General features: G+C 41.3%; 71 protein-coding genes, 2 pseudogenes and 2 other annotated features (1 of these 75 cut by a window edge). Of the genes and pseudogenes, 70 read left to right on the top strand and 3 right to left on the bottom strand.

The features are described 5' to 3' along the window. From radA to rpsI, 63 genes and pseudogenes are all read left to right on the top strand, one after another. On the top strand, window positions 1-1374 hold the 3' portion of the coding sequence (radA, locus tag ACIQYG_RS23475; protein WP_402843072.1) for a DNA repair protein RadA. Its footprint begins 15 nt before the window's first position; only the last 1374 of its 1389 coding nucleotides appear in the window; its start codon lies beyond the left edge, outside the window; its stop codon occupies window positions 1372-1374. A gap of 2 nt (window positions 1375-1376) precedes the next feature. Beyond that, window positions 1377-2450 (top strand): DNA integrity scanning diadenylate cyclase DisA, encoded by a 1074-nt coding sequence (disA, locus tag ACIQYG_RS23470; RefSeq protein WP_402843070.1) that lies wholly within the window; start codon window positions 1377-1379, stop codon window positions 2448-2450. Window positions 2451-2675: 225 nt separating this feature from the next. Continuing rightward, window positions 2676-3755 carry a PIN/TRAM domain-containing protein gene (locus tag ACIQYG_RS23465; RefSeq protein WP_402843068.1) on the top strand — a complete coding sequence of 360 codons (1080 nt, stop codon included), beginning with the start codon at window positions 2676-2678 and terminating at the stop codon, window positions 3753-3755. Between the two features lie 21 nt (window positions 3756-3776). Further along, entirely contained in the window at window positions 3777-4466 is a 690-nt protein-coding gene (gene ispD, locus ACIQYG_RS23460; protein WP_402843065.1) for a 2-C-methyl-D-erythritol 4-phosphate cytidylyltransferase, read from the top strand. 14 nt (window positions 4467-4480) lie between these two features. After that, window positions 4481-4960 carry a 2-C-methyl-D-erythritol 2,4-cyclodiphosphate synthase gene (gene ispF / locus ACIQYG_RS23455; RefSeq protein ID WP_034305078.1) on the top strand — a complete coding sequence of 160 codons (480 nt, stop codon included), beginning with the start codon at window positions 4481-4483 and terminating at the stop codon, window positions 4958-4960. 89 nt (window positions 4961-5049) lie between these two features. Then, a complete protein-coding gene (gltX, locus tag ACIQYG_RS23450) occupies window positions 5050-6507 on the top strand; it encodes a glutamate--tRNA ligase (RefSeq protein ID WP_402843062.1) in 1458 nt (485 codons plus the stop codon). Window positions 6508-6549: 42 nt separating this feature from the next. Continuing rightward, window positions 6550-6798 (top strand) — a binding site (T-box leader). A gap of 81 nt (window positions 6799-6879) precedes the next feature. Further along, complete coding sequence (cysE, locus tag ACIQYG_RS23445; protein WP_034305073.1) at window positions 6880-7530, top strand: serine O-acetyltransferase; 651 nt, start codon at window positions 6880-6882, stop codon at window positions 7528-7530. 1 nt (window position 7531) lies between these two features. Further along, a complete protein-coding gene (cysS, locus tag ACIQYG_RS23440) occupies window positions 7532-8929 on the top strand; it encodes a cysteine--tRNA ligase (protein ID WP_402843058.1) in 1398 nt (465 codons plus the stop codon). Window positions 8930-8932: 3 nt separating this feature from the next. Next, on the top strand, window positions 8933-9355 hold the full coding sequence (locus tag ACIQYG_RS23435) for a Mini-ribonuclease 3 (RefSeq protein ID WP_402843055.1): 423 nt from the start codon (window positions 8933-8935) through the stop codon (window positions 9353-9355). Then, a complete protein-coding gene (rlmB, locus tag ACIQYG_RS23430) occupies window positions 9352-10095 on the top strand; it encodes a 23S rRNA (guanosine(2251)-2'-O)-methyltransferase RlmB (RefSeq protein WP_402843052.1) in 744 nt (247 codons plus the stop codon). The genes ACIQYG_RS23435 and rlmB overlap by 4 nt, the downstream gene beginning before the upstream one ends. 4 nt (window positions 10096-10099) lie before the next feature. Further along, window positions 10100-10609 (top strand): NYN domain-containing protein, encoded by a 510-nt coding sequence (locus ACIQYG_RS23425; RefSeq protein ID WP_034305067.1) that lies wholly within the window; start codon window positions 10100-10102, stop codon window positions 10607-10609. An 85-nt stretch (window positions 10610-10694) separates the two neighbouring features. Next, window positions 10695-11327, top strand: coding sequence for an RNA polymerase sporulation sigma factor SigH (gene sigH, locus ACIQYG_RS23420; protein ID WP_094246690.1), 633 nt, complete (start codon window positions 10695-10697; stop codon window positions 11325-11327). 196 nt (window positions 11328-11523) lie between these two features. Next, window positions 11524-11673: a 50S ribosomal protein L33 gene (gene rpmG, locus ACIQYG_RS23415; protein ID WP_081113075.1), complete on the top strand. Its 150-nt coding sequence runs from the start codon at window positions 11524-11526 to the stop codon at window positions 11671-11673. 50 nt (window positions 11674-11723) lie between these two features. Beyond that, on the top strand, window positions 11724-11906 hold the full coding sequence (gene secE / locus ACIQYG_RS23410; RefSeq protein WP_214751063.1) for a preprotein translocase subunit SecE: 183 nt from the start codon (window positions 11724-11726) through the stop codon (window positions 11904-11906). Window positions 11907-12163: 257 nt separating this feature from the next. After that, window positions 12164-12697 (top strand): transcription termination/antitermination protein NusG, encoded by a 534-nt coding sequence (gene nusG, locus ACIQYG_RS23405; RefSeq protein WP_048677866.1) that lies wholly within the window; start codon window positions 12164-12166, stop codon window positions 12695-12697. A 174-nt stretch (window positions 12698-12871) separates the two neighbouring features. Further along, window positions 12872-13297 (top strand): 50S ribosomal protein L11, encoded by a 426-nt coding sequence (gene rplK, locus ACIQYG_RS23400; protein ID WP_034305057.1) that lies wholly within the window; start codon window positions 12872-12874, stop codon window positions 13295-13297. Between the two features lie 104 nt (window positions 13298-13401). Then, on the top strand, window positions 13402-14094 hold the full coding sequence (rplA, locus tag ACIQYG_RS23395; protein WP_402843046.1) for a 50S ribosomal protein L1: 693 nt from the start codon (window positions 13402-13404) through the stop codon (window positions 14092-14094). 51 nt (window positions 14095-14145) lie between these two features. Continuing rightward, window positions 14146-14296, top strand: a sequence feature (ribosomal protein L10 leader region). A 39-nt stretch (window positions 14297-14335) separates the two neighbouring features. After that, window positions 14336-14836, top strand: a complete 501-nt coding sequence (gene rplJ, locus ACIQYG_RS23390; RefSeq protein ID WP_241593940.1) for a 50S ribosomal protein L10 — start codon at window positions 14336-14338, stop codon at window positions 14834-14836. Window positions 14837-14897: 61 nt separating this feature from the next. Continuing rightward, complete coding sequence (rplL, locus tag ACIQYG_RS23385; protein WP_241593942.1) at window positions 14898-15257, top strand: 50S ribosomal protein L7/L12; 360 nt, start codon at window positions 14898-14900, stop codon at window positions 15255-15257. Window positions 15258-15452: 195 nt separating this feature from the next. Further along, the gene (locus ACIQYG_RS23380; RefSeq protein WP_402843082.1) at window positions 15453-16058 is read left to right on the top strand and encodes a class I SAM-dependent methyltransferase; all 606 of its coding nucleotides are present in this window, start codon (window positions 15453-15455) and stop codon (window positions 16056-16058) included. 238 nt (window positions 16059-16296) lie between these two features. After that, window positions 16297-19866 (top strand): DNA-directed RNA polymerase subunit beta, encoded by a 3570-nt coding sequence (gene rpoB / locus ACIQYG_RS23375; RefSeq protein ID WP_048677874.1) that lies wholly within the window; start codon window positions 16297-16299, stop codon window positions 19864-19866. A gap of 184 nt (window positions 19867-20050) precedes the next feature. Next, the gene (gene rpoC / locus ACIQYG_RS23370; protein ID WP_402843039.1) at window positions 20051-23647 is read left to right on the top strand and encodes a DNA-directed RNA polymerase subunit beta'; all 3597 of its coding nucleotides are present in this window, start codon (window positions 20051-20053) and stop codon (window positions 23645-23647) included. Between the two features lie 292 nt (window positions 23648-23939). Then, window positions 23940-24188 carry a 50S ribosomal protein L7ae-like protein gene (locus tag ACIQYG_RS23365; protein WP_034305040.1) on the top strand — a complete coding sequence of 83 codons (249 nt, stop codon included), beginning with the start codon at window positions 23940-23942 and terminating at the stop codon, window positions 24186-24188. Between the two features lie 104 nt (window positions 24189-24292). Then, window positions 24293-24715 (top strand): 30S ribosomal protein S12, encoded by a 423-nt coding sequence (rpsL, locus tag ACIQYG_RS23360; protein ID WP_034305038.1) that lies wholly within the window; start codon window positions 24293-24295, stop codon window positions 24713-24715. A 41-nt stretch (window positions 24716-24756) separates the two neighbouring features. Continuing rightward, the gene (rpsG, locus tag ACIQYG_RS23355; protein ID WP_048677878.1) at window positions 24757-25227 is read left to right on the top strand and encodes a 30S ribosomal protein S7; all 471 of its coding nucleotides are present in this window, start codon (window positions 24757-24759) and stop codon (window positions 25225-25227) included. A gap of 44 nt (window positions 25228-25271) precedes the next feature. Then, complete coding sequence (gene fusA, locus ACIQYG_RS23350; RefSeq protein WP_101225871.1) at window positions 25272-27350, top strand: elongation factor G; 2079 nt, start codon at window positions 25272-25274, stop codon at window positions 27348-27350. A gap of 121 nt (window positions 27351-27471) precedes the next feature. Beyond that, complete coding sequence (gene tuf / locus ACIQYG_RS23345; RefSeq protein ID WP_402843035.1) at window positions 27472-28659, top strand: elongation factor Tu; 1188 nt, start codon at window positions 27472-27474, stop codon at window positions 28657-28659. 410 nt (window positions 28660-29069) lie between these two features. Beyond that, entirely contained in the window at window positions 29070-29378 is a 309-nt protein-coding gene (gene rpsJ / locus ACIQYG_RS23340) for a 30S ribosomal protein S10 (protein ID WP_019244375.1), read from the top strand. A 40-nt stretch (window positions 29379-29418) separates the two neighbouring features. Then, window positions 29419-30048, top strand: a complete 630-nt coding sequence (gene rplC, locus ACIQYG_RS23335; protein ID WP_076372869.1) for a 50S ribosomal protein L3 — start codon at window positions 29419-29421, stop codon at window positions 30046-30048. Window positions 30049-30073: 25 nt separating this feature from the next. Next, entirely contained in the window at window positions 30074-30697 is a 624-nt protein-coding gene (gene rplD, locus ACIQYG_RS23330) for a 50S ribosomal protein L4 (protein ID WP_034305025.1), read from the top strand. Beyond that, window positions 30697-30981 carry a 50S ribosomal protein L23 gene (gene rplW / locus ACIQYG_RS23325; RefSeq protein ID WP_034305023.1) on the top strand — a complete coding sequence of 95 codons (285 nt, stop codon included), beginning with the start codon at window positions 30697-30699 and terminating at the stop codon, window positions 30979-30981. The genes rplD and rplW overlap by 1 nt, the downstream gene beginning before the upstream one ends. A gap of 26 nt (window positions 30982-31007) precedes the next feature. After that, window positions 31008-31838, top strand: a complete 831-nt coding sequence (gene rplB / locus ACIQYG_RS23320; protein ID WP_034305021.1) for a 50S ribosomal protein L2 — start codon at window positions 31008-31010, stop codon at window positions 31836-31838. Between the two features lie 60 nt (window positions 31839-31898). Beyond that, window positions 31899-32177, top strand: a complete 279-nt coding sequence (gene rpsS / locus ACIQYG_RS23315; protein ID WP_034305018.1) for a 30S ribosomal protein S19 — start codon at window positions 31899-31901, stop codon at window positions 32175-32177. 17 nt (window positions 32178-32194) lie between these two features. Beyond that, the gene (gene rplV / locus ACIQYG_RS23310) at window positions 32195-32536 is read left to right on the top strand and encodes a 50S ribosomal protein L22 (protein ID WP_034305017.1); all 342 of its coding nucleotides are present in this window, start codon (window positions 32195-32197) and stop codon (window positions 32534-32536) included. Between the two features lie 3 nt (window positions 32537-32539). Further along, window positions 32540-33196, top strand: a complete 657-nt coding sequence (gene rpsC / locus ACIQYG_RS23305; protein ID WP_034305014.1) for a 30S ribosomal protein S3 — start codon at window positions 32540-32542, stop codon at window positions 33194-33196. 1 nt (window position 33197) lies between these two features. Beyond that, the gene (gene rplP, locus ACIQYG_RS23300; RefSeq protein ID WP_034305012.1) at window positions 33198-33632 is read left to right on the top strand and encodes a 50S ribosomal protein L16; all 435 of its coding nucleotides are present in this window, start codon (window positions 33198-33200) and stop codon (window positions 33630-33632) included. After that, window positions 33622-33825, top strand: coding sequence for a 50S ribosomal protein L29 (gene rpmC / locus ACIQYG_RS23295; protein ID WP_034305010.1), 204 nt, complete (start codon window positions 33622-33624; stop codon window positions 33823-33825). The genes rplP and rpmC overlap by 11 nt, the downstream gene beginning before the upstream one ends. An 18-nt stretch (window positions 33826-33843) precedes the next feature. Beyond that, window positions 33844-34107 (top strand): 30S ribosomal protein S17, encoded by a 264-nt coding sequence (gene rpsQ / locus ACIQYG_RS23290; protein WP_048677887.1) that lies wholly within the window; start codon window positions 33844-33846, stop codon window positions 34105-34107. A gap of 41 nt (window positions 34108-34148) precedes the next feature. Then, window positions 34149-34517 (top strand): 50S ribosomal protein L14, encoded by a 369-nt coding sequence (rplN, locus tag ACIQYG_RS23285; RefSeq protein WP_034305005.1) that lies wholly within the window; start codon window positions 34149-34151, stop codon window positions 34515-34517. A gap of 43 nt (window positions 34518-34560) precedes the next feature. Continuing rightward, the gene (gene rplX / locus ACIQYG_RS23280; RefSeq protein WP_034305002.1) at window positions 34561-34872 is read left to right on the top strand and encodes a 50S ribosomal protein L24; all 312 of its coding nucleotides are present in this window, start codon (window positions 34561-34563) and stop codon (window positions 34870-34872) included. A gap of 29 nt (window positions 34873-34901) precedes the next feature. Beyond that, a complete protein-coding gene (gene rplE / locus ACIQYG_RS23275) occupies window positions 34902-35441 on the top strand; it encodes a 50S ribosomal protein L5 (RefSeq protein WP_048677889.1) in 540 nt (179 codons plus the stop codon). A gap of 25 nt (window positions 35442-35466) precedes the next feature. Continuing rightward, window positions 35467-35652 (top strand): type Z 30S ribosomal protein S14, encoded by a 186-nt coding sequence (locus tag ACIQYG_RS23270; RefSeq protein WP_034304998.1) that lies wholly within the window; start codon window positions 35467-35469, stop codon window positions 35650-35652. 30 nt (window positions 35653-35682) lie between these two features. After that, on the top strand, window positions 35683-36081 hold the full coding sequence (gene rpsH / locus ACIQYG_RS23265; RefSeq protein WP_034304995.1) for a 30S ribosomal protein S8: 399 nt from the start codon (window positions 35683-35685) through the stop codon (window positions 36079-36081). 30 nt (window positions 36082-36111) lie between these two features. Next, window positions 36112-36648 carry a 50S ribosomal protein L6 gene (gene rplF / locus ACIQYG_RS23260; RefSeq protein ID WP_048677892.1) on the top strand — a complete coding sequence of 179 codons (537 nt, stop codon included), beginning with the start codon at window positions 36112-36114 and terminating at the stop codon, window positions 36646-36648. Window positions 36649-36680: 32 nt separating this feature from the next. Then, a complete protein-coding gene (rplR, locus tag ACIQYG_RS23255) occupies window positions 36681-37043 on the top strand; it encodes a 50S ribosomal protein L18 (RefSeq protein WP_076372859.1) in 363 nt (120 codons plus the stop codon). Window positions 37044-37065: 22 nt separating this feature from the next. Then, window positions 37066-37566: a 30S ribosomal protein S5 gene (rpsE, locus tag ACIQYG_RS23250; RefSeq protein WP_034304987.1), complete on the top strand. Its 501-nt coding sequence runs from the start codon at window positions 37066-37068 to the stop codon at window positions 37564-37566. Between the two features lie 16 nt (window positions 37567-37582). After that, window positions 37583-37765 carry a 50S ribosomal protein L30 gene (rpmD, locus tag ACIQYG_RS23245; protein ID WP_034304984.1) on the top strand — a complete coding sequence of 61 codons (183 nt, stop codon included), beginning with the start codon at window positions 37583-37585 and terminating at the stop codon, window positions 37763-37765. A 32-nt stretch (window positions 37766-37797) separates the two neighbouring features. After that, window positions 37798-38238, top strand: coding sequence for a 50S ribosomal protein L15 (gene rplO, locus ACIQYG_RS23240; RefSeq protein WP_034304982.1), 441 nt, complete (start codon window positions 37798-37800; stop codon window positions 38236-38238). After that, window positions 38238-39533, top strand: coding sequence for a preprotein translocase subunit SecY (secY, locus tag ACIQYG_RS23235; protein WP_034304981.1), 1296 nt, complete (start codon window positions 38238-38240; stop codon window positions 39531-39533). The genes rplO and secY overlap by 1 nt, the downstream gene beginning before the upstream one ends. A gap of 58 nt (window positions 39534-39591) precedes the next feature. After that, a complete protein-coding gene (locus tag ACIQYG_RS23230; RefSeq protein WP_402843028.1) occupies window positions 39592-40245 on the top strand; it encodes an adenylate kinase in 654 nt (217 codons plus the stop codon). 71 nt (window positions 40246-40316) lie between these two features. Then, window positions 40317-40768, top strand: a pseudogene (locus ACIQYG_RS23225) (M24 family metallopeptidase); the annotation flags it as partial. Window positions 40769-40810: 42 nt separating this feature from the next. After that, complete coding sequence (gene infA / locus ACIQYG_RS23220) at window positions 40811-41029, top strand: translation initiation factor IF-1 (RefSeq protein ID WP_028390440.1); 219 nt, start codon at window positions 40811-40813, stop codon at window positions 41027-41029. A gap of 40 nt (window positions 41030-41069) precedes the next feature. Then, window positions 41070-41183 (top strand): 50S ribosomal protein L36, encoded by a 114-nt coding sequence (gene rpmJ, locus ACIQYG_RS23215; protein WP_003156543.1) that lies wholly within the window; start codon window positions 41070-41072, stop codon window positions 41181-41183. 22 nt (window positions 41184-41205) lie between these two features. Further along, window positions 41206-41571 (top strand): 30S ribosomal protein S13, encoded by a 366-nt coding sequence (gene rpsM, locus ACIQYG_RS23210; RefSeq protein WP_034304978.1) that lies wholly within the window; start codon window positions 41206-41208, stop codon window positions 41569-41571. Window positions 41572-41593: 22 nt separating this feature from the next. Continuing rightward, window positions 41594-41983: a 30S ribosomal protein S11 gene (rpsK, locus tag ACIQYG_RS23205; protein WP_028390438.1), complete on the top strand. Its 390-nt coding sequence runs from the start codon at window positions 41594-41596 to the stop codon at window positions 41981-41983. Between the two features lie 216 nt (window positions 41984-42199). Continuing rightward, window positions 42200-43105, top strand: coding sequence for a DNA-directed RNA polymerase subunit alpha (locus ACIQYG_RS23200; protein WP_402843080.1), 906 nt, complete (start codon window positions 42200-42202; stop codon window positions 43103-43105). Between the two features lie 83 nt (window positions 43106-43188). Next, a complete protein-coding gene (gene rplQ, locus ACIQYG_RS23195) occupies window positions 43189-43551 on the top strand; it encodes a 50S ribosomal protein L17 (protein WP_034304973.1) in 363 nt (120 codons plus the stop codon). 367 nt (window positions 43552-43918) lie between these two features. Further along, on the top strand, window positions 43919-44758 hold the full coding sequence (locus ACIQYG_RS23190) for an energy-coupling factor ABC transporter ATP-binding protein (protein WP_034304970.1): 840 nt from the start codon (window positions 43919-43921) through the stop codon (window positions 44756-44758). After that, on the top strand, window positions 44734-45600 hold the full coding sequence (locus ACIQYG_RS23185) for an energy-coupling factor ABC transporter ATP-binding protein (RefSeq protein ID WP_402843024.1): 867 nt from the start codon (window positions 44734-44736) through the stop codon (window positions 45598-45600). The genes ACIQYG_RS23190 and ACIQYG_RS23185 overlap by 25 nt, the downstream gene beginning before the upstream one ends. After that, complete coding sequence (locus tag ACIQYG_RS23180) at window positions 45600-46397, top strand: energy-coupling factor transporter transmembrane component T family protein (RefSeq protein WP_305161987.1); 798 nt, start codon at window positions 45600-45602, stop codon at window positions 46395-46397. Before ACIQYG_RS23185 ends, ACIQYG_RS23180 begins: the two co-directional genes overlap by 1 nt. 14 nt (window positions 46398-46411) lie before the next feature. Next, complete coding sequence (gene truA, locus ACIQYG_RS23175; protein WP_402843021.1) at window positions 46412-47152, top strand: tRNA pseudouridine(38-40) synthase TruA; 741 nt, start codon at window positions 46412-46414, stop codon at window positions 47150-47152. Window positions 47153-47418: 266 nt separating this feature from the next. Then, window positions 47419-47856 carry a 50S ribosomal protein L13 gene (gene rplM / locus ACIQYG_RS23170; protein ID WP_034304960.1) on the top strand — a complete coding sequence of 146 codons (438 nt, stop codon included), beginning with the start codon at window positions 47419-47421 and terminating at the stop codon, window positions 47854-47856. Window positions 47857-47876: 20 nt separating this feature from the next. Beyond that, a complete protein-coding gene (gene rpsI / locus ACIQYG_RS23165) occupies window positions 47877-48269 on the top strand; it encodes a 30S ribosomal protein S9 (RefSeq protein ID WP_034304957.1) in 393 nt (130 codons plus the stop codon). Window positions 48270-48398: 129 nt separating this feature from the next. On the opposite strand, the pseudogene ACIQYG_RS23160 reads toward rpsI, so the two are convergent. Next, window positions 48399-48949: pseudogene (locus tag ACIQYG_RS23160) on the bottom strand (MFS transporter); the annotation flags it as partial. A gap of 101 nt (window positions 48950-49050) precedes the next feature. On the opposite strand from ACIQYG_RS23160, the gene ACIQYG_RS23155 reads away from it, so the two are divergent. From ACIQYG_RS23155 to ACIQYG_RS23135, 5 genes are all read left to right on the top strand, one after another. After that, window positions 49051-49599, top strand: a complete 549-nt coding sequence (locus ACIQYG_RS23155) for a TetR/AcrR family transcriptional regulator (RefSeq protein ID WP_402843018.1) — start codon at window positions 49051-49053, stop codon at window positions 49597-49599. Between the two features lie 276 nt (window positions 49600-49875). Then, the gene (locus ACIQYG_RS23150; RefSeq protein ID WP_402843015.1) at window positions 49876-50400 is read left to right on the top strand and encodes an ECF transporter S component; all 525 of its coding nucleotides are present in this window, start codon (window positions 49876-49878) and stop codon (window positions 50398-50400) included. A 573-nt stretch (window positions 50401-50973) separates the two neighbouring features. Beyond that, window positions 50974-51399: a DUF2521 family protein gene (locus ACIQYG_RS23145; protein WP_402843012.1), complete on the top strand. Its 426-nt coding sequence runs from the start codon at window positions 50974-50976 to the stop codon at window positions 51397-51399. 82 nt (window positions 51400-51481) lie between these two features. Then, complete coding sequence (gene cwlD / locus ACIQYG_RS23140) at window positions 51482-52198, top strand: N-acetylmuramoyl-L-alanine amidase CwlD (RefSeq protein ID WP_402843009.1); 717 nt, start codon at window positions 51482-51484, stop codon at window positions 52196-52198. A gap of 139 nt (window positions 52199-52337) precedes the next feature. Beyond that, window positions 52338-53396: a P-loop NTPase gene (locus tag ACIQYG_RS23135; protein WP_402843005.1), complete on the top strand. Its 1059-nt coding sequence runs from the start codon at window positions 52338-52340 to the stop codon at window positions 53394-53396. A 44-nt stretch (window positions 53397-53440) separates the two neighbouring features. Here the strand turns inward: ACIQYG_RS23135 and gerD are convergent, their stop codons facing one another. After that, complete coding sequence (gene gerD / locus ACIQYG_RS23130) at window positions 53441-54001, bottom strand: spore germination lipoprotein GerD (RefSeq protein WP_402843003.1); 561 nt, start codon at window positions 53999-54001, stop codon at window positions 53441-53443. 137 nt (window positions 54002-54138) lie between these two features. Between gerD and ACIQYG_RS23125 the strand changes: the two genes are divergently transcribed. Next, window positions 54139-54819, top strand: a complete 681-nt coding sequence (locus ACIQYG_RS23125) for a KinB-signaling pathway activation protein (RefSeq protein WP_402843000.1) — start codon at window positions 54139-54141, stop codon at window positions 54817-54819. A 93-nt stretch (window positions 54820-54912) separates the two neighbouring features. On the opposite strand, the gene pdaB is transcribed toward ACIQYG_RS23125, so the two are convergent. Further along, a complete protein-coding gene (gene pdaB, locus ACIQYG_RS23120; RefSeq protein ID WP_402842998.1) occupies window positions 54913-55665 on the bottom strand; it encodes a polysaccharide deacetylase family sporulation protein PdaB in 753 nt (250 codons plus the stop codon). A gap of 132 nt (window positions 55666-55797) precedes the next feature. On the opposite strand from pdaB, the gene ACIQYG_RS23115 reads away from it, so the two are divergent. Beyond that, the gene (locus ACIQYG_RS23115; RefSeq protein WP_402842995.1) at window positions 55798-56034 is read left to right on the top strand and encodes a hypothetical protein; all 237 of its coding nucleotides are present in this window, start codon (window positions 55798-55800) and stop codon (window positions 56032-56034) included. The last annotated feature ends 283 nt before the right edge of the window (window positions 56035-56317 follow it).

The raw sequence follows: 56317 nt of genomic DNA, 5'->3' as shown, positions 1-56317 counted from the left end.
AAAACAAAATTTATGTGTCAGTCTTGTGGATATGAGTCCGCGAAATGGATGGGGAAATGCCCAGGATGCGGTGAATGGAACAAAATGGTCGAGGAAACCGAAATCATTAAACCTGCTAGAAAAGGCGCTTTTACCCATTCAGAGGTTAGAGGTTCCGGGGAACGGGAGAAGGCGGCACCCATAACGACTATTCAATCAGAAAAAGAACCAAGGATTAAGACGGATTTAATGGAATTGAATCGTGCTCTTGGGGGCGGAATCGTACAGGGGTCACTTGTATTGATCGGAGGGGACCCGGGTATCGGTAAGTCCACCCTGCTTTTACAGGTATCATCCCAATTGGCGCATAAACAGAAAAAAGTGCTTTATATATCAGGTGAAGAATCAGTCAAGCAGACCAAATTGAGAGCGGACCGGCTTGGGACCATGTCGGAAAATCTATTCGTTTATGCTGAAACCGATATGGACTATATCCAACAGGCAATTACAGATGTAAAACCGGATTTGGTCATTATTGACTCCATTCAAACGGTTTACCATTCGGAGGTTACATCTGCCCCGGGAAGCGTTTCACAAGTGAGGGAATGCACAGCCTCACTCATGCGCATTGCTAAAACGAATGGGATTGCGATTTTCATCGTCGGACACGTTACAAAGGAAGGGGCCATTGCGGGACCACGGCTGCTTGAGCACATGGTTGACACCGTATTATATTTTGAAGGTGAGAGACACCATACATATCGAATTATACGTGCGGTTAAAAATCGCTTTGGTTCGACGAATGAGATGGGTATTTTTGAAATGAAAGAACATGGATTGGAAGAGGTAGCGAATCCATCGGAAATTTTCCTTGAAGAGCGGTCGCAAGGAGCTTCGGGGTCCACAGTCGTCGCATCCATGGAGGGCACAAGGCCGGTGCTTGTCGAAATTCAAGCATTGATTTCACCTACGAGCTTTGGCAATCCGAGGCGGATGGCCACGGGAATTGACCACAATCGTGTTTCGCTTTTAATGGCTGTTCTGGAAAAGAGAGTGGGCTTGCTGCTCCAAAACCAAGATGCGTATTTAAAGGTTGCTGGTGGTGTCAAGCTGGATGAACCGGCAATTGACCTCGCTGTCGCAATAAGCATTGCATCAAGCTTCCGGGATAAACCAACAAACCCTGCCGATTGCATCATTGGTGAAGTGGGGCTGACTGGGGAAGTGAGAAGGGTGTCACGAATTGAACAAAGGGTGCAGGAAGCAGCGAAATTAGGGTTTGAGCGGGTTATCATACCGGCTAATAATATAGGAGGGTGGACCGCGCCGAAAGGTATTAAGATCATTGGTGTTTCATCGGTTTCGGAGGCTCTTAAACAATCGTTAGGGGGTTAAGTATGACAGATAAAAAAGGGTATGAGAAAACAAAATTGGAAATTCTGCAAATCGTAGCTCCGGGTACCCCGCTTCGGGAGGGTATTGAAAATGTCCTGAGGGCAAACACGGGCGGTTTGATAGTGGTCGGATATAACGAGAAGGTGCGGACGATCGTGGATGGCGGCTTCGAAATCAACTGCAGCTGTACCCCCAGCACATTATATGAGTTGGCGAAGATGGACGGGGCCATCATTTTAAATGAAACAGCCGATAAGATCATTTTCGCAAATGCCCAATTAGTGCCTGATAACAGTACACCTTCCACTGAAACGGGAATGCGGCATAGGACAGCGGAACGGGTGGCAAGGGAGACCAAGTCGTTGGTCGTGGCAATCTCACAACGCCGGAATGTCATCACTTTATATCAAGGCAATTTCCGGTATGCCCTTAAAGATATAGGAGTCATACTTGCCAAGGCTAATTTAGCCATCCAGACCTTGGAAAAATACAAGGTGGTCCTGCAGCAGAGCATATCGGTTTTAGGAGCGCTCGAGTTTGAGGAAATCGTGACCTATGCCGATCTTTTGCAGGTATTTCACCGTTATGTGATGGTGCTCAGGATCAAGGCGGAGCTACTAACGTATCTTAATGAGCTTGGTACGGAAGGAAGGTTGATCCGTTTGCAAATGAATGAAATCCTGGCAGATATTGAAACGGAAGGGAAATGGCTTATCAAGGATTATACCTCCAGTAATGATGAAAATCCCGAGGAAATCATTTTTAGGCTACAAGAGTTGGCCATGCAGGAAAAACTGGATGAAAGCATTCTTCTGAAGGTGCTGGGCTATCATGGATACATACATCTTGATGAGTCAGTACATCCCCGTGGTTACCGTATTCTTCATAAAATCCCACGCTTGCCAGGTTTGATCATCGAAAATTTAGTGAAACAGTTCGGAAGCTTTAGTGAAGTCAATAAAGCTACGGTTGAAAACCTTGACGATGTGGAGGGTATAGGCGAAGTCCGGGCCAATAAAATCAAAGAAGGACTCCGCATTTTAAAAAATCAGCTTGTCACAAATAGAAGGATGTAAGGTGCAGCTGGCCTTTTAAATCACCTGAACCAGCTTGAAATTGATTGGTGTTTATTTTTGACACTCAAAACTCAGGGTGCTAGGCTAATATTACGATAAAGAGAAGAATTCATATTTGTAAATCCACTAATTCCTTAAGTGAATTTAACGTATATAATGAAAACGAATTTTCGAAGGTTTCATTTTATTTTATTGGTCAATAATGAGTAGAAGGAGGTGAAAGGGATGTTAAAACGCATTATACAAGCATGCTTCTTAATAGTCGGCGGAACACTTGGTATGTTACTTATTCCGGAATTATTAATTGTTTTACATGCAGACGATATTGCTTTATTAAACAATCCTTATGTAAGTGTACTGTTGGGTGCCATTATCTTTTATCTTATAACTTTTTGGGCAGTAGATCATGTGATCTATTTTATGAAGTGGCTGGAGGAACAGCTTGTAAAGATACCGATTACGGATATAATCTTTGGCAGCCTCGGTCTTTTAGTGGGACTGCTTGCGGCGTTCTTGGTTGGCTCCGCCTTCAGTGCCATCAAGGTGGTTCCTATCATCCTTACGCTTTTATTTGGATATCTTGGTTTTCAGGTGGGCTTTAAAAAACGTGATGAGCTATTGAGTTTATTCACGAAAAGCAATAAGAAAAAGAACACGGATGGTGAAGCAAGCGAAGAGGATGAAGAAGGGTATAGCAAGCGCCTGAAGATTCTCGATACAAGCGTCATCATTGATGGTAGAATTGCGGATATTTGTCAGACAGGCTTTCTTGAGGGTACCATAGTCATTCCTCAATTCGTATTAAACGAACTGCAGCACATTGCCGATTCATCTGATGCATTGAAAAGGAATCGTGGAAGACGCGGTTTGGATATCTTGAATCGGATTCAAAAAGACCTTCCGATTAAAGTGGAGATGTACGAGGGGGATTTTGAAGACATTCAGGAAGTGGACAGTAAACTAGTGAAGCTTGCCAAAATATCGGGCGGAATGGTCGTTACAAATGATTTCAATTTAAACAAAGTATGCGAGTTTCAAAATGTGGCGGTACTTAATATCAATGACCTGGCCAATGCCGTAAAACCTGTCGTACTTCCTGGGGAAGAGATGAATGTTCAGGTCATCAAGGACGGGAAAGAGCAGAACCAGGGCATCGCTTATTTGGACGATGGCACCATGATCGTTGTCGAAGGTGGCCGTGACCACATCGGGAAACGGATCGATGTACTTGTCACTAGTGTATTGCAAACCTCTGCAGGCCGGATGATATTCGCTAAACCTAAACTATTAGAAAAAGCATTATAAAGAAGAGTAGGAGAAACCGTTATGTTTTATGAAGTAGTGATACCTGCAGCTGGACAAGGCAAAAGAATGAAGGCGGGCAAGAATAAACTTTTTATTGAACTATCGGGTATCCCGATCATTGTTTATACACTGCGTGTCTTCGAAGAAGATCCTGACTGTCGGGGGATTATCCTTTCGATAAACCCGGCAGAAAAGGATTATTTCAATCAATTGATAGCAGCGTATGGGCTTAAAAAGGTCAAGAAACTGGTCATGGGTGGCAAGGAGCGCCAACAAAGCGTTTATAATGGACTGCAACATGCAGAAGAAGACATCATCCTGGTCCATGACGGTGCCCGCCCTTTTATTAATCTAGGGCAAATCAGTGAATTGACTGCTGCCGCCTCCCTTCATGGAGGTGCCGTAATTGCAGTGCCCGTTAAGGATACGATTAAAAAAGCGGCAAACAAAAAGGTATTGGAAACAGTGGAACGATCAAGCTTGTGGGCGGTGCAAACTCCACAAGCTTTTCGTGTATCCATATTAAAAAGTGCGTATGAACAGGCAGAAGCTGAAGCATTTTTAGGGACGGACGATGCAAGTTTACTAGAGCGGATCAATGAACAGGTAGTTATTATTGAGGGCAATTATGATAATATTAAAATTACGACTCAGGAAGACCTTTATTTTGCAGAAGCGATTTTACATAAACAACAACATGGAAAACGATGATTGGGGAGAATGATATGTTTAGAATAGGACAAGGATATGACGTTCATCAGCTTGTGGAAGGCAGACCTTTGATAATTGGCGGGATTACGATTCCGTATGAGAAAGGACTGCTAGGTCATTCGGATGCGGATGTCCTTCTGCATACTGTTGCCGATGCCTGCTTGGGGGCAATTGGTGCAGGGGATATAGGAAAGCATTTTCCAGATACCGATCCTGAATTTAAAGATGCCGATTCGGCAAAACTGCTGCAGTATATTTGGGCGATCGTAAAAAAAGAAGGATATTCCCTAGGCAATGCGGACTGTACAATCATTGCACAAAGCCCGAAAATGGCACCGTATATCGAGGAAATGCGAGGCAGGATTGCAGAACTTTTAGATGCCTCGATAGACAGGATTAATGTAAAGGCGACCACTACAGAGAAACTTGGATTTACAGGCAGGGGCGAAGGAATCGCGGCACAGGCTGTTGTCTTATTGGTCAAATCAAACTAAATCGTTTTTAGAGTGGATGCCTTTATCCCAATGTATTTAAATGATAATATAAACAATAGAATTGAACGACTGGGAGGTCTATATATATCATGAGCAGCGATATTCGAGTTCGCTATGCACCGAGTCCGACTGGACATTTACATATTGGTAATGCACGGACTGCTTTATTTAATTATTTATACGCACGAAATAAAGGCGGGAAATTCATCATCCGTATTGAAGATACCGACCAAAAGAGAAATATTGAAGGCGGAGAGGAAAGTCAGCTTAAATATTTGAAATGGCTTGGTATGGATTGGGATGAAGGTGTTGATGTTGGCGGTGAATACGGGCCATATCGTCAATCCGAAAGGAACGACCTTTATCAGGAATTGTATCAAGAGCTTTTAGATAAAGGTTTAGCATATAAATGCTATTGTACGGAAGAAGAGCTTGAAGCAGAGCGTGAAGGACAGGTCGAACGCAATGAAACCCCAAAATATTCTGGGAAGTGCAAGCATTTAACTGAGGAAGAGCAAGCGGAACTAGTGGCTCAAGGAAGAAAACCGAGCATTCGCTTTGCCGTTCCAGCTGGGAAGGTCCTTACTTTCAAAGATATGGTCAAGGATGAGGTTTCATTTGAAACGGATGGCTTTGGGGATTTTGTTATCGTTAAAAAAGATGGCATTCCAACTTATAACTTTGCAGTGGCCGTCGATGATCACTTGATGAAGATTTCCCATGTCCTTCGCGGTGATGATCATATCTCCAATACTCCAAAACAATTGATGATTTATGAAGCTTTCGGCTGGGAACCGCCGGTATTCGGACATATGACGCTGATTGTAAACGAAAGCAGGAAGAAACTGAGTAAACGTGATGAGTCGATCATTCAATTCATTGAGCAATATGAAGAACTTGGTTATGTACCTGAAGCGTTATTCAATTTCATTACATTACTGGGATGGTCTCCGGTCGGGGAGGAAGAGATTTTCACGAAGGAAGAATTCATTAATCTTTTCGATGCTGACCGGCTGTCTAAATCACCTGCACTTTTCGATAAGCAAAAGCTTACATGGATGAATAACCAATATGTGAAGCAATTGGACGTCAATCGTGCAGTGGAATTGTCATTGCCTCACTTAGTTAAAGCCGGGAAGGTTTCAGAGACACTGACCGCCGAAGAAGAAGAGTGGGTACATGGACTTGTTTCACTTTTTCAAGAGCAGATGAGCTATGGAGCGGAAATAGTTGAGCTTTCTGAACTGTTTTTCAAGGATGAGGTCGAGTTCGAGCAAGAAGCTAAGGAAGTGCTTGCTGAAGAACAGGTACCGGAAGTCATGAAAGCTTTCCTTCAGGAGATCGAAGGGCTTGAAGAATTTAATGCGGATGAAATCAAGAAGTCGATTAAAGCCGTACAAAAAAGCACAGGGCATAAAGGGAAAAAATTATTCATGCCGATAAGGGCTGCCGTCACGGGTCAAACACATGGTCCTGACTTGCCTAAGGCAATTTCGTTACTGGGCAAGGAAAAAATTAAACAGCGTATTCAGAGTATTTTATATTAACAATTTGTCGAAAATGTAATATAGTATTTAATAATCTTACAAAAGAACGCGTAGATGGGGAGAAGTAAGTAAACGAAGCTTTTTAGAGAGAACCATAACCTGCTGAAAGTGGTTCAGGCCTCTCGTTTTCTGAAATGCACCCTTGAGTCCTTTGCTGAACTAACCTATAGTAGGCACAGGCGGAATGTCCTCCGTTACAGGGATTAAAGTTGGGGATGAAAAAACAGGGGAAAGTTTTACCTGGTTCGTACATTCCAAACAGAGTGGAACCGCGCTTCAAGCGTCTCTGTCTATTTGGACAGAGACGCTTTTTTATATGCTTTAAAGGCTTCAAAAGGGGATGTTGGAAAAGGAACATAGGGGGGAATCATTTTGTTAAAGATGTTTAAAGAAGATATCGAAGTGGTTTTTGATCAAGATCCTGCCGCGCGCAGCTATTTGGAAGTCATATTGACGTACGCGGGTTTGCATGCTATTTGGAGTCATAGGATGGCTCACGCACTATTTAAGAGGAAATTCTTTTTTCTGGCGAGAAGCATATCTCAAATCAGCCGGTTTTTTACCGGAATTGAAATTCATCCAGGGGCTACGATTGGCCGTCGTTTCTTTATTGACCATGGAATGGGGATCGTCATTGGCGAAACTTGTGAAATTGGCGACAATGTATCTGTCTTTCAAGGTGTAACCCTTGGGGGGACAGGAAAGGAAAAGGGAAAACGTCATCCTACGATAAAGGATAATGTTTTGATAGCTACAGGAGCAAAAGTGCTGGGTTCCATCACTGTTGGGGAAAACTCAAAAATCGGTGCAGGATCGGTCGTTTTAAAGGAAGTGCCACCTAATTCTACAGTGGTGGGCATTCCAGGTAAAGTGGTCATTCAAGATGGTATCAAAATCAATAAAGACCTAAATCATTGTGATCTTCCTGATCCAATCGCTGATCGCTTTAAGGAATTGGATAGTGAAATCAGGGCCTTAAGAGCAAGGTTGGCTGAACAGAAGCAGGAAGAAAGGAGTCTATAATATGGCAATTAAACTATATAACACAGCTACAAGAAAAAAGGAAACCTTCGTCCCGATTGAAGAGGGAAAGGTGAAGATGTATGTATGCGGACCAACTGTCTATAATTACATTCATATTGGCAATGCAAGACCGGCAATCGTATTCGATACCGTTCGGAGGTATTTGGATTACCGTGGATATGATGTGCAATTCGTTTCGAACTTCACGGACGTGGATGATAAGCTGATTCGCGCGGCAAAAGAATTGGGGGAAGATGTCCCGACCATATCAGAGCGATTCATCAAGGCATATTTTGAAGACGTGTCGGCATTAGGCTGCAAAAAAGCGGACGCTCACCCGACCGTAATGGAGAACATGGATGCAATCATTGAATTCATCTCGGCATTAATCGAGAAAGGATTCGCTTATGAATCTGAAGGGGATGTGTATTACCGCACTCGTAAGTTTGAGGGATATGGTAAGCTTTCACATCAGTCCATCGATGAGCTTCGAGTTGGGGCACGTATTGAAATAGGGGAGAAAAAACAAGATGCCCTTGATTTTGCCCTTTGGAAAGCGGCCAAGGATGATGAAATATCCTGGGAGAGCCCATGGGGTAAGGGGCGTCCTGGCTGGCATATCGAATGCTCCGCAATGGTCAAAAAGTATTTGGGGGATACAATCGATATTCATGCAGGAGGTCAAGATCTGGCATTCCCGCATCATGAAAATGAAATTGCACAATCCGAGGCATTGACGGGTAAGAACTTTGCGAATTATTGGATGCATAACGGGTATATAAATATTGAGAATGAAAAAATGTCTAAGTCCTTAGGCAATTTCGTCCTTGTGCATGACATCATAAAGAAGCATGATCCACAAGTGTTACGCTTCTTTATGTTATCTGTACATTACCGTCATCCCATCAATTATAGTGAAGAAGTGCTTGAAAATGTAAGGGCGTCACTTGAACGTTTAAGGACATCTTATCAAAATTTAAAGCATCGCCTTCAAGTAAGTGACGGATTGACTGAGAATAATGATGTTTGGTTGGAGAAGCTGAATGATTTACATGAACAATTCATTAAGGAAATGGACGATGATTTCAACACAGCTAATGCAATATCCGTGCTTTTTGAACTTTCCAAACAGGCAAATTATTACTTGATGGAGAAAAACACAGACAAGGAAGTGATTGATGCTTTCCTTGATAAATTCAACACCTTATTTTCTGTCCTTGGTTTGTCCCTTGAAGAAGAGGGGCTTCTCGATGAAGAAATCGAAGGGTTGATACAGCAAAGGATTCAAGCACGGAAAGACCGCAATTTTGGGTTATCTGATGAAATTCGCGATCGCTTGAAAAACATGAATATCATATTAGAGGATACCCCTCAAGGTACAAGATGGAAAAGAGGGTAATTAATGCTTCATTACGATAGTAAGGTAGATGCAAGAATGCTGAACAGTCTTGCTTTAGCATATATAGGTGATGCTGTATACGAAACGTATATACGGCATCACCTCATTCAAAAAGGAGCGGTCAAGCCCAATCTACTTCACAAAAAAGCTACATCTTTTGTAGCTGCTAAAGCGCAAAATAAAATCATCCACTTCTTCCTGGAGTCAGATTGGCTATCGGAAGAGGAATCCGCTGTCGTTAGGCGCGGCCGAAATGCAAAATCAGGTACTGTACCGAAGAATACAGATGTGCAAACGTATCGCTACAGTACAGCCTTCGAGGCTCTTATGGGATTTTTGTATTTATCCGGTCGAATAGAAAGAATGGAAGAACTCATCAAAAAATCCATTGAATACATTGAAGAAGAAAAGGGGAGTAACCCATGAGCGAAGAATATATCATTGGCAGAAACCCCGTATTGGAAGCACTTCGCTCCGAACGGGAAATTAATAAAATTTGGATAGCCGAGGGCTCGCAAAAAGGCTCGATGCAACCACTCATCGGTCTCGCGAAGGAAAAGAAGGTATTCGTGCAAATCGTACCGAAGAAAAAAATTGACCAAATGGTAGAAGGCATCCATCAAGGCGTTGTCGCACAAGTGGCTGCATATGAATATGTGGAGCTGGATGACTTATTCGCAAAAGCGGCTGAACGGGACGAAGCACCTTTTTTCATGATCCTTGATGAGGTTGAAGATCCGCATAATTTAGGTTCGATCATGAGGACGGCTGATGCTGTCGGGGCCCATGGAATCATCATTCCAAAAAGAAGAGCGGTGGGTCTGACGGCAACAGTGGCAAAAGCTTCGACGGGTGCAATCGAATATATTCCTGTAGCTCGCGTTACAAATTTGGCAAGAGCAGTGGAAGAATTGAAAGAGCGAGGGGTATGGATAGTCGGTACCGATGCGAAAGGCAGCGATGATTACCGTAACATGGACGGAAAGATGCCTATCGGACTTGTTATCGGCAGCGAAGGAAAAGGCATGGCCCGGTTAATGAAGGATAAATGTGATTTTCTCATCCGTCTTCCAATGGCAGGACAAGTAACTTCGTTAAATGCATCGGTAGCAGCCGGTTTATTGATGTATGAGGTTTACAGAAAAAGAAATCCTCTAGGGAAATGATGGAATGAATATTCTGTTGGTGGACGGTTATAACATTATTGGAGCTTGGCCGGAACTGAGAGAATTGAAAGAACGCGACCTTGCTGCTGCAAGAGACCGATTGATAGAAATGATGGCGGAATATCAAGCATTTACCGGATACCGTGTAATTGTCGTATTTGATGCTCAATATGTTCAGGGAATTGCCCGCATATTCAAAAATCACAAAGTTGACGTAATTTTTACAAAAGAAAATGAAACTGCGGATGAAAGAATAGAAAAGATGGCCATTGAACTGAATAATGTCAAAACGCAAATTCAAGTGGCAACCTCTGACTTCACGGAACAGTGGGTGATCTTTGGCCAAGGGGCCCTAAGGAAATCCGCTCGTGAGCTGCTTATTGAAATGGAAGAAATTCAAGGCGAAATCAAGAAAGATGTAAGAAAAACAACGACGATAAGACCCGTTGCTAAAATTCCTTTAAGTGAAGAAGTGGCAGAAATTTTTGAAAAATGGCGCCGGGGTAAAATTTGAACCATTGACGGGTAAAATTTACCTGCTGTATAATATTTCTATCTGAGTCAGGTCAGGGGGATATAATGTGGGTCTCAAATTCGGAATGAAGCTGAACGAAAAGTACCTTCAGTTTGAGGATGATGAATTGATAGGGTTGGTGCACACTGGAGACAGTGAAGCGCTTGATTATTTGATCCAAAAGTATCGTAATTTTGTAAGAGCGAAGGCAAGGACTTATTTCTTGATTGGTGCCGATAAGGAAGACATCGTGCAAGAAGGTATGATTGGTTTATATAAAGCCGTCCGTGATTTTAAAGGGGATAAGTTATCTTCTTTTAAAGCATTTGCAGAACTATGCATTACGAGGCAGATCATTACAGCTATCAAAACAGCAACACGTCAAAAACATATTCCGCTCAATTCCTATGTTTCCCTGGACAAGCCAATTTATGATGAGGAATCGGACCGAACTCTAATGGATATCATATCGGGTACGAAAGTTTTGGACCCGGAAGAACTGATCATCAACCAAGAAGAGTTTGACGATATCGAATTAAAGATGGCCGAGCTCCTGAGTGATCTTGAGAGAAAAGTGTTAGCTCTTTACCTGGATGGACAAACCTACCAAGAAATTTCGGAAGAGTTGAACCGGCATGTTAAGTCAATCGACAACGCCCTTCAGCGGGTGAAAAGAAAGCTCGAGCGCTATCTGGAAGTAAGGGAAATCAGTTTATAATCCCTCCGCTTTTTCCGCTTAATTTCATCTGTCCCTTCTCCACATGGAAGTTTATTATTCACTAAGATTTTTAAAGGATGTAAACCGATGTTTTGGTTTGCGTTGTCCTTAATGGGTGAAACCCGCTTTGATATTGACAATAAAAAACAGTCGTGATAAGGTTTTATGGATATAGTAGATAGGATAGGTGTATCTAATGCGAAAGAAAATAGTTCTTGCCTGCACCGATTGCGGTTCAAGAAATTATAGTTATGAGAGCAAACAATCGACAAGCGGCGAACGACTGGAAATCAAGAAATTTTGCAGTACGTGCAACTCACACTCGATTCATAAAGAAACGAAATAACCGTTTTATAAATAGATTGACAGAAGCTTCTAATGCTTGGAGGTACATTCATGAAACGTTTTACCGAATTTTTCAGCGGAGTCGCTCGCGAAATGCAAAAAGTAAGCTGGCCGAAACGCAAGGAGCTTACCAAATATACAATTGTGGTAGTAACGACTGTCTTGTTTATGGCTCTATTCTTTACAGTGGTCGATTTGGGTATTTCCGAATTAATTCGCTTAGTTATTGAATAAGAGATTCGAAAATAAGGTATAATAGTGATAGAATAATATGTGTCAGCAGAAAAGCCCGGAAACGGGTTTTTTAATTTGTCTTTTTTAATAAGTGAAGAAGTTCAAAAACGAGTGCTGCTGTAATTATGAATCATCACAATATATTCTAGTTTAGTTCGGGATGACGCCTGTATGGTTTTGGCTAAAACGTTCAAAGATAAAGATTAATAAAGAAAATGATTGATTGCAGGGAGGGAAGGACGTTAAAGTCCTAACACATGGAAAAGAATTGGTATGTAGTTCACACTTATTCAGGTTATGAGAACAAGGTTAAGGCTAACTTGGAAAAACGTGTTGAAACTATGGGGATGGAAGACAAGATCTTTCGCGTTGTAGTTCCAGAAGAAGAAGAAACAGAAGTGAAAGATGGAAAAAAGAAAGTGACCAAAAAGAAAGTGTTTCCAGGTTATGTGTTGGTTGAGATCATCATGACGGATGATTCATGGTATGTTGTCCGGAATACACCTGGCGTAACAGGTTTCGTGGGTTCATCTGGAGCTGGGTCAAAACCGACTGCATTGCTTCCTGAAGAAATTGAAGTCGTCCTTAAACGAATGGGCGTAGATGAAAGCAAAATCGAAGTTGATTTTGAAATCGGTGATACGGTTCAAGTTAAAGAAGGACCATTTGCAACTTTTGCAGGACCTATTGAAGAACTTGATAAAGACAAAGGGAAAGTAAGGGTCCTAGTCAATATGTTCGGCCGTGATACACCGGTTGAACTTGATTTTAATCAAGTGGAAAAATTATAAACGGAAAAAAACTTGAAATTGCCTTTTGAAAGTGGTAAAATTTCAAAGGTCAGTATGTTTCAATTTTTAGGCCTCAACGATACAAGCATTCTTTATTTATATATAAAGAATTCAAGATGAGTGGGAGGGTATTACCCTATTACCACATCACGGACTTATAAGGAGGTGTGTCTCGTGGCTAAAAAAGTAATTAAAATGGTTAAATTGCAAATTCCTGCTGGTAAAGCGAATCCGGCACCGCCAGTCGGTCCTGCATTAGGTCAAGCTGGTGTAAACATCATGGGATTCTGTAAGGAGTTCAACGCTCGTACAGCAGATCAAGCTGGTCTAATTATTCCTGTTGAAATCACGGTATTTGAAGACCGTTCATTTACATTCATTACAAAAACTCCACCGGCTGCAGTATTGCTTAAGAAAGTAGCTGGTATCGAGTCTGGTTCTGGTGAACCTAACCGTAATAAAGTTGCTACAGTCAAGCGTGATCAAGTGCGCGAGATTGCTGAAACTAAAATGCCTGACCTAAACGCTGCAAGCGTTGAAGCTGCAATGCGTATGGTTGAAGGTACTGCTCGCAGCATGGGTATTGTCATCGAAGACTAATCCATGTAATTGCTATTTGTTTCTACGGGGTTGCGATTGATACTCGCAACCTTTATTCGTGGGAGGTCATTCCGTTAAAACCACAATTTAGGAGGATTTATATCATGGCTAAAAAAGGTAAAAAGTATCTTGAAGCAGCTAAGCTTGTAGAAGTTTCTAAGGCTTATGCTGTAACTGAAGCAATCGAAGTTGCTAAAAAAGCAAACTTCGCAAAATTCGATGCGACTGTTGAAGTGGCTTTCCGTTTAGGCGTAGACCCTAAGAAAGCTGACCAACAAATTCGTGGAGCTGTTGTTCTTCCGAATGGTACTGGTAAAACTCAACGCGTATTAGTGTTCGCTAAAGGCGAAAAAGCAAAAGAAGCGGAAGCTGCTGGTGCTGACTACGTTGGTGAATCTGACTTCATCAACAAAATCCAACAAGGATGGTTCGAATTCGATGTAATCGTTGCGACTCCAGACATGATGGGTGAAGTTGGTAAACTTGGCCGTGTATTAGGACCTAAAGGTTTAATGCCTAACCCTAAAACTGGCACAGTTACTTTCGATGTAACGAAAGCTGTTAATGAAATCAAAGCTGGTAAAGTTGAATACCGCGTAGATAAAGCTGGTAACATCCATGCTCCAATCGGTAAAGTATCTTTCGAGGATGCTAAACTAGTGGAAAACTTCACTACTATCTATGATACATTATTGAAAGTTAAACCTGCGGCTGCTAAAGGAACTTACATGAAAAACGTTTCTGTAACAACTACAATGGGCCCTGGTGTGAAAGTTGATCCTTCTACTTTCAAATAAATAATTGACATGCCAAAACTATTATTGCTATAATAAGTTTTGTTGTTAAATAAATGAATACTATTTGTACCGTAGACAGTAGGTGCTCATTACGAGCTTAATTCCCTGCCGAGGTAATTCGATAATAATAGTCCTGGACTATGACTTTTGAAATTACTGCCTTCATGTCTGCAATAGAGATGAAGGCTTTTTCTTTGAAACGGTATAAATGTTTTCAAGCAAATCTACAGGAGGTGTAAGGATGAACGCAATTATTGAACAAAAGCAAAAAATCGTTGCTGAGATTTCTGATAAGTTAACTTCAAGCCAATCAACAGTAGTTGTTGACTACCGTGGATTGACTGTTGCTGAAGTAACAGAACTTCGTAAGCAACTTCGTGAAGCTGGCGTTGAGTTTAAAGTTTACAAAAACTCTTTAACTCGCCGTGCTGCTGAAAGTGCTGAACTTAGCGCTTTGAACGAATCTTTAACAGGTCCAAACGCAATTGCATTCTCAACTGAAGATGTTATTGCGCCAGCAAAAATCCTTAACGATTTTGCGAAAAAACATGAAGCATTAGAAATCAAAGCTGGAGTTATCGAAGGAAATGTTGCAACTGCCGAAGAAATTAAAGCTCTTGCAGAACTACCTTCACGCGAAGGCCTACTTTCAATGCTACTCAGCGTGCTACAAGCACCTATGCGCGGACTTGCTCTTGCTACAAAAGCTGTTGCAGAGCAAAAAGAAGAACAAGGCGCGTAAGCTAACCGCTTATTTAGCCTGCTAATTCAAAAAAACCAACCATTTCGAGGAGGAAATAAAAATGACTAAAGATCAAATCATTGAAGCAGTTAAAAATATGACTGTTTTAGAATTAAACGACCTTGTAAAAGCAATCGAAGAAGAATTCGGCGTAACTGCTGCTGCACCTGTAGCTGTAGCTGCTGCTGGTGGCGCTGCTGCTGAAGAAAAAACTGAGTTTGATGTAATCCTTACATCTGCTGGAGATCAAAAAATCAAAGTTATCAAAGCTGTACGTGAAGTTACAGGTCTTGGACTTAAAGAAGCAAAAGAACTTGTTGACAACACTCCAAAAGCAATCAAAGAAGGCGCTTCTAAAGAAGAAGCTGAAGAAATCAAAGCTAAACTTGAAGAAGTTGGAGCTGGCGTTGAAGTTAAGTAATCTTGCATAAACAAAAAGCTCGCTATCACTGGCGGGCTTTTTTTCTTCATTTTTAAAGAAATGGCGGAAACTAGCCGTTAATGGTTTCATAACGAGGATCTCGTTAATGGAACATTCCGGCGTGCAAGCATCCATTCTTCAATTCTCTTCTCTCATTAAATCTTCAATATTCCTTTCTGATAGGGGGAGATGACTCTGACAGAGCATTACTACTCACATAAACCGGATGTCGTAAGCAATCCGAAATTTTGGGATTTCACATTAAAGGGACGCACATTTCGCTTCAAAAGTGATAATGGTGTTTTTTCGAAAAAGGAAGTTGATTTCGGATCGCGTCTTTTGGTTGAGAGTTTTAACCTTAATGAAGCTGTGGAAGGAAATATTCTCGATGTTGGTTGCGGTTATGGACCAATCGGAATATCGATTGCGGCAGCTTATCCCGATAGAACGATAGAAATGATTGATATAAATAGTCGGGCAGTTGAATTGTCAAAAGAGAATGCTGCTTCTAATGGGATCGCAAATGTGAAGATTTACGAAAGCGATCGTTTTGACAAAGTTGCCTCCAATCAATTCGCAGCGATTCTTACGAACCCTCCCATTCGCGCAGGTAAAAGTGTAGTCCACGAAATTTTAGAAGAAAGCTATCGCAGTTTGGTGGCTGGTGGAGAATTATGGGTTGTCATTCAAAAAAAACAAGGGGCTCCATCCGCAATGGATAAAATGGAGCAATTATTTGGAAATGTTGAAGTGCCCGTTAAGAAAAAAGGTTACTATATACTATTATCCAAAAAGGTTTGACTCTAAATTTTCGCTATGTTAGTATTATAAAATGCATATATATAATTCCGTAACTATGCAATTTTTATACCATTGGTGTATAATCAATGGATAATATGGGAAAAATATATAAATAATAGTTCGTTTTATGAGAAATAGTGGTTTTTAAAATAAAAACCATTTTCTTTTTGTCTATGGAAATGATTCCTTTTCCGAGGCAAATGGATCCTTATAACGCTTGATTTAAGGGGTGAATCAGTTGACAGGTCAACTTGTTCAGTATGGACGACACCGCCAACGTAGAAGTTATGCAAGAATCAGTGAGGTTTTGGATCTTCCGAATCTGATTGAAATTCAAACAGCTTCTTATCAATGGTTTCTAGATGTAGGTTTAAAGGAAATGTTCCAGGATATTTCTCCTATTGAGGATTTTACAGGTAATTTATCGTTAGAATTCATCGATTACAGCTTAGCTGAGCCGAAGTATTCTGTGGAAGAAACAAAAGAACGCGATGTTACGTATTCTGCACCACTTCGCGTGAAAGTGCGCCTTGTTAACAAAGAAACAGGGGAAGTGAAAGACCAGGATGTATTCATGGGCGATTTCCCTCTGATGACTGAAACAGGTACATTTGTCATCAATGGTGCTGAACGGGTAATTGTATCCCAATTAGTGCGCTCACCGAGTGTTTACTATAATGGGAAAATGGATAAAAACGGTAAGCTTGGATTCTCTGCGACCGTTATTCCTAACCGTGGCGCATGGCTCGAATACGAAACAGACGCCAAGGATGTTGTGTATGTTCGAATCGACCGCACAAGGAAATTACCTATCACGGTATTGATGCGTGCCCTTGGATTCGGAACTGATCAAGAAATCATCGATTTGATCGGAGACAACGAATACCTTCGCAACACTCTTGAAAAGGATAACACCGAGAGTGTAGAAAAAGCACTACTAGAAATCTATGAGCGTTTACGCCCAGGTGAACCGCCTACTGTCGAAAACGCGAAAAGTCTTTTAGTATCACGCTTTTTTGATCCGAAACGTTATGATTTAGCTAATGTAGGCCGTTATAAAATAAACAAAAAACTGCATATTAAGAACCGTTTATTCGGACAACGTATTGCAGAGACTTTGATTGATCCTGAAACCGGAGAAATCATTGTTGAAAAAGGTACTATGCTTGATCGCCGGACTCTTGATAGGATTCTGCCTCATATCGAAGGTGGAATAGGATTCAAAACATTCCATCCATCAGGTGGTGTGGTAGAGGAAGAAACTCTTCTTCAACCTATTAAAGTGTTTGCACCAAACGATGCTGAAGGCGAAAAAGTGATCAATATCATCGGTAATGCTTATGTGACCGACCAGGTCAAAAACATTACACCGGCTGATATCATTTCTTCCATCAGTTATTTCTTTAATTTATTGCATGGTGTGGGAATCACGGATGACATTGACCATTTAGGTAACCGTCGTCTGCGTTCCGTTGGTGAATTGTTGCAAAACCAATTCAGAATTGGTTTATCCCGTATGGAGCGTGTTGTCCGTGAAAGAATGTCCATTCAGGATACGAATACAATCACTCCACAGCAACTAATCAACATTCGCCCGGTCATTGCATCCATTAAAGAGTTCTTTGGAAGCTCGCAGCTTTCCCAGTTCATGGATCAAACGAACCCGTTGGCTGAATTGACGCATAAACGTCGTCTATCTGCATTGGGACCTGGTGGTCTGACACGTGAGCGTGCTGGCTTTGAAGTGCGTGACGTTCATTATTCCCACTATGGCCGCATGTGTCCGATTGAAACGCCTGAGGGACCGAATATTGGTTTGATTAACTCGTTATCCAGTTTTGCAAAGGTGAACCCATATGGCTTCATTGAAACACCATACCGCCGTGTGGACCCTGAAACGGGTAAAATTACAAGCCAAATCGATTACTTAACAGCTGATGAGGAAGATAACTATGTAGTTGCCCAAGCGAATGTACGACTGTCGGATGATGGCTCATTCCTTGATAATGATGTTGTTGCACGTTTCCGCGGTGAAAATACCGTTGTTCCGCGTGACCGCGTAGATTACATGGATGTATCTCCTAAACAGGTTGTATCTGCCGCGACTGCATGTATTCCTTTCTTGGAAAACGATGACTCCAACCGTGCCCTTATGGGAGCGAACATGCAACGTCAAGCAGTTCCTTTGCTTCAACCGGAAGCCCCTCGAGTAGGAACGGGTATGGAGTATGTTTCTGCGAAAGACTCCGGTGCTGCCGTAATCTGTAAACACCCTGGTATCGTAGAGCACGTTGAATCACGTGAAGTATGGGTACGTAGGGTAAGTGAAGTAGACGGGCAGCAAGTAAAAGGAAATCTTGATAAATATCGTCTATTAAAATTCATTCGTTCCAACCAAGGAACGTGCTATAATCAACGCCCTATCGTAAGTGTTGGCGACAACGTCGTAAAAGGTGAAATTCTTGCTGATGGTCCTTCAATGGAAAAAGGTGAGTTGGCACTTGGACGTAACGTATTGGTAGCCTTCATGACATGGGATGGATATAACTATGAAGATGCCATCATCATGAGTGAACGATTGGTTAAAGATGATGTGTACACTTCCATTCATATTGAAGAGTATGAATCTGAATCACGCGATACAAAATTAGGGCCTGAAGAAATCACCCGTGATATCCCTAACGTAGGGGAAGATGCGCTTCGAAATCTTGATGAGCGCGGAATTATCCGTGTGGGTGCTGAAGTGAAAGACGGAGACCTTCTCGTTGGTAAAGTCACGCCTAAAGGTGTAACGGAGCTGACTGCTGAGGAACGTCTATTACATGCAATCTTCGGTGAAAAAGCACGTGAAGTAAGGGATACATCACTTCGTGTACCTCACGGCGGCGGAGGAATCGTTCTTGATGTTAAAGTATTTAACAGAGAAGACGGCGATGAACTGCCTCCTGGTGTAAACCAACTCGCACGTGTATATATCGTTCAAAAACGTAAAATCCATGAAGGCGATAAAATGGCCGGACGACATGGTAACAAAGGGGTAATCTCCAGGATTCTTCCTGAAGAAGATATGCCTTATTTACCGGACGGCACTCCAGTCGACATCATGTTAAACCCATTGGGTGTACCTTCACGTATGAACATCGGTCAGGTGTTGGAGCTACACTTGGGTATGGCTGCACGCGCACTTGGCATTCATGTAGCATCCCCTGTATTCGATGGTGCCACTGAGGAAGACGTTTGGGGTACGATTGAAGAAGCCGGGATGTCCCGTGATGCAAAAACTGTCCTTTATGATGGCCGTTCAGGTGAAGCATTCGACAACCGTGTATCAGTTGGTGTCATGTACATGATCAAACTGGCGCATATGGTCGATGATAAACTTCATGCGCGTTCAACTGGACCTTACTCCCTTGTTACGCAGCAACCACTTGGTGGTAAAGCGCAATTTGGTGGACAGCGTTTCGGTGAGATGGAAGTATGGGCACTTGAAGCTTATGGTGCCGCTTATACATTACAAGAAATCCTAACCGTTAAATCAGATGATGTCGTAGGTCGTGTTAAAACGTACGAAGCGATTGTCAAAGGTGAAAATGTCCCTGAACCAGGCGTTCCTGAGTCCTTCAAAGTATTGATTAAGGAGCTTCAAAGTTTAGGATTGGATGTTAAAATCCTCAATGCCGAAGATCGCGAAATCGAAATGCGTGATTTGGAAGATGAAGATGAAGCCAACCAAGCAGACAAATTAAGCCTTGATTCAGAAACTAAAGATATGGTTGCTTCCGAAGTAGGGGCACCTGTCAAAGAATAAAATTAAATATAAACATATCCAGTTATATATTACCTGCTCTGACTGGCAGCGAGATGTTCATTTGAAAATCATGCTGCCTTGTTAGAGCCTTATTGATTCAATCAACCATCATCCGGTGTAAGATTGCCTCATACTTGACGGCAATCAAGGGTTAAACCTGGAGATTAAAAGGGAGGTAGGCCCCTTGTTAGACGTTAATAATTTTGAGTATATGAAAATTGGTCTTGCTTCACCAGACAAGATTCGTTCTTGGTCCCATGGAGAAGTTAAAAAACCAGAAACAATCAACTATCGTACGTTAAAGCCAGAAAAAGACGGTTTATTCTGTGAGAGAATTTTTGGACCTCAAAAGGACTGGGAATGTCATTGCGGAAAATATAAACGTGTTCGTTATAAAGGCGTAGTCTGTGACCGTTGTGGCGTTGAAGTCACTCGTGCTAAGGTGCGTCGTGAGCGTATGGGTCATATTGAGCTGGCAGCCCCAGTTTCACACATATGGTATTTTAAAGGAATTCCTAGCCGTATGGGGCTTGTTCTTGACATGTCTCCACGGGCTTTGGAAGAAGTTATTTACTTTGCATCTTACGTAGTAACTGAAACGGGCGATACAACTTTAGAGAAGAAACAACTTCTTTCTGAAAAGGAATATCGTACATACCGTGAAAAATACGGTAAGAAATTCCAAGCTGCCATGGGTGCGGAAGCTATTAAAAAACTTTTACAAGATATTGATACGGAAAAGGAAGTAGAGTCGTTGAAAGAGGAGCTTAAAACAGCTCAAGGACAACGCAGAACCCGTGCAATCAAACGCTTGGAAGTGCTTGAAGCGTTCCGTAACTCCGGAAATGAGCCTTCATGGATGATCCTTGACGTGCTTCCGGTCATTCCGCCGGAACTTCGTCCTATGGTTCAACTTGATGGAGGGCGTTTTGCCACATCTGATTTAAATGATTTATATCGCCGTGTTATCAACCGTAATAATCGGTTGAAAAGACTACTGGATCTGGGAGCACCAAGCATTATCGTTCAAAATGAGAAGCGTATGCTGCAAGAAGCTGTCGATGCTCTTATCGATAATGGCCGTCGAGGCCGTCCGGTAACTGGACCAGGTAACCGTCCGTTAAAATCTTTATCTCACATGTTAAAAGGTAAACAAGGTCGTTTCCGTCAAAACCTTCTTGGTAAACGTGTTGATTACTCTGGCCGTTCCGTTATCGTAGTCGGACCAAACTTAAAGATGTACCAATGTGGTCTTCCGAAAGAAATGGCGATTGAATTATTCAAACCATTCGTAATGAAGGAGCTTGTTCAAAGAGGTCTAGCGCATAACATCAAATCCGCTAAGCGCAAAATTGAACGTTTATCTCCTGAAATATGGGATGTACTAGAAGAAGTCATTAGAGAACACCCAGTACTATTGAACCGTGCACCGACTCTTCATAGACTTGGGATCCAAGCATTTGAACCAACGTTGGTTGAAGGTCGCGCAATTCGTTTGCATCCGCTCGTATGTACAGCTTACAACGCTGACTTTGACGGTGACCAAATGGCGGTCCACGTTCCTCTATCTTCTGAAGCCCAAGCCGAAGCTCGCATGCTTATGCTTGCAGCACAGAACATTTTGAACCCTAAAGATGGTAAACCTGTCGTTACACCTTCTCAAGATATGGTATTAGGTAACTATTACTTAACATTGGAAAGAGAAGGCGCTATCGGTGAGGGTATGATCTTTAAAGATACAAGTGAAGCATTACTTGCATACCAAAACGGATATGTACACTTACATTCACGTTGTGCCGTACATGCATCGTCACTAAATAATGAAACATTCACTGAAGAACAAAATGGCCAACTTCTAATTACAACTGTTGGTAAATTGATCTTCAATGAAATTTTACCTAAATCATTCCCGTATATTAACGAACCGACACGATATAATTTGGAAACCAAAACTCCAGAAAAATATTTTGTGGAAAAAGGCGCTAATATCCCTGAATTGATCAAGGCTCAACCCGCTATCGATCCTTTCAAGAAAAAAATTCTTGGAAATATCATCGCGGAAGTCTTTAAACGCTTTAAAATTACCGAAACATCCAAAATGCTTGACCGGATGAAAGATCTTGGATTCAAATATTCGACAAAAGCTGGTATAACCGTTGGTGTGGCTGATATTGTCGTTTTAAAAGAAAAACAAGAAATCATTACTGAGGCTCAAACCAAAGTGGATAACGTCTTGAAACAATTCAGACGTGGTCTTATTACTGAGGATGAGCGTTATGACCGCGTCATTTCAATTTGGAGTGCTGCAAAGGATACCATTCAGTCCAAACTTATGGACTCACTGGACCGACGCAACCCGATCTTCATGATGAGTGACTCCGGTGCCCGTGGTAATGCTTCCAACTTCACGCAGCTTGCGGGTATGCGTGGTTTGATGGCCAACCCGGCTGGACGTATCATTGAATTACCGATCAAATCAAGTTTCCGTGAAGGTTTAACAGTGTTGGAGTACTTCATCTCTACACATGGTGCGCGTAAAGGTCTTGCCGATACAGCGCTTAAAACGGCCGATTCCGGTTACCTTACCCGTCGACTTGTTGACGTTGCCCAAGATGTCATCATCCGTGATGACGATTGTGGAACTGACCGCGGCTTGAAAATTTCAGCCTTGAGAGAGGGTACTGAAATAATTGAGCATCTTGAAGAGCGCCTAGTGGGCCGTTATGCAAGAAAAGCGATCAGACATCCAGAAACAAATGAAGTAATCGTGGCTGAAAACGATCTTATTACCGAAGATCTTGCTAACTATATTGAATCACTTGGAATTGAAACAGCATGGATCCGTTCTGCCTTTACATGTAACACCAGCCATGGTGTATGTAAAAAATGTTATGGACGCAACTTGGCTACCGGTCAAGAAGTTGAAGTGGGCGAAGCAGTCGGTATCATTGCCGCTCAATCAATCGGAGAACCTGGTACACAGTTGACTATGCGTACATTCCATACAGGTGGGGTTGCTGGGGACGATATCACTCAAGGTCTTCCTCGTATCCAAGAAATATTTGAAGCGAGAAATCCTAAAGGTCAAGCAGTCATTTCCGAAATTGAAGGAACGATTGTTTCCATCAATGAAATTCGGGATAAACAACAGGAAATCGTTGTTCAAGGTGCTGTTGAATCACGCACGTATACTGCGCCATACACAGCGCGTTTAAGAGTATCTGTTGATACGCCTGTCCGTCGTGGTGAAGAGTTGACAGAGGGTTCCATCGATCCGAAAGAATTGCTGAAGGTTACAGACGTACTTACTGTTCAGGAATACCTGCTTCATGAAGTCCAAAAAGTATACCGGATGCAAGGTGTTGAAATCGGTGATAAGCACATTGAGGTAATGGTTAGACAAATGATGCGTAAAGTCCGTGTGCTTGATGCAGGTGAAACTGAAGTGCTTCCAGGAACATTATTGGATGTCAACCAGTTCACTACTGCAAACACTGATGCATTATTGACCAACAAATTACCAGCTACAGGCCGTCCTGTATTGCTAGGTATCACAAAAGCATCTCTTGAAACGGATTCCTTCTTGTCCGCCGCGTCATTCCAAGAAACAACCAGAGTCTTGACTGATGCAGCGATAAAAGGAAAACGTGATGAATTGCTTGGACTTAAAGAAAATGTCATCATCGGTAAACTTGTCCCTGCGGGAACGGGGATGCTTAGATACAGAAAAGCAAACCCTGTCGTTGTTGACGAAAGTGCCGATACAGTAACAGTGGATTAATGGAAAAAGGACCAGCTCAATAATTTAAACTGAAAACCGACTCCTGTTTCCGATTGGAGCTGAAGGATCAGAAATTTATTGAGCTGGTCTCTCTTATTACTCATGGCCGACTGAAACGCCGATGAGAATTTGATATATTCCGTTTAGGCAAATTGATAATCTTAATAGAATTATGTAAGGAAAACCTTTTGCTTGAATTATTTTTTTGAAAGAAGTTGACAGTATCCGACTAATAATGATACTATAGCAAAGGTGCTCCTATGTTACCCTGTAACTTTGGAGGATATGGACCATGTCTTATGAAAAAGTAATACAGGCAAAGTCAGTGATTATAGGGACGAAGCAAGCAGTTAGAGCTCTTAAAAACAATTTAATTCAAGAAGTTATCATCGCTGATGATGCAGATATATACTTGACTGGGCGTGTCGTTGAGACCGCCAAAGAATTGGATGTTCCTATCACATATGTTGATTCGATGAGAATGCTTGGCAAAGCATGTGGTATTGATGTCGGAGCAGCAACTGTTGCCATTAAAAAGTAAAAATGTTTTTGCAATAATATTTGCAAAGACTTTGTTTTTACCCATTTATGAACCACCTGGATGTGTGGTACTAGAAATGAAAACGTGAAGGGAGGAAAAATGTAATGCCTACTATTAATCAATTAGTGCGTAAAGGACGCGAGTCTAAAGAGGTTAATTCAAAATCTCCAGCACTTAACAAAGGCTACAACAGCTTTAAAAAAGCACAAACTAACGTATCATCTCCGCAAAAACGTGGTGTTTGCACTCGTGTGGGTACTATGACACCGAAAAAACCAAACTCCGCGTTACGTAAATATGCGCGTGTACGTTTAACAAACGGTATCGAGGTAACAGCTTATATCCCAGGTATCGGTCACAACCTACAAGAACACAGCGTGGTTCTTATCCGTGGCGGTCGTGTAAAAGATTTACCAGGGGTACGTTACCATATCGTACGTGGTGCTCTTGATACAGCTGGAGTTAACAATCGTATGCAAGGCCGTTCTAAATACGGTACTAAGCGTCCGAAAGCAGCAAAAAAATAATCTCAAACCAAAATTGAACTTTCTTGAAAGGAGGAAATATAATGCCTCGTAAAGGACCTGTAACGAAAAGAGACGTATTACCAGATCCAATATATAATTCAAAACTTGTGACTCGCTTAATCAACAAATTAATGGTTGATGGACAAAGAGGTAAATCACAAAAAATTCTTTACTCTGCATTTGATTTAATCAAAGAACGTACTGGCAATGAGCCGATCGAAGTTTTCGATCAAGCACTTAAAAACATCATGCCTGTACTAGAAGTAAAAGCACGCCGTGTGGGTGGAGCTAACTACCAAGTACCAGTTGAGGTGCGTCCAGACCGTAAATCGACTCTAGGACTTCGTTGGTTAGTAAACTACTCTCGCCTTCGTGGAGAAAAAACGATGGAAGAGCGTTTAGCTTATGAAATCATGGATGCTGCCAACAATACTGGAGCAGCAGTTAAGAAACGTGAAGATACACACAAAATGGCTGAAGCCAACAAAGCTTTCGCACATTATCGCTGGTAAGATTAATCACTATAAAATCCTTATAGAAGGAAGGAGAAAGACAAATGGCAAGAGAGTTCTCCTTAGCAAACACTCGTAATATCGGTATCATGGCTCACATCGATGCTGGTAAAACGACAACAACAGAACGTGTTCTATATTACACTGGTAAAATCCATAAAATTGGTGAAACGCACGAAGGTGCTTCACAAATGGACTGGATGGAACAGGAACAAGAACGCGGAATCACGATCACTTCCGCTGCAACAACTGCACAATGGAAAGGTCACCGTGTAAACATCATCGATACACCGGGACACGTAGACTTCACAGTTGAAGTTGAACGTTCTTTGCGCGTACTTGATGGAGCTGTGGCAGTACTTGATGCCCAATCAGGTGTTGAGCCTCAAACTGAAACAGTTTGGCGCCAAGCTACAACTTACGGTGTACCACGTGTCGTATTCGTAAATAAAATGGACAAAATCGGTGCAGATTTCTTGTATTCAGTTGGAACAATCCACGATCGTTTACAAGCTAACGCTCACCCAGTTCAGTTACCGATCGGAGCAGAAGATCAATTCTCTGCAATCATCGACCTTATTGAAATGAAAACTCATTTCTACGGTAATGACCTAGGAACTGATATCACTATCGGTGAAATTCCTGAAGAACACCGGGAATTAGCTGAAGAATACCGTGAAAAGTTAATTGAAGCAGTAGCAGAAGTTAATGAAGACTTAATGGAAAAATACCTTGGCGGCGAAGAAATCAGCATTGCTGAATTGAAAGCAGCCATCCGTACAGCAACCGTTAATGTTGAATTCTTCCCTGTTATTTGCGGATCAGCTTTCAAAAACAAAGGTGTTCAATTAATGCTTGATAACGTTATCGACTTCCTTCCTTCTCCATTGGATGTACCAGCTATCAAAGGTACATTACCGGATTCAGAAGAAGAAGTTGAACGTCATTCAGATGATTCTGAACCGTTCTCTGCTTTAGCGTTTAAAGTTATGACTGACCCTTACGTTGGTAAACTTACATTCTTCCGTGTGTACTCTGGTACACTAGAATCAGGATCTTATGTAATTAACTCAACTAAAGGAAAACGTGAGCGTATTGGACGTATCCTTCAAATGCACGCAAACAGCCGTGAAGAAATTTCTACTGTATATGCAGGAGATATCGCAGCAGCCGTTGGTTTGAAAGATACTACAACTGGAGATACTCTATGTGATGACAAGAACCAAGTAATTCTTGAATCCATGGTATTCCCAGAGCCAGTTATCTCTCTATCAGTTGAACCGAAATCAAAAGCAGACCAAGACAAAATGTCTCAAGCTTTACAAAAGCTTCAAGATGAAGATCCAACATTCCGTGCGCATACTGACCAAGAAACTGGTCAAACAATCATCGCTGGTATGGGTGAACTTCACTTGGACATCCTTGTTGACCGTATGCGTCGTGAATTCAAAGTGGAAGCAAACGTTGGTGCTCCTCAAGTAGCATACCGTGAAACTTTCCGTGGTTCAGCTAAAGTTGAAGGTAAATTCGTTCGCCAATCTGGTGGTCGTGGACAATTCGGACACGTATGGATCGAATTTGGTCCAAACGAAGAAGGTAAAGGATTCGAATTTGAAAATGCTATCGTCGGTGGTGTAGTACCACGTGAATATATCCCTGCTGTACAAGCTGGATTAGTTGATTCACTTGACCGTGGTGTACTTGCTGGTTACCCGCTAGTCGACATCAAAGCTAAATTATTCGACGGATCTTACCATGACGTTGACTCCAATGAAATGGCATTTAAAATCGCTGCATCTATGGCACTTAAAAATGCAGCATCTAAATGTAGTCCTGTCATCCTTGAACCAATCATGAAAGTGGAAGTAGTTATTCCAGAAGATTACCTAGGCGACATCATGGGAGATATCACATCTCGTCGTGGCCGTGTAGAAGGTATGGAAGCTCGCGGCAACACGCAAATGGTTAAAGCGATGGTTCCACTATCTGAAATGTTCGGATATGCTACATCATTACGTTCTAACACTCAAGGTCGCGGAACATTCTCTATGCACTTCGATCATTATGAAGAAGTACCTAAGAGCATTTCTGAAGAAATCATCAAAAAAAATAAAGGTGAATAATTGATTTTCATCTCTTATTAAAGTATAACTATCTTATGTAAGCTGTGATGGAAGAATTAGTCTTCTTTCACAGCCCCTATATACTTAATCTTTTATTTATAATTTTAAGGAGGAATTCCTAATGGGAAAAGCTAAATTTGATCGTTCAAAACCGCACGTTAACGTTGGAACAATTGGTCACGTTGACCATGGTAAAACAACTCTAACTGCTGCAATCACAACTGTACTTGCTAAATCTGGTGGCGCAGAAGCACGCGCTTATGACCAAATCGATGGTGCTCCAGAAGAAAGAGAACGTGGTATCACAATCTCTACTGCACACGTTGAGTATGAAACAGCTAACCGTCACTATGCACACGTTGACTGCCCAGGACATGCTGACTATGTTAAAAACATGATCACTGGTGCTGCACAAATGGACGGCGGTATCCTAGTAGTATCTGCTGCTGATGGCCCAATGCCACAAACTCGTGAGCACATCCTTCTTTCTCGTCAAGTAGGTGTACCATTCCTAGTAGTATTCATGAACAAATGCGACATGGTTGATGACGAAGAGCTACTTGAATTAGTAGAAATGGAAATTCGTGATCTTCTATCTGAATACGAATTCCCTGGCGATGACATTCCAGTTATCAAAGGATCTGCACTAAAAGCTCTTGAAGGTGACGCAGCTTGGGAAGAAAAAATCCATGAATTAATGGCAGCTGTTGACGAGTACATCCCAGAACCAACTCGTGACACTGAAAAACCATTCATGATGCCAGTTGAGGATGTATTCTCTATCACTGGTCGTGGAACAGTTGCAACTGGCCGTGTTGAGCGTGGACAAGTTAAAGTCGGTGACGTTGTTGACATCATCGGTTTCAACGAAGAGTCTAAACCAACAACAGTAACTGGTGTTGAAATGTTCCGTAAACTTCTTGACTATGCTGAAGCTGGTGACAACATCGGAGCACTACTTCGTGGTGTATCCCGTGAAGATATCCAACGTGGACAAGTAATTGCTAAACCAGGCACTATCACTCCACACACAAAGTTCAAAGCTGAAGTTTATGTTCTTTCTAAAGAAGAAGGTGGACGTCACACTCCATTCTTTACAAACTACCGTCCTCAGTTCTACTTCCGTACAACTGACGTAACTGGTATTTGTAACCTTCCTGAAGGCGTAGAAATGGTTATGCCTGGAGACAACATCGAAATGACTGTAGAACTTATCGCTCCAATCGCTATCGAAGAAGGTACTAAATTCTCTATCCGTGAGGGTGGACGTACTGTAGGCGCTGGCGTAGTTGCTACAATCCAAGAATAATTGATTCATAAAACAATATTGGAAGGGACGCCTTCCGGAAGAAGCAGATGGGACGCCATCTGCTTCTTTTCTATTTGTAAAGAATATTCATTCTTTCTTCTATAATACCTGCAGTGGATTTAATGGGTTTATAGAAGTTTTTCAAATGAAGAAAATGGATACGGAAGAGCATGTAGAATGTACTTGTAAATACTTGTGATAGTATGTATAATAATAAAAGTGTGTTGCACAAGAAAAATCTAAGTTTGACTTGCATTTCACTTGTGTTATATGTATAATAGACAATGTTGGTCTTTGACTGCGATGATATGGAAGGTTGCTGACACACCCGGCCGCTTTGCCATGGCGAGTGTGTGGGAAATTTCCATTGAGAAGGTCTATTTTAAAATAGGCGAAAAGGAGGGAAAATTATGGCAAAACAAAAAATTCGTATACGTTTAAAAGCATATGATCACAGAATCCTTGATCAATCTGCTGAGAAAATTGTTGAAACTGCAAAACGTTCTGGTGCGGCTGTATCTGGTCCGATTCCATTACCTACTGAAAGATCGGTATATACGATCCTACGTGCGGTTCATAAATACAAAGATTCTCGTGAACAATTCGAAATGCGTACGCATAAACGTCTAATCGACATCGTTAACCCAACTCCACAAACAGTTGACTCATTGATGCGTTTAGATTTACCATCAGGCGTTGACATTGAAATCAAATTATAATTCATATAAATATGAACAATTACTCTAGGAGGTGTGACTTATGACCAAAGGAATCTTAGGTAGAAAAATCGGTATGACTCAAGTTTTTGCTGAAAACGGTGAACTTATTCCGGTAACAGTTATCGAAGCTGCTAATAACGTGGTTCTTCAAAAGAAAACTGTTGAAACTGATGGCTATGAAGCAGTTCAAGTTGGTTTTGAAAACAAACGTGAAAAGCTTTCTAACAAACCTGAAAAGGGCCATGTTGAAAAAGCAAATACTACTCCTAAGCGCTTCATTCGCGAATTCCGCGGAACGGATCTTACTGAATATGAGATCGGTCAAGAAGTCAATGTTAGTATTTTCGCTGAAGGCGATTTAGTAGATGTATCAGGAATTTCAAAAGGTAAAGGATTCCAAGGCTCTATCAAGCGTCATGGACAATCTCGCGGACCTATGTCTCATGGTTCTCGTTACCACCGTCGCCCAGGTTCAATGGGTCCTGTAGCTCCAAACCGCGTATTCAAAGGTAAACTTTTACCAGGACGTATGGGTGGAGAACAAATCACTGTTCAAAACTTAGCTATCGTTAAAGTTGATGTTGAACGTAACCTACTATTGATCAAAGGTAATGTACCTGGTGCTAGAAAAGCATTGATCAAAGTTAAATCTGCTGTTAAAGCAAAGTAATTTCTGAGAAAGGAGGAGCAATAGAATGCCAAAAGTTACATTGTTCAACCAAACAGGTTCACAAGTTGGCGACATCGAACTAAATGAATCCATCTTTGGTATCGAACCTAATAATCACGTATTATTTGAAGCAATCATCATGCAACGAGCTTCCTTACGTCAAGGAACTCATAAAGTTAAAAACCGTTCTGAAGTTGCAGGCGGTGGACGTAAACCTTGGAAACAAAAAGGAACTGGACGTGCGCGTCAAGGTTCTATCCGTTCTCCACAATGGCGTGGCGGTGGCGTTGTTTTTGGACCAACTCCGAGATCTTACGCTTACAAGCTACCTAAAAAGGTACGTCGTTTAGCTATTAAATCTGCATTGTCTGCAAAGGCATTGGAAGAGAACATTTTGGTACTTGAAAGCTTGTCTTTCGAAGCTCCAAAAACAAAAGAGTTTGTAGCGGTACTTAAAAACCTTTCTGTAGATACTAAAACGTTAGTCGTTACTGACGGTTTAGATGAGAAAGTTGCTCTTTCTGCACGTAACATCCCTGGTGTTACTGTAGTTGAAGCTGATGGTCTTAATGTTCTTGATGTTGTTTCACACAACAAATTGATCTTGACTAAATCAGCTGTCGAAAAAGTAGAGGAGGTGCTTGCATAATGGATGCACGCGATATCATTAAGCGCCCCGTAATCACTGAACGCTCTTCAGACATAATGGCTGAAAAGAAATATACTTTTGAAGTTGATGTTAGAGCTAATAAAACTCAAGTTAAAGATGCTGTTCAAGAAATTTTCGGCGTTAAAGTTGAGAAAGTAAACATCATGAACTACAAAGGTAAATTCAAACGCATGGGCAAACATGCAGGCTATACTAACAAGCGCCGTAAAGCTATTGTTAAATTAACTGCTGACAGCAAAGAAATCGAGCTATTCGAGGCTTAATTCATTAGAGAAGGAGGGAAATACAAATGGCGATTAAGAAGTATAAACCTACCTCTAACGGTCGACGTAATATGACAACTTCCGATTTTGCTGAGATCACTACAGACAAACCGGAAAAATCATTACTTGCTCCTTTACACAGCAAAGGCGGCCGTAATAACCAAGGTAAGTTAACAGTTCGTCATCAAGGTGGCGGCCACAAGCGTCAATACCGTATCATCGATTTCAAACGGAATAAAGATGGTATACCAGGACGCGTTGCTACTATTGAGTACGATCCAAATCGTTCTGCAAACATTGCATTAATTAATTACGTTGATGGAGAAAAACGTTATATCCTAGCTCCGAAAAACCTAGAAGTAGGTTTGGAAGTTATGTCAGGTCCAGAAGCTGACATCAAAGTGGGTAACGCACTACCTCTTATTAACATCCCAGTTGGTACAGTAATTCATAACATCGAACTTAAACCAGGAAAAGGTGGACAATTAGTCCGTTCAGCAGGTACATCTGCTCAAGTACTTGGTAAAGAAGGCCGTTATGTACTTGTACGTTTAAACTCAGGTGAGGTTCGTATGATTCTTGCTACTTGCCGTGCTTCAATCGGTCAAGTTGGTAATGAACAACATGAACTTATCAACATTGGTAAAGCTGGCCGTAACCGTTGGTTAGGTAAACGCCCAACAGTTCGTGGATCAGTAATGAACCCGAATGATCACCCACACGGTGGTGGTGAAGGTAAAGCGCCAATCGGACGTAAATCACCAATGTCTCCATGGGGTAAACCTACTCTTGGATTCAAAACTCGTAAGAAGAAAAATAAATCCGATAAATTTATCGTACGTCGTCGTAAAAAATAACGGGATTGAGCTACGGTTCATATATAGAACCGTAGAACAGTCACGAAGGGAGGTACTCGCATGGGTCGTAGCTTAAAAAAAGGGCCTTTTGTTGATGATCATTTATTGGTAAAAGTTGAAAAATTAAATGAAGCTGACAAGAAACAGGTAGTAAAAACTTGGTCTCGTCGCTCAACAATCTTCCCGCAATTCATCGGACACACAATCGCCGTTTATGACGGTCGTAAGCACGTGCCGGTTTATGTAACAGAAGATATGGTAGGTCACAAACTAGGCGAATTCGCGCCTACACGCACTTATAAAGGTCACGCAAGTGATGACAAGAAAACAAGACGTTAATGAGAGGAGGGCATCTCATGCAAGCTAAAGCTGTCGCTAAAACAGTTCGTATTGCTCCTCGTAAAGTGCGTTTAGTCGCAGATTTAATTCGAGGAAAACAAGTAGGTGAAGCAGTAGCGATTCTTCGCTTAACACCAAAATCTGCTTCTCCAGTCGTAGAAAAAATTCTGAAATCTGCTATCGCAAATGCAGAACATAACTACGAAATGGATATTAATAACCTAGTCGTTTCAGAAGCATACGTTAACGAAGGACCAACATTAAAACGTTTCCGTCCTCGCGCTCAAGGTCGTGCGAGTGCAATTAACAAACGTACTAGTCATATTACAATCGTTGTATCAGAAAAGAAGGAGGGGTAATCTGTGGGTCAAAAGGTAAATCCAATCGGTATGCGTATCGGGATAATCCGTGACTGGGAATCCAAATGGTACGCTGATAAAGACTACGCAGTTCTTTTGCATGAAGACATCAAAGTTCGTGAATATATCGCGAAACGTCTAAATGATGCTTCTGTTTCAAAAGTTGAAATCGAGCGTGCAGCTAACCGTATCAATGTATCTGTCCACACTGCTAAACCAGGAATGGTTATCGGTAAAGGCGGTACTGAGGTCGAAGCACTTCGTAAAGCTTTGAACCAGTTGACTGGCAAAAGAGTTCATATCAATATCATCGAAATTAAAAGAGCAGATCTTGACGCAAAATTGGTTGCAGAAAACATCGCTCGTCAATTAGAAAACCGTGTTTCATTCCGTCGTGCTCAAAAGCAAGCTATCCAACGTACTATGCGTTCTGGAGCAAAAGGAATCAAAACTCAAGTTTCTGGTCGTCTTGGCGGTGCTGATATTGCTCGTGCTGAACATTACAGCGAAGGAACAGTTCCACTTCACACACTTCGTGCAGACATAGACTATGCTCATGCTGAAGCAGATACTACTTACGGTAAGCTAGGCGTGAAAGTTTGGATCTACCGTGGAGAAGTTCTTCCTACTAAGAAGAAATCTGAGGAAGGAGGAAAATAATATGTTATTGCCAAAACGCGTAAAATACCGTCGTGAACACCGCGGTAAGATGAGAGGGATGGCTAAGGGCGGCACTGAAGTTCACTTCGGAGAATTTGGACTTCAAGCTCAAGAAGCTTCCTGGATCACGAACCGTCAAATCGAAGCAGCTCGTATTGCGATGACTCGTTATATGAAACGTGGAGGGAAAGTTTGGATCAAAATCTTCCCAAGCAAACCTTACACAGCTAAGCCGCTTGAAGTACGGATGGGTTCCGGTAAAGGTGCTCCTGAAGGATGGGTAGCAGTTGTTAAACCGGGCAAAGTTATGTTTGAAATCTCTGGTGTATCTGAAGAGGTGGCAAGAGAAGCATTGCGCCTTGCAGCACACAAACTTCCAATCAAATGCAAGTTTGTAAAAAGAGAGGAAATTGGTGGTGAAACAAATGAAAGCTAATGAAATCAAAGATCTAACCACTGCTGAAATTGAACAAAAACTAAAATCTCTTAAAGAAGAACTATTTAATCTTCGTTTCCAGTTAGCTACTGGACAACTTGAAAATACAGCTCGCATCCGTGAAGTTCGCAAATCGATTGCTCGTATGAAAACAGTTGTTCGTCAAAGAGAAATCGGTGTCACTAATCGATAATGAATGGAGGTTTGCAGAATGAGCGAACGCAACCAACGCAAAATCTACACTGGACGCGTAGTATCCGACAAAATGGATAAAACAGTTACAGTTGTTGTAGAGACCTATAAAAAGCATTCTTTATACGGTAAACGCGTGAAATATTCTAAAAAGTTTAAAGCTCATGACGAGCTAAACGAAGCTAAAGCAGGCGACGTAGTACGTATCATGGAAACTCGTCCACTTTCAGCTACAAAACGCTTCCGTCTTGTAGAAGTAGTAGAAAAAGCAGTAATCATTTAATCTAGTTCGGATTAAGCTAATTCCGAAGGGAGGTACCGTACATGATTCAACAAGAATCTCGTTTAAAAGTCGCTGACAATTCAGGTGCTCGTGAAGTGCTAACAATTAAAGTCCTAGGTGGTTCAGGCCGTAAGACTGCAAACATCGGTGATATCATCGTTTGTACAGTTAAACAGGCAACACCAGGAGGCGTTGTTAAAAAAGGTGAAGTCGTTAAGGCTGTTGTTGTCCGTACAAAACGTGGTATGCGTCGTCCTGACGGTTCTTACATTCGTTTCGATGAAAACGCATGTGTAATTATCCGTGACGATAAGAGCCCACGTGGAACACGTATTTTTGGACCTGTTGCTCGTGAATTACGTGACAATAGTTTCATGAAGATCGTTTCTCTTGCTCCAGAAGTTCTATAATATGTAAAATTTGTATAAAGCCTTTCAAGGAGGTGCCAAGCTAATGCATGTTAAAAAAGGTGACAAAGTCGTAGTCATCTCTGGTAAGGACAAAGGCAAACAAGGAACAATTCTTTCTGCATATCCGAAACAAAATCGTGTGCTTGTTGAAGGAATTAACATCGTGAAAAAGCATTCCAAGCCATCTCAACTTAATCCACAAGGTGGAATTATCAGTAAAGAAGCTGCTATTCACGTATCCAATGTAATGCCACTTGATCCTAAATCAGGTAAACCGACTCGTGTTGGATATAAGATCGAAAATGGTAAAAAAGTACGCGTAGCTAAAATATCAGGTGAATCTTTAGATAAATAAGTCATAAATGAAGGGAGGTACACTAAGCAATGAGCCGCCTTAAAGAAAAATTCAAAAGTGAAATTACACCGTCATTGATGGGTAAATTCAACTATCAATCAGTAATGCAAGTACCAAACATTGAGAAAATCGTTATTAACATGGGTGTGGGTGACGCAGTTTCTAACTCGAAAGCTTTAGATACAGCTGTTGAAGAACTTACATTGATCACTGGTCAAAAACCAGTTATAACAAAAGCAAAAAAATCAATCGCAGGCTTCCGTTTGCGTGAAGGTATGCCTATCGGAGCGAAAGTTACATTACGTGGAGAGCGTATGTATCAATTCCTTGATAAGCTAGTATCTGTATCTTTACCGCGTGTACGTGATTTCCGCGGCGTTTCAAAGAAATCCTTTGACGGACGTGGAAACTATACATTAGGCGTTAAAGAACAACTTATCTTCCCTGAGATTGATTACGATAAAGTGAGCAAAGTTCGTGGTATGGATATCGTTATCGTAACGACTGCCAACACTGACGAAGAAGCTCGTGAACTACTTACTCAAGTTGGAATGCCGTTCCAAAAGTAATCTCTAAATAAAGGGAGGCGAAATCGTGGCTAAAAAGTCTATGATCGTAAAGCAAAAACGCGAACAGAAGTTTAAAGTACAAGAATATACACGTTGCGAACGTTGCGGACGTCCACATTCTGTATTACGTAAATTTAAACTTTGTCGTATTTGTTTCCGCGAACTTGCATATAAAGGACAAATTCCTGGCGTTAAAAAAGCTAGCTGGTAAAACCCGAGTTTGGGAAGGAGGTAAAATATAATGGTCATGACAGATCCTATTGCAGATATGCTTACTCGCATCCGTAATGCGAATATGGTTCGTCACGAAAAACTGGAAGTTCCTGCTTCAAAGATCAAAAAGGAAATTGCTGAGATCTTAAAAAGTGAAGGCTTCGTACGTGACTTTGAATTAATCGAAGACAACAAACAAGGTATCATCCGTATCTTCTTAAAATACGGTGCAAACAACGAACGTGTTATCACTGGTCTAAAACGTATCAGCAAACCTGGTTTGCGTGTATACGCAAAAACTGGAGAGGTACCACGCGTTCTTAACGGTTTAGGTATCGCAATTGTTTCTACTTCTCACGGAGTTTTAACAGACAAAGAAGCTCGCTCTAAACAAGTTGGCGGAGAAGTTTTAGCATACGTTTGGTAATACATTTTCACAAGAATGGAGGTGCACATTATGTCTCGTATAGGTAAAAAACCTATTGAAATCCCTGCAGGCGTAACAGTTACTGTTACTGGAAGTGAAGTAACTGTTAAAGGACCTAAAGGTGAATTATCTAGATCATTCAGTCCTGACCTTTCAATCGTTGTTGAAGAGAACGTGTTAACTGTTACACGTCCGTCTGACGAGAAGACTCACCGTTCTTTACACGGTACTACTCGCGCACTTATCTCTAACATGATTGAAGGCGTATCAACAGGTTTCGTAAAATCACTTGAACTTATTGGGGTTGGGTACCGTGCACAAAAGCAAGGTAACAAGCTTATCCTTAACGTAGGATATTCCCACCCTGTAGAAATAGAGCCAGAAGCTGGCGTTGAAGTCGAAGTTCCTTCTAATACAAAAGTAATCGTCAAAGGTGCAAGCAAAGAACGTGTAGGAGCTCTAGCAGCTAATATCCGTGATGTTCGCCCGCCTGAGCCGTATAAAGGTAAAGGTATCCGTTACGAAGGCGAATTCGTTCGTCGTAAAGAAGGTAAAACTGGTAAGTAATGCCGCATAAGTAAACGAAAGGAGTGACGTAAATGATTACGAAGCTTGATAAAAATGCTACTCGTCAGAAAAGACATGCGCGTGTACGTGCTAAGCTTTCTGGAACAGAAGCTCGTCCTCGTTTAAATGTGTTTCGTTCAAACAAACACATTTACGCACAATTAATTGACGATGCAAAAGGCGTAACATTGGCAAGTGCTTCAACTCTTGATAAAGAGATCAGTATCGAAGCAGGTAGCAATGCTGAAGCAGCTCAAAAAGTTGGCGAACTTATTGCGAAACGTGCTGTTGAAAAAGGTTTCAAAGCTGTGGTATTTGACCGCGGTGGTTACCTCTTCCATGGTCGTGTTAAAGCATTGGCTGACGCTGCTCGTGAAAACGGCTTAGAATTTTAATGGATAAGGAGGGACATAACAGATGCGTAGCATTGATCCTAATAAATTAGAACTTGAAGAACGCGTAGTTACAGTAAATCGTGTAGCTAAAGTTGTTAAAGGCGGACGTCGTTTCCGTTTCACTGCACTAGTTGTAGTTGGTGATAAAAATGGTCATGTTGGATTTGGTACTGGTAAAGCTCAAGAAGTTCCGGATGCTATCCGTAAAGCTATTGAGGATGCTAAGAAAAATCTAATTACTGTACCGATGGTTGGTACTACTATTCCTCACCTTGTGAACGGTCGCTATGGCGCAGGTCACATTCTATTGAAACCAGCTTCTGAAGGTACAGGAGTAATTGCTGGTGGTCCTGTTCGTGCGGTACTTGAATTAGGCGGAGTTAGCGATATCTTGTCTAAATCACTAGGTACTAATACACCTATTAATATGGTTCGCGCAACAATTGAAGGATTGAAGCAATTGAAACGTGCTGAAGACGTAGCTAAGTTACGTGGAAAATCAGTACAAGAACTGTTAGGATAAGGAGGGAAATCGAATTATGGCTAATAAATTAGAAATCACCCTCACTCGCAGCTTGATTGGTCGTCCTGAAGATCAACGTGTTACAGTTAACACTTTGGGTTTACGCAAAATGCATCAAACGGTTGTTCAAGAAGATAACCCTGCGATTCGCGGTATGATTACCAAAGTTGCTCATCTTGTTACTGTAAAAGAACAATAAAATAATTTTTAACTTAACAAGGAGGTGCCAACATGAAACTTCATGAGTTAAAAGCTGCAGAAGGTTCTCGTAAAGAACGTAAACGCAAAGGTCGCGGTATTGGATCTGGTAACGGTAAAACAGCAGGTAAAGGACACAAAGGACAAAACGCTCGCTCCGGCGGCGGTGTGCGTCTTGGATTTGAAGGGGGTCAAACTCCTCTATTCAGACGTTTACCTAAACGTGGATTTACCAACATCAACCGTAAAGACTATGCTATCGTGAACCTTGATACGTTAAATCTTTTCGAAGACGGTACTGAAGTAACACCAGCTCTTTTACTTGAGACTGGCGTTGTAAGTAAAGAAAAAGCAGGAATCAAGATTCTTGCCAAAGGAAGCATTGAGAAAAAGCTTACTGTTAAAGCTCACAAATTCTCGTCTACTGCTAAAGAAGCTATCGAAGCTGCTGGCGGTAATACAGAGGTGATCTAATGTTTCGCACGATCTCCAATTTTATGCGCGTGGGTGAAATAAGGAATAAGATTATTTTTACCCTTCTAATGTTAATCGTCTATCGCATCGGTACATTTATACCTGTACCGCATGTGAATGCCGATTTTCTCGCTGAACAGGACCAGCTGAGCGTCATCGGGCTTTTAAATACCTTTGGCGGCGGGGCACTGCAAAACTTCTCCATATTAGCGATGGGTATCATGCCGTACATCACGGCATCGATCATCGTTCAGCTGTTACAGATGGATGTTGTTCCTAAGTTCACTGAATGGTCTAAACAAGGGGAAGCAGGGCGCCGTAAATTAGCTCAATTCACTCGTTACTTCACTATTATCCTAGGATTTATCCAAGCAGTTGGTATGTCCTATGGGTTCAATAATATGTCAGGTGGACAGTTGATTGAAAATCCTGGAATTGCAACATACTTGCTTATTGCGACTGTCTTAACGGCAGGAACAGCTTTTCTTTTGTGGTTAGGGGAGCTGATCACTGCTAAGGGTGTGGGTAATGGGATTTCCATCATTATCTTTGCTGGTATCGTAGCTAGTTTGCCTACTACGGCAAATCAGATTTACGCTCAGCAATTTGAAAATGCCGGTGATCAATTATTCTTACGAATCATAACGATTATCCTCATTGTTTTAGCAGTATTAGCAATCGTGGTTGCTGTTATCTTCATTCAGCAGGCATTACGTAAAATTCCTATTCAGTATGCGAAACGTGCTGCGGTAGGTCGTACGCAAATGGGTGGCCAGTCTACTCATTTACCATTGAAAGTAAATGCTGCGGGGGTTATTCCGGTAATCTTTGCAATGGCATTTATCATTACTCCCACTACAATCGCTTCTTTCTTTGGAAAGAACAGCGTGACTAGTTGGATATCAACAAATCTTGATTACACCAAGCCAATTGGTATGATCATATATGTTGCTCTTATCATTGCTTTTGCGTATTTTTATGCATTCATTCAGGTTAACCCTGAACAAATGGCTGAGAATTTGAAAAAGCAAGGTGGCTATGTGCCGGGGATTCGTCCAGGTAAGAGTACACAAGAATATTTAACACGTGTTTTATACCGTTTGACGTTTGTAGGCTCCATATTCTTGGCCATCATTGCCGTTTTACCGGTATTTTTCATTAAGCTTGCTGATCTACCTCAATCTGCACAGATTGGTGGCACCAGTTTGCTGATCGTAGTGGGGGTTGCCCTTGATACGATGAAGCAGCTGGAATCACAACTTGTGAAGAGACACTATAAGGGCTTTATAAAGTAATGAGTTTTGGGAACGGCTTGTTCCCTCTACCCATTATAGAGTTTGAGGGGGAAGAAAATTGAATCTAGTGTTAATGGGTCTGCCGGGTGCTGGTAAAGGCACTCAAGCTGAACAAATCGTAGAAAAATATAATATCCCTCATATCTCTACTGGAGATATGTTCCGAACAGCTATCAAAGATGGAACAGCTTTAGGTCTAAAGGCAAAATCATTCATGGACAAAGGCGAATTGGTACCTGATGAAGTTACCATTGGCATCGTACGTGAACGTTTAAGCAAGGAAGACTGCCTAAGAGGGTTTTTGCTTGATGGATTTCCACGTACTGTGGCACAGGCAGAGGCACTTGAAAGCATTCTTACTGATTTAGATCGCAATATGAATTTTGTCATTAATATCGATGTTGATAAAAGCATCTTAATGGAAAGATTGACAGGACGTCGTATTTGCAAATCATGTGGTGCGACATACCATCTTGTATTCAATCCTCCAGCTAAAGATGATGTATGCGACCGCTGCGGCGGAGAATTATATCAACGTGCCGACGATAATGCGGAAACGGTTCAAAATCGCTTAGATGTGAATTTGAAACAAACCAAGCCACTTCTTGACTTCTACGGAGACAAAGGATACTTGGTCAACATTAACGGACAGCAAGATATTAATAAGGTATTTGAAGATATCGATGTGTTGCTTGGTGCTTTACAAAATTAATCATCCGTATTGATTTATGAAATTCATACCATTTTTATAACTTACTAGTTAAACTTGGTGCATTCCTATAATACAAAGGGTATAATGGATTTCGCGAGAGCATTCGCACATTTATTAATCAGGTTCTTGTACTTGGTATTCCCTGAATTGGGCGATTACTTTTTAAGTGATCTTCATGGACATATCCGGTCGGCAAAATTGATGAAGAAATGCAGTGACTCTATTGGGATTCCTAAAGAGTCGTGATATAGAGGGTTGAAAGAAGCTATGTCAGGCGTGCGCCTTTCAAACATCTCCCATGCTATTCAAACCTATGTCGAGACTAATTGCTTCTCTATTTCGAGAGTATGTCGGTCACGGAATCGGTCAAGACTTACATGAGGACCCATAAAATCCTCATTTCGGTCCAACTGATAAAGGTCCTCAGTTAAAGCCTGGTTCTACAAAATGGTGAATACTTGATGCAGAATTGTAAGACTTATGAGGATAATTGGACTGTAGTAATGTTGACGGAAAGATGTGCACCTTTAATAGGTTCACGCATAGAGAAGGGAGAATCACTTTAATGGCGAAAGATGATGTAATTGAAGTAGAAGGCACAGTACAAGAGACTTTGCCGAATGCAATGTTTAAGGTAGAATTAGAAAATGGTCATACTGTTTTAGCTCATGTATCCGGTAAAATTCGTATGCACTTTATTCGCATTTTGCCTGGAGATAAAGTTACGGTTGAGCTTTCCCCGTATGATCTAACTCGCGGCAGAATCACATACCGGTTCAAATAATCCGGTTACGCTCCGATCTGTATAAGGAGGTTAGATAGCAATGAAAGTCAGACCATCAGTCAAACCAATCTGCGAAAAGTGTAAAGTTATCCGCAGAAAAGGTAAAGTAATGGTTATTTGCGAAAACCCTAAACATAAACAAAAACAAGGCTAAATAGAAGGAGGTGCACTCAAGCATGGCACGTATTGCTGGAGTAGATATTCCCCGTGACAAACGTATTGTTATCTCATTAACATATATATATGGTATTGGAAAACAAACAGCGATCAAGATTCTTGCAGAAGCAGGCGTTTCTGAAGAAACTCGCGTTCGTGACTTAACGGAAGACGAATTGAACAAAATTCGTGATATCATTGACAAGCTTAAAGTAGAAGGCGACCTTCGTCGTGAAATCTCCCTAAACATCAAACGTTTAATGGAAATCGGTTCTTACCGTGGTTTACGTCACCGTCGTGGTCTTCCTGTCCGCGGTCAAAATACAAAAAACAATGCTCGTACGCGTAAAGGACCTCGTCGTACTGTAGCTAACAAGAAAAAATAATTAGTAAAGGAGGTTACTTTTCATGGCACGTAAAACTAATACACGTAAACGTCGTGTGAAAAAGAATATAGAAACTGGTATTGCACATATTCGTTCAACATTCAATAACACTATCGTTACGATCACTGACTCTCATGGTAATGCTATTTCTTGGTCAAGTGCTGGAGCTCTAGGATTCCGTGGATCTCGTAAATCCACTCCATTCGCTGCACAAATGGCTGCTGAAACAGCTGCTAAAACATCAATTGAACATGGTATGAAAACTCTTGAAGTTACAGTTAAAGGACCTGGTGCTGGACGTGAGGCTGCCATTCGTGCACTTCAAGCTGCTGGCCTAGAAGTAACTGCAATTAAAGATGTAACTCCAGTTCCACATAACGGATGCCGTCCACCAAAACGTCGCCGTGTTTAATTTTTCTGTATAGATTTTGTATTCCTGTCTATAATGGGATATAATACTGAGTTTGCGTTCTTACAGAGGATTAATTTTCAGTTGTTGCGCACAGCGGGAACGTATACATGGGGAATTTCGGTTTAAGTGACTTGGTTTACTTGCCGGGGTTTTGACGTTTTGAAGGAGGGTTTATTGATGATCGAAATAGAAAAACCAAAAATCGAAACGGTTTAAATCAACGACGATACCAAATACGGTAAATTCGTCGTAGAGCCACTAGAGCGTGGGTATGGTACTACATTGGGTAACTCCTTACGTCGTATCCTTTTATCCTCACTCCCAGGTGCTGCTGTCACAGCTATACAAATTGATGGAGTGCTACATGAGTTCTCAACAATTGAAGGCGTCGTGGAAGATGTAACATCTATCATTCTTAATGTGAAAAAACTAGCTCTTAAGATTTACTCTGATGAAGAGAAGACGCTGGAAATTGACGTTCAAGGTGACGGAGTCATCACGGCTGCTGATATCACTCATGATAGTGATGTAGAAATTCTTAATCCGGATTTATATATTGCTACAATTGGTAAAAACGGTCATATGCGTATGCGTTTATCTGCACGTCGCGGCCGCGGCTACACTCCTGCTGTTCAAAACAAGAGAGAAGACCAGCCAATTGGTGTAATTCCAATCGATGCTCTTTACACTCCAGTTTCACGCGTATCTTTCCAAGTTGAAAATACACGTGTTGGACAGTTGTCTAACTTTGACAAGTTAACGTTTGATGTTTGGACTGATGGCAGTACTGGTCCGCAAGAAGCGGTAGCACTTGGAGCTAAGATTTTAACAGAGCATTTAAATATCTTTGTTGGTTTAACCGATGAAGCTCAAAATGCTGAAATCATGGTTGAAAAAGAAGAAGATCAAAAAGAAAAAGTTCTTGAGATGACGATCGAAGAATTAGACCTTTCTGTTCGTTCTTACAACTGCTTGAAACGTGCTGGAATCAATACCGTTCAAGAGCTAGCTCATAAAACGGAAGAAGATATGATGAAAGTACGTAATCTAGGTCGTAAATCACTTGAAGAAGTGAAAGCGAAACTAGAAGAATTAGGCTTAGGTCTTCGTAAAGACGACTGATAACATGGCGGAATCAATCCATTATGTTGTGAGCCTTGATATAGACACACAATATAGAACTTCAACAAAGGAGGGAATCTCTAATGGGTTACAGAAAGTTAGGACGCACTAGCGCACAACGTAAAGCATTACTTCGTGATTTAGCTACGGATCTTATTATCCATGAGCGCATTGAAACTACTGAAGCACGTGCAAAAGAATTACGTTCTGTAGTAGATAAAATGATCACTCTTGGTAAACGTGGTGACTTGCATGCACGCCGTCAAGCTGCATCATTCATCCGTAACGAAATCGCTGACGCTGAGAATGGCACAGATGCCCTTCAAAAACTTTTCAGTGACGTGGCTCCACGTTATGAAGAACGTCAAGGTGGATACACTCGTATCATGAAAGTTGGTCCACGCCGCGGTGACGGTGCACCAGTCGTGGTTATTGAATTAGTTTAATAACAACGATGAAAAAGGGCGGGACAAATGAATATACTCACTTGTTCTATGCCCTTTTTCTTTTTTTAAAATAGAAATTCTGTACTTTAGAAATTCGCATTGAGTGTTACGATGGCTGGCGGAACCTGTATTATGCAGGGAGCCTTCACGTCTAGCTCAAGCATCCCTTCCCGCTTTTGATAAGCGATTATAAGATAACCTGTTTTTCGTAACAGGCCCGCTGTTAGCTGCTCTTAATTTACCGAAAATTCTTTCGGTGGAAGGGGTGCAGCGTTTTTTTATATTTTCAGAAGGAAAAACCACTATATTTATATTGAGTGAGCAGAGCTTAGTTTAGGCGAGTGCAGTCGAGGATGAGGAGGGCCACATGGTGAAGAAGCTGGTTTCTTTAAATAATATTGTTTTTAAATATGAGGGTCAGTCTCGAAACGCCTTGGATGATGTTTCTTTTGATATTCATCAGGGGGAGTGGCTAGCGATTGTCGGACATAATGGTTCCGGCAAGTCGACATTAGCGAAGTTATTGAATGGCCTTCAGTTCGCTAACTCAGGTACCATTACGATTAATGATCAACTTTTGACAGAAGAATCCGTTTGGGATGTACGCCAGAAAATTGGCATGGTTTTTCAAAACCCAGATAATCAATTTGTAGGCACTACAGTTCAGGATGATGTGGCTTTTGGTTTAGAAAACGCCGGTGTTTCTCAGCAGGTTATGGTGGAGCGTGTTCATGGTGCGTTAAATAAGGTTAAGATGAATGCCTTTCTTAATCAAGAGCCGCACCATCTATCCGGCGGTCAAAAGCAAAGAGTGGCCATAGCAGGTGTAATAGCCTTGCAGCCAGACATTATCATCTTAGATGAAGCAACCTCCATGCTTGACCCAAGAGGCCGTGAAGAAGTGCTTGAAACAGTTAGGGAATTAAAACAGGAAAACGAGATTACTGTCATATCAATCACCCATGATCTTGAGGAAGCTGCGAAAGCTGATCGAATGATAGTCATGAACCAAGGTCGGTTATATCGTGAAGGGTCGCCTCAGGATATTTTTGAGTTAGAGGAAGAATTGATTGCTCTTGGTCTGGATATTCCCTTTTCAGTGAAACTAACCAAGGAGTTACAAAAAAATGGTGTTCGTGTAGTTGATGGGCATTTGACAGAGGAAGAGTTGGTGAAGGATTTATGCGAATTACACTCGATGATGTAGAATACCGCTATCAGGTGAATACTCCTTTTGAACATCTAGCCCTTCATGATGTCAATATATCAATGGAGCCGGGAACCTATACCGCAATCATCGGGCATACAGGGTCCGGGAAATCCACGCTACTGCAGCATTTGAATGCTCTTTTAAAACCGACGAAGGGTCGGGTTTTCATTGGGGATCGGACGATTGAAGCCGGAAAAAAAGAAAAGGCTTTACGGCCAATAAGACAAAAGGTCGGAATTGTTTTTCAGTTTCCGGAACATCAGTTATTTGATGAAACGGTTGAAAAGGATATATGTTTCGGTCCTATGAATTTTGGCGTTTCTGAAACCGATGCTAATAAACTGGCCAGGAAAGCCATCGCGCAAGTCGGATTGAGTGAAGAAGTTCTTGATAAATCTCCATTCGACTTATCCGGCGGACAAATGCGACGGGTGGCCATCGCTGGGGTACTTGCCATGGAGCCGGAAGTATTGGTGCTTGATGAGCCTACAGCGGGACTGGATCCGCGAGGACGCAAAGAAATCATGGATATGTTTTATGATCTGCATAAAGCAAGGGGCATTTCAACGATTCTGGTGACTCATAGCATGGAGGATGCAGCCAAATACGCGGATGACATCATTATCATGCATAAGGGTACGGTGTTCAAAAAAGGAACCCCCCAGGAAATTTTCTCAGAGCCGGAACAATTAATGGAGCTTGGCCTGGATGTTCCTGATACGGTCCGTTTTCAGCTAAAGCTCCAGAAGGAACTTGGTGTTCGATTTGATCATCCATGTCTTAATATCGGTGATTTAGCGATAGAAATAGATAAAGCCATGAAACGGGGGAACCGCTGATGCTGGATAAAATGATTATCGGGCGTTATGTCCCTGCAAATTCACTGATGCACAAAATGGACCCAAGGGCTAAATTGCTTCTCGTGTTCCTGTTTGTTTGTGTCGTCTTTTTGGCGAATAATGTCGTTTCTTACGGTTTGCTTGCTGTATTCACCATCCTTTTGATCAGTCTTTCCAAAATACCGCTTCGCTATCTTTATAATGGGTTAAAACCAATCTTTTTCTTGATCGTATTTACATTCCTTCTCCATATATTGTTTACGAAAGAAGGGGAGTTGCTTTTTGAATACGGTTGGTTTGAAATCTATGAAGGCGGTCTGATTCAAGGTTTTTTCATATCCGTTAGATTTACTTTACTAATCCTTGTTACGTCACTATTAACTTTGACGACATCCCCGATATCCATTACAGATGGGATGGAAGAACTGTTGGGACCCCTGAAAAAGTGGAAGATGCCTGTACATGAACTGGCATTGATGATGTCCATTGCCCTTCGATTCATCCCAACGCTAATGGAGGAAACGGAAAAAATCATGAAGGCCCAAACTGCAAGGGGCGTTGACTTTTCATCTGGCCCAATAAAGGACAGGGTTAAATCGATTGTTCCTCTGCTTGTTCCTCTATTTGTTAGTTCGTTCAAACGGGCTGAGGAATTGGCAACTGCCATGGAATCAAGAGGATACCGTGGCGGGGAAGGCCGCACGAAATATCGCCAATTGAACTGGAAGACGAGTGATAGTCTTTTGATGGTCTCAATAGGTGTTCTAACGGTCATGTTATTTTTATTACGTTCATAATAAGGAAGAGAACTATGCCAAAATATAAATGTGTGATCGCTTATGACGGCACGGATTTTGCTGGCTATCAGGTGCAGCCAGAGAAACGCACCATACAAAGTGAATTCGAGGCAGTCTTGGCCAAAATGCATAAAGGCACAATTATAAAAGTGACTGCTTCAGGCAGGACAGACTCTGGGGTCCATGCAAAGGGGCAGGTACTTCACTTTGAATCGCCCCTTACATTCCCTACCGAAAATTGGATAAAGGCGTTCAGCGCCCTTCTTCCGACCGATATCATCGTTCTGGAAGTCGATATCGTGCCTGACGATTTTCATGCGAGGTTCCATACTACTGGGAAAGAGTACCGTTATATCGTAGCCCGTTCGAAACTGCGGGATCCATTTAAGCGGAATTACGCCTATCATTATCCTTACCCATTAGATGGGGAGGCGATGAGGGAAGCAATCTCCTATTTGATAGGGACACATGACTTTACAAGTTTTTGTTCGGCAAAAACGGAAGTGGTCGATAAAGTTCGAACCATAAAAGAAATGGATTTTGAAGAGAGCGATGATTTCATGGTTTTCCGCTTCGTTGGCGAAGGCTTTTTGTATAATATGGTGCGAATTTTGGTTGGGACGCTCCTGGATGTCGGCAGCGGCAAGATGTCACCCCATGATATGAGCGGGATTTTGGACAAAAAGGACCGCAGTTTTGCAGGGAAAACAGCACCTGCCCAAGGCTTGTATTTATGGAAAGTATTTTACAAATAAAAATATTTTCAAAGTGATACCGGTTTTTTACAAATGGGGAACGGGCTGAATTCAGTAATGGAGCGGTTTGAGGCTATACTGAACTTTTCATGGAGTTGTAGAGAGTGTTTTATAGACAACTTATCCTAGTGTAACATTCCCTTGACAATGAATCTGGGAGAAGTTAATATAATATGGTATGTATTTTAATCCCACGATAAGCCCCGGAAGTTTATTGTGATTGAAAATAAATATAAAAAATTAAAAAGTTTTTTAGGAGGTTAACCATGCGTACGACATTTATGGCGAAAGCTAATGAAGTAGAACGTAAATGGTATGTGATTGACGCTGAAGGCAAAACTTTGGGTCGCCTTTCTACTGAAGTAGCATCCATTTTACGTGGTAAACATAAACCAACTTTTACACCGAACATTGACACTGGTGATCATGTAATTCTTATCAATGTTGAAAAAATCCATTTGACTGGTAAAAAATTGACTGACAAAATTTATTACCGTCACACTATGCATCCAGGCGGTCTTAAAACTAGAACTGCTCTTGAAATGCGTACAAACTACCCTGAGAGAATGCTTGAACTTGCTATCAAAGGTATGCTTCCAAAGAATTCTCTTGGTCGTCAAATCTACAAAAAATTACACGTATACGCTGGAGCTGAGCACCCACACGCTGCTCAACAACCAGAAGTATACGAATTACGCGGATAATTACTAAGGAGGTTACTATCTTGGCACAAGTTCAATATTATGGTACTGGTCGCCGTAAGAGCTCAGTAGCTCGTGTACGTTTAGTACCAGGCGAAGGTCGCATCGTTATTAACGGTCGTGACATCAATGAATATATTCCTTTTGCAGCATTACGTGAAGTTGTTAACCAACCACTAGTTGCAACAGAAACTACTGGAAATTACGACGTTCTAGTAAACGTTAGCGGTGGTGGATACACTGGTCAAGCTGGAGCAATCCGTCACGGTATCGCTCGTGCATTGCTACAAGTTGATCCAGAATACCGTCCATCCCTTAAAACTGCTGGTTTACTAACTCGTGACCCACGTATGAAAGAACGTAAAAAATACGGTCTTAAAGGCGCACGTCGTGCACCTCAGTTCTCAAAACGTTAATTCTATTACCGTTTCAAAGGCTCTCAACCATTTTGGTTGGGGGTCTTTTTTTATTCTAAGAAAAGGTGTGTAACTTAAATATTAAAAAGCATATCCAGGATCTCCCGGATATGCTTTATTTTAAATACTTCAGTTAACAATCTTAGTTATGAGATTCACCTTCGTTTTTTGGATTACGGCTTTTTTCGGCATGAAGCATGCAAAAATTAATGCCACAAAAGATAGGATTAACATAAAAACATAGGCATCACTTGAGCCAAAGATGGAAGCTAATGCCTCTAGTTGTATAGCTGAAATGTTTTCATTTTGCATTGGTAGCTAGTGGCATGTGAAGTTGCTTGCATTGTATACACCGTGATGACAACTGCTGTTCCGATGGCACCAGACAATTGGCGAATGGTGTTATTTACGGCTGATCCATGGGAACCCAATTCTCTTGGTAAAGCATTCAACCCTGCTGTATTTAACGGCATCGTAATAAAGCTTAATCCAATTCGTAATATAATGGTACGAACCATTAAATAGATATAGGTTGTGGATTCGTTTATATCAATGACTCCCCACATCGAAACAATGATAAATAGTAAACCTGTAATAAAGAGTGGTTTAGCACCATATTTATCAAACATTTTACCTGTGACAGGGGATAAGAAGGCATTAATGACAGCTCCGGGTAATATTTGTTACTTACCATGAACAGTTTTCTTGAAAATGTTCACTAATCGACATATAAATATATGCTGTTGTGAAAGTTAGGGAAAAATCCATAAAGGAGTTTAAAATGTCTATATCTAAAAAAGAAGATCCTCGTACAATTCGGTCAAGGGAAATGTTTAAAAATGCGGTCATTGCTCTCTTATGCGAGGATTCCATAATTTCAAATTTAACGGTTCAGAAAATCGCGGCCAAAGCAGGGTTGAATCGGACAACATTCTACTTACATTATCAGGATATTCAAGATTTACTAAAGCAAATCACCGATGGGATTTTACATGAGCTTTCTGATAAAATTGTTGCTTTAATACATGCAAAAGATTTATCGGAAAAACAACAGCTAACACAATTGCTTGATTATTTATATATCCATCGAAATTATCTACTTATTTTATTTAATACGAATCAGTTCGAGGACCAATTGTTTTCATTATTAAAGCAATTAGTAGAAATAAGAAGGAAGAATACCAGGGAGGATTTACCAGATGATTATGTTGACATTGATATTAAAACGGCCTCATTGGTTGGCATTATAATATGGTGGTTAAGAAAGGGGCTTCATTTTAGTTCAGATTATATTGCCAATCAAATTTATTTGATGTACAGAGTGCAATGATTTTGAAACCGTTTGAATCAACTTGAATTTCATTAAGTTCATATGACCATATCATGCTCCATGAACCTTCTGCGTCATTATATAAATCCATCCCAGTCACCCAGCCTCAATTCGATTTAACGCCGTGGGGAGGGTGCTTCGGATGTTGGGGATGATAGGTCCCATTTGTTTACACATGAGTTTATTTGTGGAATACAGAATTATTTGTAAAATCGATATTTATTATGTCTCTGTTTAGGAGTATGATAATACTTAAAAAAAGAAAGAGGACTTCATTTGAATTCAACATACTCACCGATTGAAACAACTAAAACAAAAGCCTTGGTCATCAATGCGCTATTCATTGCATTAACCCTTGTAGCGACAATGTTCATCAACATCAAACTCCCAATAATGGGTAACGGCGGCCTGATCCATCTGGGTAACGTTCCCCTTTTTATAGCTGCTTTGGTTTATGGCAAAAAAACAGGGGCGATAGCAGGCGCCTTCGGTATGGCCTTCTTCGATCTTTTCTCTGGTTGGGCAGCATGGGCACCGTTTACATTCGTCATCGTAGGTGCAATGGGCTTTCTAGCCGGCCTTATATCCGAAAAGGTACCGGGCAAAAGAGAATGGGTATACACACTGGCCGTTGTTGTTGCATTGATCATAAAAATAGTCGGCTATTATTTTACTGAGGTTATCCTTTACGGTAACTGGATACAGCCATTCGGCTCCGTCCCCGGAAACGTGATGCAGGTCGTAATAGCCGGAATAATCGTAGTGCCGCTTGCTGGCCGATTAATGAAAAGGGCTGGATAGATATAAGGTGAAACGAATATAGGAAGCCATCCAACTTTGTCTTGCGCCATCGACTGGATATTGTACTGTGCTTAATGAACCTCTGGAGTTTAAAAGGACTCCTTGCTAAGTAGGCGGGGTATTAAATGATTTCGCTATTATAAAATGTTATATCAGGTTAGAAAAGGACATCCGTTTACCATGGATGTCCTTTTTTTCAATAGAAGGTGTCTACAGGGATGACTGGCTTGAATTTAAGGAAGAACGACATGAATAATCAGTTATGATTAAAGTAAGACATGTGCAGTGAGCGACCCAAGTCGGTAAGGTCAGCCTCGGGTAGCGTCCTAAAGTGACGGGTTACGGGTGACGGCTCCAATTCTTCTGCCATTAAACATCATCCTGTGCAGTCTGCCCTTTGAAGGCTCCTTATGGAAGCTATAGCAAATCGATAGGCATTTCAATTACCTGCCGAACCTATCCTCATTATTTTTTGCCAATGGAATAAATGAATGGTTCAAAATAGAACGCTAAAACTAAATTATGTCTTGGGAAATAATTTTGGGAAATGGGGAATTGCCCCGGAGGTGAATTATGGCTGTGATATTAGGTTTACAGGAGATGCAAAGGGAAAGGCAATTGAAGTTCGAACGCAGGTTGCTCAGGGAACTTTCTATCGAGGATATGAAGGGAAGGATTCAGCGTTACTTCGGACAGGATTTGATGGAAGTTTTGGAAGAAGGATACTTCGATGTTGCCATCGAGGCTTATTTATTAGGAGCGAACTACAGTAAGTTTGGCTATTATGGTGAGTCGGAAGAAGATGTAAGGGCCAGGTGCTGGAAGGAAGAGAAGTTTTTGGTCGATACTCTTTTTAACTTTATTTTGTATTGGCGGGAAGTTACAGCGAATAACGCTTTCGATGAAGGTTTGTTTTATTGTTGTGAAGGATTTGTTGGGGATTGGTGGCTGGACGGCTTTAAGACTGGAGAAAAACGATATAAAATGAAACTGCATTAAGAAGGCAAAATCCCATTCCTTGTTCTAATTCCATGGTTTGTCCCATACTTTTTAGTAGAGAGATCATGGAAGGGGAACGGTCATGCGAAGAAAGCTGAAATATACAGGAATCGCTATGGGATTGTTTGTCCTATTTTTAATTGTGACTTTTAAATTTGTTGAAGATGATTCTTGGGACTCCTGGAACCTTCCGTTGGCAGGTAAGGTCATCATTCTGGATGCAGGTCACGGAGGAATGGACGGCGGGGCAAATGTACAAGAGATAATGGAAAAGGAAATTGCCCTTTCCGTTTCATTAAAGGTCAGGGACTATTTACAGGAACAAGGTGCACTTGTCATCATGACCCGTGAGAAGGATGAGGATTTGGCACAGGGTAATACAAAGGGGATTCGCCAGCGAAAACAGGAGGACTTACGGAATCGGGTTAAAATGATCAATGATTCGGAAGCGGACTTATTCTTAAGCATTCATTTGAACTCTTTTCCTTCATCGTCATCGAAAGGTGCCCAGACTTTTTATACAAGCAGGTTTGAGGAAAATGAACAGGTGGCAAAATTCATTCAGACTGAAATCATCAGAAACCTGGAAAATACAAAGCGTGATGCAAAAACGATTAATCATGTGTATTTGATGAAGTATGCTAAGAAACCAGGAGCGCTTGTGGAAATCGGCTTTCTTTCCAATTCTGAGGAAAGGGAACGCCTTATCAGTGATAAGTATCAAGAAAAGGTTGCCAGTTCGATTTATATGGGTATTTTACGGTACTTCACGGAGGAAAAACTATCGGATGACGAGTGATGTCGGGGTCTTGTAAGGTACAAGGCCTTTTTATTATGGGAAAATAATCTCATTTTGGATGCAAGGTAGATAATAAGCTTTCTTTCGGTAATATGTTATACTGAAAAATGGGAAAATAAAATTCAAAGGGGTGCTCGACTTGTTAACAGAAGAGAAAGTACTGAATTTATTAAAGGATCTTAAAGACCCTTTTCTACATAAAAACCTTGAAGAGACAAATGGAATTATAGAAATCAAAATAAAACCTGAAAAGAATCATGTAAGCATTAAACTTGCGATTGCGAAAACGGGGACAGCCGAGCAAATGCAAATGCAATCGGAAGTTGTGGATTTGCTGAAAACGAACGGAGCGGAATCGGTGGGCATCCGTTTCACGGAGCTTTCAGAAGAGGAATTAGCTAAGCATCGTGAAAGCATTCCTCAGGGTGAAGCGGACCAAGGTTTGCTTGGACCTAACAGTAAGACACAATTCATCGCGATAGCCAGTGGTAAAGGCGGAGTGGGAAAATCCACGATCTCAGTGAATTTCGCTACTTCACTTGCTCGTTTGGGTAAAAAGGTCGGACTGGTTGATGCCGATATTTACGGATTCAGCGTGCCAGATATGATGGGGATAACAAAAAGACCGGTTGTTCGCGGGGAAAAAATCATTCCTGTAGAACGGTTTGGCGTTCAAGTTATCTCAATGGGCTTTTTTGTAGAGGATAACGCGCCGATCATCTGGAGAGGGCCGATGCTGGGTAAAATGCTTAACAGTTTCTTTAATGAAGTGGAATGGGGAGAGTTGGATTATTTGGTCCTTGACTTACCGCCGGGTACAGGCGATGTTGCATTGGACGTGCATACGATGCTCCCTTCCTGTAAAGAAATCATTGTTACGACACCGCATCCGACTGCAGCCTTCGTTGCTGCGAGAGCTGGTGCCATGGCCATCAAGACAGAACACGAAGTCATTGGTGTCATAGAGAATATGTCATTTTTCGAAAGTGAAACGACCGGTGAAAAAGAATATGTATTCGGAAAAGGCGGCGGAGAGAAGCTTGCAGAAGAGCTTCGTACAGAAGTTTTAGGTCAACTTCCCCTGCAACAGCCAGATTGGAACGAAGAGGACTTTGCTCCATCCATTTACGCAGCGGACCATAGGCTCGGCAGGATTTACGAAGATATTGCTAAAAAGGTCATTGAAAAACTACAATAAAAAGAAGGCTGATTCCGATTGGAATCAGCCTTCTTTCATTCTTTTTACTTTTTCTCCTTCTCGACAGCTTTTGTGGCTGCTTTATCCAATTTCTCTTGCATTTTCGCTTGGACGAGAGGACTCTCCATCGTTTCGATGATCAGCTCTTTATAGACCGAACGCATTTCCTTGGTTTTTAATAATTTATTGATTTCTTTTTCCATATCCGGTTCTTTCATTATTTCCATGAGCATTCCACGATACTGAGGATCAGCAGTTAAGTCCTTCAATACCTTTTTATGTTCGTCTTCCAATGCTTTAGCATAAGCGGAAGCAAATTCAGGATCACTAAATGTCTTTTTCCAAAATTCCTTCCCTTTATCTGAAGTGACCATATCTTCAATGGATTTCTTAATGGCATCCGAATCCATAATAAGTTCAGCTTTCGTTTTATCATCAGTAATGATATCCTGGATGGCTTTTTTTCCATCATCTGTCTTCAAGATATCGACGACCATTTTCTTTGTCTCTTCGTACTCCATTTTTTCTGCGCCTGCTCCATTTTGAGCACAACCGGAACAAACGAGTAAGAATGACGTGAAAAGCAAAGCAACTCCCACTCTCATACGCAGGGCCCCTTTCATCCTTCTTACTGTTAATATGGTTCCAATCGGCGATATTATTCCTTGGTGGAATAAGTGGATTTTTCCAAATTTGGTTGGTACAATTAAGGAAATGAAATAGAAATGTATGGAGGAAAACAATGAACAGCCGTAATTTAGTTAAATTGTTTTTAACAACATTGCTTATAGGTGGCGTAACTGGGGGAGTTGTAGGGTTCTTGGCTCGATGGAGTGAGTTTAAGCCTTATTTTTCTTATTTTGAAGTAAGTGCCATCCTATCAACTTTTATTTGGTTATTCGGTGTTGGATTAATTTTCAGTGTCATAAGCCAAGCTGGCTTTTTTGCCTATTTAACGATACATCGTTTTGGTTTGGGGATATTTAAAACCGCTTCGTTATGGAACGCCGTTCAGCTTGTACTCATTCTTTTTGTTGTATTCGACCTTGTTTACCTGCGATATCTTAGCTTTGGTTCAGGTGAGGGAATCAGTTCGTATATCGTGTTGGCATTGGTTGTAGTGGCCGCAGGGCTTGTAACAGCATATTTCAAAATGAAACAAACGAATAAACAGTCTTTCATACCGGCCTTGTTTTTCATGGTCGTGGTCACGGTTTTGGAGTGGGTACCTGTCCTGAAAACCAATGATGAAGGCTGGCTTTACTTCATGCTGTTTCCATTGCTAGTCTGCAATGCTTATCAATTATTGGTCCTTAGCAAATTAATTGAAATTTCACAAAAGGAATTGGCCAGTAAAAGAGGGCGTAAGCAAACTCCAGCAAAGGGAAAGATGAAAGCCGGTCAATTAGGTAAAGGCAGCTAACCTATATGCAAATCGGGCCATACATAAGGAATCAAAACATAAAAACTGCGTACTAAAGGTTCATGGTGACCATTAGTACGCAGTTTTTTTCAGTCAGCGGACTTCCTCGGTGCTTGCAGAGGAATTGGATATCATCTCTGAAACGTTAACGAAGTTTAAATTTTTTGATCGAAGTTCACTTAATAACTCCGGTAATGCTTTATTCGTTTGCTTTGCTGAGTCTGAAGCATGTAATAAGATGATATCACCTTTTTGCGCCTTGGTGATGTTTTGGACGATCCGATCCACACCTGGATTGGTCCAATCCTTTGAATCGATGCTCCAATGGACAACGGTATATCCGAAATTCTCGCTGATCTTTAAGAGGCGTTTATCAAAGTGGCCGGTGGGAGCACGTAAAAGTTCTATATTCTTTACATTAAGTTTTTTAAATGCTTCCTGGGCTTTAGAAATATCCCGGATGATTTCTTGATCTTCCATTTCCGAATAATCCTTATAATCGTAACCAAGCATGCCGATTTCAAATCCTTCTTTCACAATTTCAGCTACTATGTCCGGATGACGTTCAGCCCAAGATCCCGAGAGAAAAAAAGTGGCCGATTTAATCTTTTCTCTTTTTAATGTCTCTATTATCGGAGCGGCTTTCTCATCACCCCAGCCAATATTGAACGTGATCGCAACATTCTTTTCCCCTTTATAAACCGCTTTCGGCCCATCTTTTGTAGAAAAAACGGGAGCATGAAGAATGTTTTGTACAAAAAGAAACCAAGCGGTAAAAAGTGCGGTAAGCAAAATTAACGAATAATACTTAATGTTCTTGGCTTGAAGCACCATGAAAAATTTCATTAATCCATCCCCTTGTCCAAAGTACTCTTGTCTTCAAATTTATGCGCGAGGATTATTGTTATGCAAAAAAATCAGATGATAATTCATAAAATTGATGGGAATGGGGAAAGCTGTCTGATGGAGGTGTGAACCATGCTCGGTTTATTGATCAATGAAAAAGAAAAGATGGAATTGGAGTACCTTTTAAAAAGAGAGATGGATGAAATACTATTCGATTTGCAGGATGACAGAATCGATCACTTAGTCAAAAGGGCAATAAACGAGAAATATAACATCCTTTTCAGGCTGTTTAAAAGGGTGAGCACCGAGGAGGAAATCCTAATGTATATGAAGGGGAAAACGAATTTATCCAAGTGGAATCAGTCATGATATATAAAAGTGAATTATATTCATAAAACCTATTGACTATTGGTTTATACGCTGGTATATTATAAAAGTTGCTGCAACGTTAAAGCATTTGAAAAAGAACGATAAAAACTTTTTTAAAAAAAGTTGTTGACGAAGCGGTAATAAGATGTTAAGATATTAAAGTCGCTAAGAGAGATGGCGAGCAAATTGCTCTTTGAAAACTGAACAAAACAAAGCGCCAACGTTAAATTTTAAGTGAGCACACACTATCAAAAAAGCAAATGAGCAAGTCAAACATTTCTTC

This window comes from Peribacillus sp. NPDC096622 (assembly GCF_044762665.1).
GTDB classification, from domain to species: domain Bacteria; phylum Bacillota; class Bacilli; order Bacillales; family DSM-1321; genus Peribacillus; species Peribacillus frigoritolerans_B.
The sequence above is the reverse complement of the archived record's forward strand: the minus strand, read 5'-3'. Positions and strand labels throughout refer to the sequence as shown.

Bases quoted from the DNA above. Each gene is read 5' to 3' on its own strand.
- rplR (WP_076372859.1), top strand. From the start codon at position 36,681: ATGATTACGAAGCTTGATAAAAATGCTACTCGTCAGAAAAGACATGCG.
- rpsK (WP_028390438.1), top strand. From the start codon at position 41,594: ATGGCACGTAAAACTAATACACGTAAACGTCGTGTGAAAAAGAATATA.
- rpsE (WP_034304987.1), top strand. From the start codon at position 37,066: ATGCGTAGCATTGATCCTAATAAATTAGAACTTGAAGAACGCGTAGTT.
- rplB (WP_034305021.1), top strand. From the start codon at position 31,008: ATGGCGATTAAGAAGTATAAACCTACCTCTAACGGTCGACGTAATATG.
- rplN (WP_034305005.1), top strand. From the start codon at position 34,149: ATGATTCAACAAGAATCTCGTTTAAAAGTCGCTGACAATTCAGGTGCT.
- ACIQYG_RS23435 (WP_402843055.1), top strand. From the start codon at position 8,933: ATGCTTCATTACGATAGTAAGGTAGATGCAAGAATGCTGAACAGTCTT.
- disA (WP_402843070.1), top strand. From the start codon at position 1,377: ATGACAGATAAAAAAGGGTATGAGAAAACAAAATTGGAAATTCTGCAA.
- secE (WP_214751063.1), top strand. From the start codon at position 11,724: ATGAAACGTTTTACCGAATTTTTCAGCGGAGTCGCTCGCGAAATGCAA.
- rplJ (WP_241593940.1), top strand. From the start codon at position 14,336: ATGAACGCAATTATTGAACAAAAGCAAAAAATCGTTGCTGAGATTTCT.
- gerD (WP_402843003.1), bottom strand. From the start codon at position 54,001: ATGAGAGTGGGAGTTGCTTTGCTTTTCACGTCATTCTTACTCGTTTGT.
- sigH (WP_094246690.1), top strand. From the start codon at position 10,695: ATGAAGCTGAACGAAAAGTACCTTCAGTTTGAGGATGATGAATTGATA.
- ACIQYG_RS23425 (WP_034305067.1), top strand. From the start codon at position 10,100: ATGAATATTCTGTTGGTGGACGGTTATAACATTATTGGAGCTTGGCCG.
- cysS (WP_402843058.1), top strand. From the start codon at position 7,532: ATGGCAATTAAACTATATAACACAGCTACAAGAAAAAAGGAAACCTTC.
- rpmG (WP_081113075.1), top strand. From the start codon at position 11,524: ATGCGAAAGAAAATAGTTCTTGCCTGCACCGATTGCGGTTCAAGAAAT.
- ACIQYG_RS23185 (WP_402843024.1), top strand. From the start codon at position 44,734: ATGCGAATTACACTCGATGATGTAGAATACCGCTATCAGGTGAATACT.
- ispF (WP_034305078.1), top strand. From the start codon at position 4,481: ATGTTTAGAATAGGACAAGGATATGACGTTCATCAGCTTGTGGAAGGC.
- gltX (WP_402843062.1), top strand. From the start codon at position 5,050: ATGAGCAGCGATATTCGAGTTCGCTATGCACCGAGTCCGACTGGACAT.
- rplQ (WP_034304973.1), top strand. From the start codon at position 43,189: ATGGGTTACAGAAAGTTAGGACGCACTAGCGCACAACGTAAAGCATTA.
- rpsS (WP_034305018.1), top strand. From the start codon at position 31,899: ATGGGTCGTAGCTTAAAAAAAGGGCCTTTTGTTGATGATCATTTATTG.
- pdaB (WP_402842998.1), bottom strand. From the start codon at position 55,665: ATGAAATTTTTCATGGTGCTTCAAGCCAAGAACATTAAGTATTATTCG.
- ACIQYG_RS23365 (WP_034305040.1), top strand. From the start codon at position 23,940: ATGTCTTATGAAAAAGTAATACAGGCAAAGTCAGTGATTATAGGGACG.
- rpsH (WP_034304995.1), top strand. From the start codon at position 35,683: ATGGTCATGACAGATCCTATTGCAGATATGCTTACTCGCATCCGTAAT.
- rplC (WP_076372869.1), top strand. From the start codon at position 29,419: ATGACCAAAGGAATCTTAGGTAGAAAAATCGGTATGACTCAAGTTTTT.
- tuf (WP_402843035.1), top strand. From the start codon at position 27,472: ATGGGAAAAGCTAAATTTGATCGTTCAAAACCGCACGTTAACGTTGGA.
- ACIQYG_RS23145 (WP_402843012.1), top strand. From the start codon at position 50,974: ATGGCTGTGATATTAGGTTTACAGGAGATGCAAAGGGAAAGGCAATTG.
- rplA (WP_402843046.1), top strand. From the start codon at position 13,402: ATGGCTAAAAAAGGTAAAAAGTATCTTGAAGCAGCTAAGCTTGTAGAA.
- rpsJ (WP_019244375.1), top strand. From the start codon at position 29,070: ATGGCAAAACAAAAAATTCGTATACGTTTAAAAGCATATGATCACAGA.
- rplW (WP_034305023.1), top strand. From the start codon at position 30,697: ATGGATGCACGCGATATCATTAAGCGCCCCGTAATCACTGAACGCTCT.
- infA (WP_028390440.1), top strand. From the start codon at position 40,811: ATGGCGAAAGATGATGTAATTGAAGTAGAAGGCACAGTACAAGAGACT.
- ispD (WP_402843065.1), top strand. From the start codon at position 3,777: ATGTTTTATGAAGTAGTGATACCTGCAGCTGGACAAGGCAAAAGAATG.
- rplM (WP_034304960.1), top strand. From the start codon at position 47,419: ATGCGTACGACATTTATGGCGAAAGCTAATGAAGTAGAACGTAAATGG.
- fusA (WP_101225871.1), top strand. From the start codon at position 25,272: ATGGCAAGAGAGTTCTCCTTAGCAAACACTCGTAATATCGGTATCATG.
- rplD (WP_034305025.1), top strand. From the start codon at position 30,074: ATGCCAAAAGTTACATTGTTCAACCAAACAGGTTCACAAGTTGGCGAC.
- rpmC (WP_034305010.1), top strand. From the start codon at position 33,622: ATGAAAGCTAATGAAATCAAAGATCTAACCACTGCTGAAATTGAACAA.
- rpsG (WP_048677878.1), top strand. From the start codon at position 24,757: ATGCCTCGTAAAGGACCTGTAACGAAAAGAGACGTATTACCAGATCCA.
- rplV (WP_034305017.1), top strand. From the start codon at position 32,195: ATGCAAGCTAAAGCTGTCGCTAAAACAGTTCGTATTGCTCCTCGTAAA.
- rplL (WP_241593942.1), top strand. From the start codon at position 14,898: ATGACTAAAGATCAAATCATTGAAGCAGTTAAAAATATGACTGTTTTA.
- ACIQYG_RS23465 (WP_402843068.1), top strand. From the start codon at position 2,676: ATGTTAAAACGCATTATACAAGCATGCTTCTTAATAGTCGGCGGAACA.
- rplO (WP_034304982.1), top strand. From the start codon at position 37,798: ATGAAACTTCATGAGTTAAAAGCTGCAGAAGGTTCTCGTAAAGAACGT.
- ACIQYG_RS23180 (WP_305161987.1), top strand. From the start codon at position 45,600: ATGCTGGATAAAATGATTATCGGGCGTTATGTCCCTGCAAATTCACTG.
- ACIQYG_RS23115 (WP_402842995.1), top strand. From the start codon at position 55,798: ATGCTCGGTTTATTGATCAATGAAAAAGAAAAGATGGAATTGGAGTAC.
- cwlD (WP_402843009.1), top strand. From the start codon at position 51,482: ATGCGAAGAAAGCTGAAATATACAGGAATCGCTATGGGATTGTTTGTC.
- rpsM (WP_034304978.1), top strand. From the start codon at position 41,206: ATGGCACGTATTGCTGGAGTAGATATTCCCCGTGACAAACGTATTGTT.
- rplF (WP_048677892.1), top strand. From the start codon at position 36,112: ATGTCTCGTATAGGTAAAAAACCTATTGAAATCCCTGCAGGCGTAACA.
- ACIQYG_RS23190 (WP_034304970.1), top strand. From the start codon at position 43,919: ATGGTGAAGAAGCTGGTTTCTTTAAATAATATTGTTTTTAAATATGAG.
- truA (WP_402843021.1), top strand. From the start codon at position 46,412: ATGCCAAAATATAAATGTGTGATCGCTTATGACGGCACGGATTTTGCT.
- rplE (WP_048677889.1), top strand. From the start codon at position 34,902: ATGAGCCGCCTTAAAGAAAAATTCAAAAGTGAAATTACACCGTCATTG.
- rpmJ (WP_003156543.1), top strand. From the start codon at position 41,070: ATGAAAGTCAGACCATCAGTCAAACCAATCTGCGAAAAGTGTAAAGTT.
- rpsQ (WP_048677887.1), top strand. From the start codon at position 33,844: ATGAGCGAACGCAACCAACGCAAAATCTACACTGGACGCGTAGTATCC.
- rplP (WP_034305012.1), top strand. From the start codon at position 33,198: ATGTTATTGCCAAAACGCGTAAAATACCGTCGTGAACACCGCGGTAAG.
- secY (WP_034304981.1), top strand. From the start codon at position 38,238: ATGTTTCGCACGATCTCCAATTTTATGCGCGTGGGTGAAATAAGGAAT.
- rplX (WP_034305002.1), top strand. From the start codon at position 34,561: ATGCATGTTAAAAAAGGTGACAAAGTCGTAGTCATCTCTGGTAAGGAC.
- rlmB (WP_402843052.1), top strand. From the start codon at position 9,352: ATGAGCGAAGAATATATCATTGGCAGAAACCCCGTATTGGAAGCACTT.
- rpsL (WP_034305038.1), top strand. From the start codon at position 24,293: ATGCCTACTATTAATCAATTAGTGCGTAAAGGACGCGAGTCTAAAGAG.
- rpmD (WP_034304984.1), top strand. From the start codon at position 37,583: ATGGCTAATAAATTAGAAATCACCCTCACTCGCAGCTTGATTGGTCGT.
- ACIQYG_RS23125 (WP_402843000.1), top strand. From the start codon at position 54,139: ATGAACAGCCGTAATTTAGTTAAATTGTTTTTAACAACATTGCTTATA.
- nusG (WP_048677866.1), top strand. From the start codon at position 12,164: ATGGAAAAGAATTGGTATGTAGTTCACACTTATTCAGGTTATGAGAAC.
- ACIQYG_RS23155 (WP_402843018.1), top strand. From the start codon at position 49,051: ATGTCTATATCTAAAAAAGAAGATCCTCGTACAATTCGGTCAAGGGAA.